Here is a 56303-nt window from a genome sequence, read left to right on the forward strand (position 1 = left end):
GGTCGGGGCGGCATTCCGCCGCACCGCGAAGTCGCCTGCCGTGTATCCGGTCGCCGTCGTCGTCATCTCTTTCCCTTCCCGCGTGTGCATGGCACGCCCATCCGAGCAGGCTCGCAGAGGAGCGGGCCCTCCGTCTCGGGCCAATCGCGAGGTCGTGGCGTGCGCGCGGCCTGCCGCGATCGGGCCGCATCCGCTATGGTTGCGCAAACATGGTCTGTCGCAGCGGACGGCTCAGCCGGGTGCCGCGCGACGCTTTCGACGACGAAAGGGGCAGTGTCGATGCCGACATCGCACACGCTGCGGCGCGCCGCGGCGCTCACGACGGGCGCCGCGCTCGTGGGAGGGGCGCTGATCGCCTCACCCGCCGCGAGCGCGGCCGAGGCGGCGGAGCGATCCGTCACGATCACGCCGAACCCCGCCTCCGCGGGCGAGGCGTTCCAGGGGTGGGGCACAAGCCTCGCCTGGTTCGCGAATGCGACCGGCGACTACCCCGAGGAACTCCGCGAGGAGCTCTACCAGGCCGTCTTCGGCGAGGACGGGCTCGACCTCAACATCGCCCGCTACAACATCGGCGGCGGCAACGCCTCGGACGTGGCCGACTACCTGCGCGCAGGCGGCGCCGTCGAGGGCTGGTGGGCGCCGGATCCCGACGGCTCCGAGGGGCTCTACGGCGGAGCGGCGACGACCTACGCCGATCGCGACGCGGTTCTCGCGGCGTTCGACGCGGATGACCCCGCGCACTATGACTGGGACGCGGACGAGACGCAGCGCTGGTGGGTCGACCGGCTGGTCGCCGACGGGCAGATCACGCACTGGGAGACCTTCGCGAACTCGGCGCCCTACTTCATGACCGAGAGCGGCTACGTCTCGGGCGGGTTCGACGCGGCTGCCGAGCAGCTCAAGCCCGAGGCGGACGAGGCGTTCGCCCAGTACCTCGTCAACGTCACGGAGCACCTCGAGGCCGAGCACGGGATCGAGGTCGACACGATCGACCCGTTCAACGAGCCGAACACGAACTACTGGGGGACGCGGCTCGAGAACGGCGTTCCGGTCGGCGGCCGCCAGGAGGGCATGCACGTCGGGCCGCAGCGCCAGGTCGAGGTCGTCGAGGCGCTCGCCGCCGTGCTCGACGGGGCCGAGACCGGTGCGCGCATCTCGGCCATGGACGAGACGAACCCCGGGATCTTCGCGCGGAACTGGGCGGCATACCCGGCGGAGACGCGCGAGGACGTCAGCCGCATGAACGTGCACACGTATGGCACGAGCGGACGCCTCGTCGTGCGCGACCTCGCGAAGCAGGCCGATACCCCGCTCTGGATGAGCGAGATCGAGGGCAGCTGGGTCGACGGGTACGACCCTGTCGACATCGAGAACGGCCTCGGCATCGCGGGTCGCATCATGGACGACCTGCGCGAGCTCGAGCCGAGCGCGTGGGTGCTCTGGCAGCCCGTCGAAGACCTCTACAACATGCAGCCGCAGGGCGAGGACCTCAACTGGGGCTCGGTCTTCATCGACCTCGACTGCGAGCCCTACGAGGAGGATGGCCGCACCGTGTGGAAGTCGGCGCGACGCGTCGCGGACGCGGGCGGCGACTCGACCGCCGTCGAGCCGTGCGGCGTCGAGGTCAACTCGAAGTTCAACACCATCCGCAACTTCACGAAGTTCATCCACGAGGGCGATCGCCTCGTGCCCGTCGACGACACCTCGAGCACCGCGGCCATCCGCGGTGACGGGACGGGCGCGACCATCGTCCACCGCAACACGAGCGCGGATGCGGCTTCGGTCACGCTCGATCTCTCCGCCTTCGGCGAAATCGCGGACGGCGCGACCGTGACGCCGTACGTCACGACGGAGGCCCCATCGCCCGATGAGCCGACCGCGAACGCGCTCGTCGAGGGACCCCCCGTCGCCGTCGATGACGCGTCGGCCACCCTCACCGTGCCCGCGAAGTCGGTCACGACCTTCGTGATCGACGGCGTCTCCGGCGTCTCGGCCGATGCGCCCGCCATCGAGGATGGGCACAGCTACCAGCTCGTCGGCGCGCAGAGCGGAAAGGCACTCACCGCCGGCGGCTCCGGTGCGGCGACGAGCATCACGACGCTCGCCGACGACACGGCGACCGCAGCGGCGCAGAAGTGGACGGCCCACACGGTCGCCGTCGGCGAGAGGACCGCGACCCAGCGCGTCGTGCTCGAGAACGGCGACGGCCGTGTCCTCGGCGCGACGAGCGCGGGCACCGACCTGCGCGACATCGACCCGTCGGCCGCGGCCGAGAGCCCCGAGACACGGTGGATCGTCAACACCACCGACGGGAAGAGCTTCTCGTTCGTGAACGAGGCGCTTGCGCTCGCCCTCGAGGTGGGCGGGCAGTCCTCGGCCGAGGGCGCCTCGGTCGGCGTGTACGGCTCCAACGGAGGAGCGAACCAGGCCTGGGAGGCGCGCGACCTGACCCCCGTCAATGGGACGGCGATCCCGGCACGCACAACGGCCGGCGTCGCTCCTCTGCTGCCCGAGACCGTCCTCTCGGCGTACGCGTGGGGCACGGGCGCGGCGGTTCCGGTCGAGTGGGACCTTCCCGATGACGCGGCCTGGGAGAACGAGGGCCGCGTGGAGGTGCCGGGCACGGCCGTCGACCTGTTCGGGCAGACGTTCACCGTCGTCGCGCACGTCGATGTCGGCGGCCTCACCGCGACGGATCCGGTATCAGTCACGGTCGCGGCGGGCACCACCCCGGACGCCGTGCGTGCGGCAGCGCCGGATACCGTGCCGGCCCGCGTGGGGGCGTCGGAGCACGCCTTCGAGGTGCCGGTCGAGTGGGACTGGACGACGCTCGATGAGAGCGCGCTGGCCGAGCCCGGTGCGATCTCGATCACCGGCACGGCGCAGGCCGACGGCGCAGAGCTCGCGGCGCGGCTCGCCGTGCTCGTCACGGAGGGCACGCAGCGCAGCTTCGCGGCAGACGGCGGCGTCGCGGTCGAGGCCAGTTACACGGAGCCCGGCTACCCGGCGGAGCGCACGCTGAACGGCGTCCTCGACGACAAGGGATGGTCGAACTGGTCCGGCAGCGCTCAGGAGCAGACGAGCACCCTCACGTACACGTTCGAGGCGCGCGACCTCGACGGAGCCGCGATCCGCTTCTGGCGCGACGGCCGCGCGAGCTGGGCCGAGACGATGACGATCGAGGTGCGCGACGCCGACGGCGCCTGGGCGCCCGCGCCCGGCTGGGAGTCTCCGCAGGCCGTGGAGTCTCCGTCCACCGGCGCTCCGATCGTGACGGCCGAGTTCGCCACCCGGACGGCGACCGGGGTGCGCTTCACCCTGCACGCCGCCGAGGGGATGCACATGATCGTCTCGGAGGTCGAGCTGTTCGAGAGCGTGGCCTCGCCGGCCGCAGTCGCGACCCTCGCGGACCTCCGCGTGGCCGGCGAGACGGTGGAGGGCTTCTCGCCCGACGCCAGCGCCTACGCGGTGACCGCCGATCCGTCCGTTCCGCCCGTCGTGCAGGCCTTCGCGCTCGACGATGAGGCATCGGTCGAGGTCGAGCAGGCCGACGCCTCGAACGGATGGACCGCGCGCATCGTCGTGACATCGACCGACGGATCCGTCTCGAGCGAGACGACCGTCGCGATCTCGAGGACGGCCGTGATCACGCGGCTCGAGCTCAGCGAGGCACCCGCGATCGGCGAGCCCGTCGAGGCGATCGCGGAGTTCGCCCCCGCCGACGGCGACGTCTCGTGGCAGTGGCTGCGCAACGGGCGGCCGATCGCGGGTGCGACGGATTCGAGCTACACGCCGGTCCGCGGCGACGCCGGCAAGCACCTGAGCGTCGAGCTCACCGTGTCGGCTCCCGGCGTCGAGAGCGCGACCCTCGTCAGCGAGGAGCAGCGGATGCTGCCGGCGCCGGCACGCCGCTGAGAAGCGGATACCGCACACGCTGCGGCGGACGGGGATGCACCCCTGTCCGCCGCAGCTCTGTCTCCGCTCAACCCGCGGGCAGGATGCGGCGAAGCGCCTCGACGTCGCCCTCGATCGCGACACCCGCGGCCGCGGCGCGCTCGAGCGGCAGCGCACCCTGGACCAGTCCGACAAGAGCTGCCCCTGGACCCTTCACGACGGCGTCCGGAGTCCGCCCGCCATCGCACGGACCGACGCGGACCGCGCCGTCACCGACGAGCACGTCGAACCCGTCCGCCGGATCGCCGAATCGCACGCACCCAGCACCTCGCTCCGGCTGGCTGTCACGCAGCAGGTGCGCCGCCGGCATGCTCAGCCAGTGCATCTGGAAGATCGCGTCGGCGGGCGCATCGCGCACGGTCGGCGCTCCCCATTTCAGCAGCTCGCGCACGACCCCCTCGAGCGCCCGTCCGCGTTCGGTGAGGATGTAGTCGCTCCGCGGCGTACCCCGCTCGCGTCGCAGCACACCTTCCCCCTCCAGGTCGCGCAGGCGCTGGGTGAGCAGATTCGGTGCGAGACCGGGCAGGCCCGCCTGCAGGTCGCGGAATCGGGCACGACCCCGGATGAGCAGCTCGCGCACGATCAGCAGCGTCCAGCGATCGCCGACCACATCCAGAGCACGCGCAACCGCACACAGCTGGCCGTATGACTTCACGGAACCCTCTTGACTTCGAGAAAGATAACTTGAGAATTTATAGTAACTCGACTCGGGAGGTTCCCCATGATCGTCTCCAGCGACGCGCCGCGTGTCCTGCAGGAGTACTACGCCGTGCTCACGTCCGGCGCCGATGCCTATGACCATGGCGACGCGCTCCGCCCGCTCCTCTCCGACCATCTCGACTTCACGGGATCACTCGCCGGCCACATCCCCGATGCCACGGAGGGCTTCCTCCAGGGCGCCCTGGGCTTCGTCGCGACGGTGCAGGGAATCGAGCTCGTCCAGGAGGTGCATGGCACGGGCGGCTCCGCGGTCCTCTACGACGCGACGATGCCGGGCGGCGTGGTGCGCATCGCCGAGTTCTTCACGCTTCGCGACGGCGTCATCGATCGGCTGCAGCTGCACTACGACGGCCAGGACTACCTCGCAAAGGGCGGGCGCTGACAGTGGCTGCCGCCGAGCGACCGGCGCGAGATGCGCTCGCGGCGCGCATCCGCGAGCTCCTCGACGGGCGCGTGGTCCGCGAAGTGTCGATGTTCGGCAGCCGCGCGTTCATGGTCGACGAGCGGATGGCGGTGACGGCCGGCAAGGACGGGGAGCTGCTGGTTCACGTCGCACCGAGCCGTCATGCGGAGCTGATCGAGAGCACCGCGGCCGAGCAGGCCTTCATGGGCGAGCGGACGATGGGACCCGGATGGCTGCACGTCGCGCCGGAGCACGTGCAGGCGGAGGACGCCTTGCAGTTCTGGGTGGACGTGAGCCTGGAACGAGCGGGCTGACGTCCACGCGACAGCGTGGCGGGGCCTCGCGCGCAACGCGGACGAGGCCCCTGCGCTCCGCGAGGCGCGGTTCAGCTCGCGGATTCGCGACGGTGAACTCGTGGATTCGCGACACTTAACTCGCGGATTCGCGGCACCCAGTTCGTAGCCTTGCGGGTTGTCCTCGACGCGACAGGCGGCGGGCGGGGTTCTCCCCGCCCGCCCGCCGCGTCAGCGCGCGTCGACCAACGTGAGCACGCCGCCCTCGACGCGCAGCTCCGGGTGGTAGCCCTCCGGCAGCCCCGTGACCTCGAGCGACGGAAGCGCGCCCGGGAACTTCGCGGCCTCGATGAGCGGCAGCTCTGCCGGCACCTCGGCCAGCGCCGACACGTCGACCGCGAGCGTGCCGCGCAGCTTCGCCTTGCCGTCGACCGAGAGGGCGGGAGCGGAGGCGTCCTCGATCGTCAGCGCGAGCGTCGCCCCCTTCTTCTGCGTGAGCTCCCCGCCGACCTCGAGCGTGCCATCCGCCTGCTCGCGGACGACCCCGCGCTGCAGCTCGACGTCGGCAGTGCCGAGCGCGGTCGCGGTCGTCGCGACGAGCTCGCCGCCCTTCACGCGCACGCCGCCCGTGAAGGAGTTCTCACCCGCGAGGATGAGCGTGCCCGTGCCGTCGAGCGTGAGCGACCCCGCGCCGTCGATGTCGTTCCGCCACACGTCCACCGCACCGTAGCCATCCGCCGTCGCGTCGAGCGAGACCGCGACGTCGCGGTCGAATGCGCCGAAGCCGTTCGCGGCGGCGAAGAGGTTGAGCCGGCCCCAGCCCTCGGCGTCATCCGCGACGGGGAGACCCGACTCGAGCGCCGTCGAGTAGAGCACCCAGCGCAGCTGCGCGTCGTCGAGATAGGGGTAGCGCGTGCGGATGAGCTCCTCGGCGCCCTCCGGCACGACCGGCGCGACGCCCGCCTCGCCGACGGGGTCGAGGCCGAACGTGGTGTTCGCGAGGTACTCCGCGAGGCGCGCCTGGTACGCGTCGCGGTCGGTGTCGAGATCGAGCTCGGTATCGAGCGCGGTGTCGGCGTCCGCCGTCGCCTCGGCGATCAGCTCGGCGTTCTCGTCGTCGGCGAGGGTCGCCGCGGCGAGGCCGGTCGCGAGGATGCGGCCGCCGATGATGTCGAGCGCCGAGTGCATCCCGGCCTCGGCACGGCTGTAGCCGAGGTCGGACGCCTGCAGCAGGAGGTCGTCGTAGTGCTCGGGCACGGCCGTGGCGAGCGCGATGCCCGCGAGGAAGGCGGCGTTCGTGTGCCCGCTCGGGAATCCGCCGTCCGACGCGGCCTCCGACTCGGGCTTCTTGACCGGCTCGAGCTCGGGCACGAGCACGACGTCGTCGCTCCAGCGGAACGGGCGCATGTACTGGTAGTACTCCTTGGCGCGGTTGGAGGTCGCCCACGGCCCGCGCACGGTGTTCACGAGCTGCACGACGCTGCCGAGCTCCGAGTCGACGTCGGCCCAGGCGCCGTTCTCGTTGCCGCGGTCGTCGTACTTCGTCGTGAGCGCGTCGGCGGGGATCTCGTCGGGGATGGTCGTGCCCGCGTTCGCGAGGTCACGGAACTCCTGCGCGTCCTCCTCGAGGCCCTCGATCATCGAGTAGCTCTGGTGGCGACGGTCGGCGAGGTAGGCGGCGTCGGCCTCCTCGTCGGTGCGGTTCTGCGTGATCCGCTCGATCGCGGCGATGTTCTGCTCATGCACCTGGGCATTCAGGACCGTGCCGTCGTTCCAGGTGGTGCCGGGCGTCCAGTACTCGAGCATCTCGGAGAGCACGCCGATCGCCGGGTTCGTCTCGGGCGTCGTGAAGTCGGTCGTGTTCTGGCGGTACGTGTCGACGAACGCGCCGTACGCCGCCGCGCGCGGCTCGATGGCCGACGCGTCGACGAGGTCGTCGTCCTTCGCGGCGAAGGCCGGCTGCGCGAAGGCGGGGCCGACGAGGAGCGGGAGGAGCACAGCGCAGGCGACGACCTTGCGACGAGGGAATGCGGATGGCACGGATCTTCCTTCCTGAGTCCGTCGGGTCGGACTCGCGGCGGGCGCGGTCGGATGGCCGCGGAGGGGATGCCGGAAGGCTCGCGGACGGCGGTGAACAGTCGGGAAACGCCTTCCCGAAGTACCCCGATCTCGACGATCCGTTCGAGGATGACGGACCGAGCGCCATCCAGCTGCTCCTCAGCGTGGGGCAGGAGGCCGGCACGATCGTGTGGCTCGACTGGTCCGGCGAGGAGTATCTCGGCGCGACCCGCGCTGCTCTGACACGCGCGTGCGCTCGCCTCGGGTTGGCGGCGCCCGCGTGGGACGACGAGACCGAGCGTCGGATCCTCGATCATCTCGGCGACCGGCTCGAGCGCGGCGGCTTGCTGCCGCCGCTTCTGGTGTCGATCGACGAGCAGCTCGCGGCACGGGGCATGCGTCTGCTGCTCATCGACATCGACTCCGACAGCTACCAGCTCGTGCCCGTGAACGCCGATCTGTTCGCCCGCGTGGTCGGGGGCGAGGGAGAAGGGTTCACGTTGCGATCAGCGGGCGGGGCCTGACGGCTTTCGCTGCGGGTGGTGCACCACGCTCGCTGGAGGTACACTTCCGTCATGCCGACCTCGCTCCCGCGCATCCAGGTGACCGTCACCGATGCGGTCGCGCACGCCCTTGAGACAGCTCGACGGAGCTGGCCCACCGCGTCTCGCAGTGAGCTGATCGCGCGGCTCGCCGTCGAGCGCGCACAGGAGATCGAGTCGCAGCGGGAGACGTCGCGTCAACGACGCCGCCAGGCGCTCGCGCGACTTCGCGGCACGTTCGACGAGGCGTATCCAGCCGGGCATCTCGATGACCTGCGCGAGGACTGGCGCGAATGATCGTCCTGGACGCGAGTGTCGTGATCGCATACGCGGCGGGACGCGACACTGCACACGAGCGCGCCCGGAGAGTTGTCGAAGAGAGCGACGACACCTTCGCCATGCACGCCGTGACGATCACCGAGTGCCTCGTCGGCCCGGCCCGAATCGGCCGAGCGGAGGACATGCTCGCCCTCCTCGAAGCCATGGAGATCTCTCGCGTCGACCTCGATGAGAACGCGCCGCTTCGAGTGGCCTCGCTGCGCGTGGAGACAGGTTTGAAGCTGCCTGACGCCTTCGTGCTCGACGCCGCGGCTCAGCTGGGCGCGGCGCTGGCGACGTTCGACGACAGGCTCGCCGCTGCCGCAGGGGCACAACAGGTCCGCCTCGTGCGCGGATCCGCCACCCCGTGAAACGGCACGCGGCATCCCCGACCGGATGCTCCTACCCCGCGAGGTCCTTCCGCCACTCGGCCGCGAGGTACTCCAGGTCGCCCCAGCCCGTCGGATGCCGCGTGACGGTCTCGAGCGCATAGCCCGACTCCGCGAGCGCCCGCGCCTGGGGGTCGCGCGGAGCCGTCTCACCGCCATCCGCCGCCGGGATGACGTCACCCTCCGTATCGGGGCGATGCAGGCTCACCGCGCGGACCGCCCCGAACCAGTGCGCCCGCGCCTGCTCCTCGACGGCCTTGATGAGCATCGCTTCGAGGATCCCGGCATCGCGACGGGGCACGAACACGCTGATGCTCGCGAGCGCTCCCCCGTCCGTCGGCGCCATGAACTGCGCGGCGCCCGCGGCTCGACCGGCGATCCGCGCGAGCAGCGGCACGCACGTCGCGCCGCGCAGCCGCTCGAGTGCGTCGGCAGGCTTCTGCGCGCCGACACCGGCGCCGCTCTGCTCCCGCATGACGGTCGCGGCGATCTCGAGGTAGTCGAGGAAATCCTGCGCATCGCGCGCGTCGACGGCGTCCGGCAGCGTCACGGGTGCGATCTCGACGGCGATCATCCGGGTCATCCTGCCAGGAGAGAAGCGGATGGCCCGGTGCACGCGCGCGGGACGCCGAACGTCAGGCTCGACCGTCCCACTCCCACGGGTCGAGCGGGGTCGGCCGTCCCCGTCATGGGGCGGGCGGACGCGCCACGAGCAGCTCGCCGACGCCGTCGACCTCGACGGGTCCGTGGCTTGCGGGCACGAGGAAGGTCGAGCCGACGGCGGCCCGCGCGCCGTCGATCACGAGCGAGCCCTCCACGAGGACGAGGAGGGAGAAGCCCGCGGCGACGGTTGCCTGCCCGTCCACCGGCAGCCTCTCGAGCCGGAAGTACGGGTCCGCCGCTTCCGGGAAGACCGACCCCCGGACGGGTGCCGGACGCACGAGCTCCGCGAGCTCCTCGACGCGACGGGCGCGACGATTCACCGCGGCGAGCGCCCTGTCGAAGCCGAGGCCCAGGTGCCCCTCTGCCGCGCCGTCGATCGCGAACCCCTCCCACTCGAGCAGGATCGACAGGTCCTCGGGCTGTTGCAGCTCGAGGAGGAAGACGCCCTCGCCGATGGCGTGCAGCTCACCCGGCGGCACCCAGACGACGTCCCCCGGCTCCACGCGCACCGCATGCAGGAGGCCCAGGAGCGCGTCGACATCCTGGGAGCGGACGAGATCGGCCAGCTCGTCGACAGACACCTCCCGCGTGAGCCCGACGTGCACGGTGCCGCCCTGGAGGATGTACCACGCCTCGGCCTTGCCGTGCCGGCAGCCGAGATGGCGCCCGGCGAACCCGTCGTCGGGGTGCGCGTGGACAGGCAGCCGCTGGCCCGCGTCGAGCAGCTTCACGAGGAGCCGCACGTCGGCGCCCCAGCGGGCCGCATGCTCCGCTCCGAGCCAGGAGACCGGATCCTCCGCGACCGCGTCGCGAAGCAGCCTGCTATCGGGCAGCCGCGTCAGCCCGAGCTCCGCCTCCCCGCGGACGGTCGTGACGGATCCGATCCAGTCCTCCGGCTCCCGCTCGGCGGCCGACGCCTCGCCGCGGAACGCCGCGATGGCCCGACCTCCGCGATAGAACCTCTCCGGCGGTCGATTGGGGCCGAGCTCGTGGATCATGCCGCCGCCCTCCGCGCGGGCGCGAACGCCGACAGGAAGCCGCCGACGAACGTGTCCCCGAGCCCGATCGTCGTCGACGACGACGTGTCGATGTCGAATCCGGCGACCCCGGTGGAACCCGGAATCGCCGCGCGCACCCGATCGACGACGAGGGCGCCGCCGTGATGCCGCGGGCACCGGTCGGTCGCGTCGAGATCGGATGGCGCGAAGCCGTCTCCGAGTCGATATCGGGTCGCGGCGATCCGAACCGCGCTCTCGAGAGCGTCGCGGTAGCGCTCCGCGTCGGGGCCGACGGCGACAGCCCACGTGCGGGTGTGCACGACGAGCGCCGGGGCGGGGATGAGCCGATGGACGTCGCGCAGCGCGACGACGACATCGTCCGCGTCCTGGAGATCCACGCTCCGACCGAGGTACTCCTGCAGCTCGTCCTCATTCATGCCATAGACGTCGATGCGATCGAGCAGCCGTGCTCGGATCTCGCGCGAGAACTCGCGCCGGTAGAAGCCCGCGTCCTCGTAGTACACGACGGCGTCGCTCGGCAGTCGGCGCATGGCGGACCGCAGCTCATCGAGGCGCCGCACGAGCAGCCGGTCGTCCTGCATCGTGTTGAAACCCGAGACGAGGAACACCGCCGCCGTCGCGAGGGCGTCGCCCAGGCCATCCGCGATCGCCATCTCGCGGTTCGGCGGATCGTTCGCGAAGATCAGCCGATTGGCGCTCGGCGTGACGACCTCGCCATCCGCCAGCCGGATTCGCGCACCGGCCGGGTACTGCACGATGAGGTGCGGATCGAGGGTGTCGCGCGTCGCGGAGCTGACGACGCGCATCGACGACGGGAGGAGCCGGCGCACGGTGTCGTCGATGCTCACGAGGTGCTGGGTGCTCGGGACACCGAGTCGGTCGAGCGCGAGACCCGCCCGCACCCCCGTTCCGCCCAGGGTGACCGAGGTCGGGAACCGCGCGGCGAACCGCTCGACGATCTCCGAAGAGGCGACGAAGCGCTCCCCGCCCGTTCCCACGGCGGCGAAGGCGAGGATCGCTGCGACGAGCGTGCGCTCATCGACGATCGGCTCGTCGGCCGCCAGCTCCGCGCGGACGATGCCGAGCTCGCCGACCAGCGCGTTGACCACGTCGGTGTCCCAGCGGATCTCGTAGTCGACCGTCCCGCCCAGCCCCAGCACCAGATCGGCTCCCACGCCGGCTCCTTCCGTCTCCTGTGACGATCAGTACAGCGTGGCCTTGCCCGCGGCTCCGAACAGGTCGATCTTCTCGGCCGCCGTGACCTTCATCGCCTCGAGCGGCTCCGGCTGGATGGCGTTCGGCTCGCGCAGGCGCACGTCGGTGCCGAGGACCTCGCGCATGCGGTTGTGGTACGAGACCTTGATGTCGCTCGAGATGTTGATCTTGTTGATGCCGAGCGAGACCGCGCGCGCCAGCTCGCTGTCCGGGTTGCCGGACCCGCCGTGCAGGACGAGAGGGATTCCCACGGCGGCCTTGATCTCCTGGAGCAGGTCGTGCCGCAGCTCGGGGTTCTTGTCGGCGGGGTAGAGACCGTGCGAGGTCCCGATCGCGATCGCGAGGCTGTCGACGCCGGTCTCCTCCACGAACCGGACCGCGTCGTCGACGTTCGTGTAGATGATCTCGGCCGCGCCTGCCTCGCCGTAGCTGTCGTTCGCCCCGATCGTCCCGAGCTCGCCCTCGACCTGCACGCCCACGGAATGCGCTGCTTCGACGACCTTGCGCGTGAGGGCGACGTTGTCGTCGAACGGCTGCAGGGAGGCGTCGATCATGACCGACGTGAAGCCGGCCTGGATGGCCGTGATCATCTGCTCGAAGGTGCCGCCGTGATCCCAGTGGATGGCGACGGGAACGCTCGAGCGATGGGCGCGCGCGTGCATGGCCGGGATGAGGTCGGTCGTGATGTGGGAGACCTCGTCGGGGTGGATGGCGATGATGACGGGCGCGTCCTTCTCCTCGCTGATGTCCATGATCCCCTTGAACATCGCCCAGTCGCTGATGTTGAAGGCGGGGATGGCGAAGGCGTGCTCGTTGGCGACGTCGAGGATGGACCTACCGGTGTACAGCAATGTGATTCTCCTTGTTGATGGATGGCGAGGTCGGTCAGCTCTTCACGGAGCCGGCCGTGAGACCGCTGATGAAGAAGCGCTGCAGCACCAGGAAGAGGATCAGCACGGGGATCGAGCCGAGAATGCTCATCGCCATGATCTGGTTCCACTCGTACGAGTGCTGCCCCATGAGCAGCTGGATGCCGATGGGCACCGTGCGCATGTCGGTGGTGCGGGTGAGGGTGAGCGCGAAGAGGTACTCGTTCCACGCGATCATGAAGGTGTAGATCCCCACCGAGACGATGCCGGGCACCGAGATCGGCACGAGGATCCGCCAGAGCGCCGTGAGGGAGCCGGCGCCGTCCATCCGGACGGCCTCGTCGAGCTCGCGCGGCAGGGTGTTGAAGTACCCGGTCATCATGATGATCGCGTAGGGCAGCGTGAACACCATGTAGGTGAGGATGAGGCCGGGGTACGTGTTGTAGAGCTTGAGTGCGACGACCAGGCCGAAGTACGGGATGAGCAACGTGATCGGCGGCACCGCCTGCACGCTGATGATCACGACGTTCAGCACGCGCTTGCCGCGGAACTCGAATCGGCTGAAGGCGTACGCCGCCTGGATGGCCACGACCAGCGTGAGCAGCGTGACGGCTCCCGCAACGATGTAGCTGTTGAGGAAGAAGCGGACCGTCTCGGGCGTCGTGAGGATCGCGACGTAGGCGTCGAGCGAGAACGAGTCCGTGATGAGCCGCGGGGGCAGCTCGAAGATCTCGGTGTTCGACTTGAACGAGCTCGAGAGCATCCAGAGCACCGGCCCGGCGGCGAAGACCGCGCCGAGAAGGAGCCCGATGATGACGCCGGTGCGCGCCGTGCGCGTGCGGGCGGTGACGGAGAGCGCCATGTCAGTCCCTCGCCTTCTGATGGCGGACGTAGAACACCGCGAGCACCATCGACATGAGGAGCACGAGGACGGCGGAGGTCGCGGCGAGCGAGAAGTCGTATTCGGCGAACGCGAGCTTGTAGGTGAATGTGCTGAGCACCTCGGTGACGTCGATCGGCCCGCCGCCCGTGGTCATCCAGATCAGCGCGAACTGCTGCGACGTCCAGATGAGATCGAGCAGCACGAGGCTCACGATGATGGGGCGCAGCTGCGGGATGGTCACGTTCCAGAACCGCTGAGGTGCGTTGGCGCCGTCGACCGTCGCCGCTTCGTTGAGCTCGTTCGGGATGCCCTGCAGGCCCGCGAGCAGGCTCACCATGAAGAACGGGTAGCCAGCCCAGATGTTGATGAAGGTGACGGTGCCCAGCGCGAGCTGTGGAGAGGCGAGCCACTCGACGTCGGTGCTGAGGAGGAAGTTGATGATGCCGTTCGGAGCCAGCAGCATCCGCCAGAGGACCGCGATCACCGCGGCCGTGAAGAGCCACGGAAGAACGTAGAGCGCGCGGAAGATCGCACGCGGCACCGCTCCGATCAGGGGGCTGTTGAGCAGCATCGCGAACGCCAGCCCGAGGATGAGGTGCGCCGCGACGCTGACCACCGTGAAGAAGAAGGTGTTGCCCGTCGCCTTCCAGAACCCCGCGTCGGAGAGGACGGCGATGTAGTTCTCGAGCCCGACGAGCCCGGAGGACGACCCCATCACGGCCTCGTCCTGGAACGAGTACCCGATCACCATGACGATCGGCACGATCATCAGGACGAAGAGCAGGATGAGAGTCGGGGCGAGGAAGCCGTAGGACTCGCCGGCCTTCCGCAGCTGGCGGCGCTTCCGCGACAGCGGGGCACCCGTGACGAGCGTCTCCGTGTCGGGAGCGAAGGATGTCTGCATGCTCATGTGGCGTCGACCTCTGTCGGGATCGGATGGCGCGCGCGGCCGCGCGCCATCCGACCGAACGGGAACGGGATCAGAATTCGGCTTCCCAGGACTCCTGCGCCTTCTCGAGCGCGTCCTGCATCGACTGCTGACCGTCGAGAGCCGACTGGAGCTGCTCGCCGAGGAGCCGCATGAGCTCCTCCGCGACGGGCAGACCGGTGAACTCGTTCGCGGGATAGCCGGCCTGGTAGATCTCGAAGGCCTTCGCGAAGAGCTCGTCATCCGCGACGAAGTCGGGCACCGACTCCGTGTTGCCGGGGAACGCGTTCGCCATCGTCGACAGCTCGGAGTTCGTCTCCGACTCCATCAGGAACGAGACGAGCTTGAACGCCGCCTCCTTGTTCTCGGAGTTCTCTGCGACGCCGATGCCCCACGACGCGTAGGGGATGCCGCGCTCGCCTTCGTAGCCCTCCTCCGCGGGGATGGCCGAGATCGAGAACTCGAGGTCGGGGTTCGTCTCGCGGATGAGGTTGATGTGCGCAAGCGAGTCGATCATCATCCCGACGCGGCCGTTCGTGAACTCCTCGACCTTGTCCTGCTCCTTCATCGTGAAGCTGCCGGACGCGATCGAGCCCGCGTCCCACATCCCCTCGATGAACTCCATCGCGGAAGCGACGTCGTCATTCGTGAGATCCGGCTGACCGCCGTCGAGCATCGAGCCGCCCGAGGCCCACACCCACGACATCACGTCGTTCTGCACGCCGTTCGGCGCCTCGAGCGACAGCGGCAGGACCCATCCCGACGCGTCTCCATCGAGAGCCGAGACCTTCTCGGCCGCGTCGGCGAACTCCTCGCGGGTCGACGGCGGCTCGGAGACGCCGGCTTCCGCGAGCAGGCCGTCGTTCGTGAACATCGGGTACACGAAGTTGACCACTGGGATCATGTAGGTCTTGTCGTCGACCTTGATCTGGCTCGCGAGCTCGCTGTCGTCGTAGTCGTACTCCGCCATCAGGGCCGTGAGATCGGCGATCACTCCCTTGGAGGCGAAGTCGTTGACCCAGGCGCCGTCGAGGCCCACGACATCGGGCATCGTGCCCGAGGCGGCGCCGGCGAAGAGCTGCTCCTTCGTCGAGGCGTAGGGACCGCTGACGAGCTCCACCGTGATGCCGGGGTTCTCCTCCTCGAACCTGTCGATGAGGGCGCGGAACTCGCCGTCGGGCAGCTCCGGCTCCCACCACTGGGCGAACTCGATCGTGACGTCTCCCCCAGACGCCCCCGAGTCGCCGTTCGCGCCGCAGCCGGACAGCGCCAGGACCGACGCTGCAGCCGTCGCGATGCCGGCGACGACTCGCGCGCGCCGGGCCGCACTCCGATCAATTGCCATGGTCTCTCCTCTTCGAGATCCTGCGGCATTCCGCGCTCTTCTGCGTTTTAATGCCGGTTTAGGACGAGTATGCGGCGCGCAACGTGCTCTCGTCAAGCCCTTCTCCGGGTCTCTTCCACGGCTTTCCGCAGTTGGCGCGACATAAGCTGGCCCGCCTGACTGCCGCCGATCGTGCGGTTTCCTGCTGTTTCTTCAGCGATCTGGGCGCTCTGTGCTAGATATGACCGCATGGAAGCTCCCTCACCCGCACGCGGTCGGCGCCTCCCGGCCGGCCGCAAAGCCGATCTCGCCGCCTACGTCGACGAGGTCGGCCGGGTGACCGTCGCCGACCTCGCGGCGCACTTCGGCGTCTCGATCGACACCATCCGCCGCGATCTCGACCAGCTCGACCGCGAGGGCGTCGTCGTGCGGACGCACGGCGGCGCGGTCAGCACCGCCGAGAGCCCCGGACGGGATCGCGGGCTCGACGTCCGCCTGCGGATGCAGGTCGCGGAGAAGGAGAAGATCGCCCGCATCGCGGCCGAGCTGGTCGAGGACGGGTCGGTCATCATGCTGAACGCCGGCACCACAACGCTCGCTGTGGCGCGGGCTCTGCGCAACCACCGCAACCTGACGATCGCGACGAACAACCTGCGGATCCCGGCCGAGATCTCGCCGAACGCGTTCCGGGATCTCTACGTCTTCGGCGGCGCCGTGCGCACCCTGACGCAGGCGACGACCGGTCCGGTCTCCCTCGCGCTGAACTCCAGCACGCCGGATGTCGACATCCGGTGCGACCTGGCTCTCGTCGCCGTCGGCGCGGTCGACGAGACGGGCTACTCGACCTCGAACCTCGGCGACGCGACGATGATGGCCGAGATGGTGCGCCGCGCCGACCGCACGGCCATCCTCGCCGACTCGACCAAGCTCGGCCGCCGCCTCTTCGCGCAGGTGGTCCCGCTCGAGCAGGCGGACTACCTCATCACCGACGAGCAGCCGAGCCCCGAGATGAGCGCCGCCCTCGCCGCCGCGGGCGTCGAGGTGCTGACGCCGTAGCGGGCGAGCTCATTCCCAGGTCACGATGCGCTTGCGGAGGAAGCGCACGGCGACGTTGAGCGCGATCCCGATGGCCGAGAGGATGATGAGCAGAGCGAAGACGGCGGGCGTCTCCATCCGCCCCTGAGCCTGCAGGATCAGAACCCCCAGGCCCTCCTGGGCGCCGACGAACTCGGCCACGATCGCTCCGATCATCGCGTTCGCGACGGCGAGCTCGAGACCGCTGAAGATCTGCGGGAGAGCTGCCGGGATCATGAGGCGCAGCCTCGTCTGAAGCGCAGAAGCGCCGTTGACTCGGAAGAGGTCGATCTGATCGCGGTCGACCGACCGCAGGCCGTGGATGGTGTTGACGAGGACGGGGAAGAACGCGAGCAGCACGACGACCACGACCTTCGACGTCAGACCGAATCCGAACCAGATCACGAAGAGCGGAGCGACGGCGACCTTCGGGATGGATTCGATCGCCACGATGTACGGGAAGACGATGCCGTACACACGCGGGAGCTGCGCGAGCGTCAGGGCGAGCGTCAGGCCGAGCGCGACGCCGATGGCGAGCCCCAGCGCGACCTCGATCATCGTCGCGCCTGCGTTCTGGAGGTAACGAGGGAGCGCGACCGGGTCGGCCAGGGCGACGAGCACCTCGTTCAGGGGCGGCACGACGTACCGGGGAGTGTTGAGCCAGCCGGGCAGGAACTGCCACGCCGACAGCAGCGCGGCGAGCACCGCGAGGGCGCCGACGACCTGCGATGGCGAGGAGCGCGGCTTCCTCTTCGGCGCGCTGGCGCTCCCGGTCGACCGGGTGATGTCGGTGGTCATGCGTGGCTCACCTCGAAGTGGCTGCGGATCCGGGATGTCAGGGCGGCGAAGTCCGGTTCGCCGAGCAGGTCGAGCCTGCGCTCCTTGCCGAAGGGGATCTCGATCTCGTCGACGATGCGCCCCGGTCGAGGGCTCATCACGATCACGCGCTCCGCGAGGAAGACCGCCTCGCTGATCGAATGCGTGATGAGGACGGCGGTCGTCCCGGTCTCGCGCCAGATGCGGTTCACCTCGACGTTCAGGATGTCGCGGGTCATGGCATCCAGCGCGCCGAAAGGCTCGTCCATGAGGAGGAGCGAGGGGTCGTGCACGAGTGCCCGGCAGATCGCCGCGCGCTGCTGCATGCCTCCGCTGAGCTCATGTGGGCGCTTGCCGGAGAACTCGTCCAGTCCGGTCATGCGCAGCAGATCCAGGGCCTTCTGCCGATCCGCCGCGGTCGGTCGGCGACGCAGGCTCAACGGGAGCAGCACATTCGACAGGATGTCGCGCCACGGCAGGAGCGTCGCCTTCTGGAACACCATGCCCACGTCGCCGTTGCCCGCCGCGATCGGATGCCCGCCGATCGCCGCGCTGCCGCGGCTGTGCTCCTCGAGTCCGGCCAGGATCTTCAGCAGCGTGGTCTTTCCGCATCCACTCGGACCGACGATCGCGAGGAACTCGCCCTCCTCGATCTGCAGGTCGACGTCGCTCAGAGCGTGCACGTCTCCGGTGCGGGTGGTGTAGACCTTCTCCAGACCGCGCAGGTCGACGAGCGCGCTCACAGTGAGATCCCGTAGAGGTCGCAGAGGTTCCCGTGCAGCACCCGCTCGGCGAGCCATCCCGCCTGTCGCATGGTCCACAGCCCATCCCGCACGCCCGACTCGAGCACGGTGTCGAGAGACTTCCGCGCCCGCATCGTCGAGGCGTAGTGCACCTCGGGTGAGGCGGTGTCCGTTCCGTAGAGCACGCGGTTCGCCGGCAGCAGTTCGAGCCACTCCTCGAGCAGACGCCCGACCGTGTGATGCTGCAGGTAGGGCATCCATGAGAAGTCGAGGTGGACGTTGCCGTTCATCTGCGCGAGCGCGGTGAGGTACGAGCTGTACGGGAATCCGCCGTGGATGAGGATGATCTTGAGCGTGTTGAGCTTCGGGTCGCCGATCAGCTCCTCGAGAAGCAGCGGATTCGCCGTGCTGATCCGCAGACCGGGTTCGGGGTGCCCGAAGCCGGTGTGGATCTGCACGGGCATCTCGTTGGCGACCGCCCACTCGAGGATCTCGAACGCGAGGTAGTCGGACAGCGTCTTGTGCGCCGCCGGGTCGACCTCCGCTGTGGAGGCGAGAGTGCGCCACGCGTCCTCCGCGGCCATCCGCTCGGTGCGCTGGAACTGCAGGGTGCGCACGTAGGCGGAGGCGATCTTCAGCCCGACGAACCCCGATGCTCGTCGACGGTCGAGCGAGGCCCTGACGAAGTCGACGTATGCGGAGAGCGTCGCAGGGAGCGATGGCACGCCTGCGAGGTCGAGCTGCCGCTGCAGGATGCTGCTGAAGATCCGTCGGAAGCGAGGCGTGTCGGTTCCTCGACCCGTCCATGTCGGATGGCCGAACGGGAAGAGGTAGGGGTCGATGCGGGCGACGGGCTTGTAGCGCTCGTGCGGCCACAGCTCGGCGTCGATCTCAGGGATGTCGGTCAGCACGCTCGCGGTGTCCGAGAGGAGGAGGGCGCGATCGTAGAGGGCGGTGAAGTCCTTCTCCCGCGCCTCCAGGCTCAGCCGATCGGTCGTCTGCGCGTCGTGGCGGCCGTACAGCGCCTCGCTTCCCTCCCGGAGCACAGCCGCGTAGACGGTCGTGCTCTGGAATCGACGGCTCTCCTCGATGAGGGCAGGGATGCTGAGCGCGGCAGCCAGGCTGTCCGCCTCCGCCGCTCGCCCTGCTTCGGACTCGGCCATCCACTGCTGATAGTCGGCGTGCGGCACGCGCCCCTCGATGTGGCCGAGAGCGTTCTCGAGCTCGTACGACGAGACAGGCTCCAGCTTCTGACCGGGCCGCACGTAGCCGGCGTGGGAATGGTGGTCGATCGCGGGGACGCCATCGGTGTAGGTCAGGGTGCTCATTCGGCGCTCCAGTTCTGTGCTTCGGTGATGACGGCGTCGGCGTCGAAGTCGCTGTAGCCGTCGACGAAGTCGTTGACGACGTGCGAGGCGGCGTCGACCTCCGAGTCGACGATCCCGGCTTCGAGGGCGAAGTCCTCCCACGCGCGGATGGCCTCCGGCGAGTACGCGCCCCAGGTGCCGTTCGCCTGCGGGTCGCCTGCGAGGAGCAGCTCGATGCGGCGGCTCAGAGCGACGATGTCGATGGCCAGCTGCTCATCTTCCGTCGCGCCCGCAAGGAGCGTGTTCGGGTAGGCCTCGTACATGATCCGGAGGGCTGCCTCGGGGTTCGTCGCGGTGAAGAGCGTCGCCTTCGCCATCGCCCGGCCGAAGCCCTCGACGACGTCGGGCTCCGACGAGACGTAGTCAGGCGACGTGAAGTACGTCGTGGAGAACAGCGACTCCACCTCGGGCGTCGTGAAGTAGGTCAGCTCGGCTCCCGTCTGCTCGAATGCCGCGTACTCGGTGTCCCAGAGCGAGAGCGCATCGACCTGTCCGGTCTCGAGTGCCTGCAGGGCCGCTGCCCCGGTGCCGACGGCGACGTTCGTGAAGTCGACGTCCTCCTCGAGCCCGACGGAGGAGAGGATGCCGTTCGAGAGCAGGAGGTTGCTGCTCCCCAGGGCCGACTGCCCGATGGCGCCGCCTTCGAGGTCCTCGAGAGACCGGATCGGCCCCTTCGCGAGGGCCGCGATCGAGCCGGTCTGCTGGCGGATGTAGTTGTAGACGAACGCGACGTCTCCGCCGTTCTCGATGGCCTGGAGCAGCGGCTCAGGAGGCGTGCTCCCGATCTCCAGGTTGCCGCTCGAGATGCCCTGGATGATGGCGGTCGTGTCGGTCGTGTGCACGATCTCGAGTCGGATGCCCTCCTCCTCGAAGTAGCCGAGAGCATCGGCGACTGCCATGGGCGCGTTGTTGGCCCCCATCTGCGTCGGGATTCCGAATCGGACGGTCGTGAGGCTCTCGCCGTCAGCGCTCGTCCCGGGGGACGAACAGCCGGTGAGCGCGAAGAGCGAGACAGCGGCGATCAGGGCGCCGTTGCGGAGCGGGTGGTGCATGCGGAACTCCTTCGGGTGGGGTGAGCCGAAAGGCGCAGTGGTGCACAGGCGCGCCGAGGAGAGCTCCGGCACGGGGTGCCGGGGCCCGTGAGGACTCCGTGGCGGCTACTCGGGGCGAGCCGGCCAGTTCGGTGTCGACGGTGGGGTGACGATCCAGACGGCTTCGGCACGGGTGTCGCCGACGTTGCGGATCTGGTGGGGCAGTGAGGTCCGGTACTCGATGCTGTCGCCGGCGCCGAGCTCGTAGCTCTCGCCGTTGACCGTCAGCTGCAGCGTGCCCTTCAGGACCATGCAGACTTCCTGCGAGTCGCCGTGGGTGTAGTCCGGCCCTCCGGTGCCCTGACCGGGCTCGTATTCCGAGACCAGGACCTCGACGTTGCCGATCGGGGGCTGAGTGATCCCGTAGTGCGCGACGTGGCCATCCGAGAACAGCTTCGGGCGGTCTGCCTTGCGAAGCAGCCGACCGTGCTGCGGGGCGGGGCCGAAGAGCTCGAGCCAGGGGATCCCGAACGCGTCGGCGATGGAGCGCAGAACCGCGATGCTCGCGTTCGCCTGCCCGTTCTCGATCTGACTGATGTACCCGGCGCTGACTCCCGCCTTCGCCGCGAGGGAGCGCGTGGACATGCCCGCAAGCGACCGCAGGTCCCGGATGCGCGCCCCGAGCTCGATGGCTTCGGCGTCGGTCATGATGCTCCTCTTTCCGTCGAGTAATCACGGTGATTACTCGAGCTATACAGACCGTATGCCACGAGTGATCACGAAGCGATTGCCCCTGTGTTGCGGGCAGGTAAATGACGCCAGGGGCCGTCGGCGCGGCGAGGCGGGTCGGGATGGAGAGGTTCACCTGGAGATGACAAAGGCAGGAAGCTCGAACGCCTCCTGCCACCTTCAGGATATCGGCGGCCCAGGGGCTTGCCGCAAGGTCCCCGGCGCGGAGCAGAATGGTCCGCCGCGCCGGAGATTCGGGCGCGAGAGGGGGCGGCACATGCACGACGTGACCATCATCGGCGGCGGCCCGACGGGCATGATGCTGGCAAGCGAGCTGCGCCTCCACGACGTCAGCGTGCTCGTCTTCGAGCGCGACGCGGAGCCAACCCGCCTCGTGCGGTCACTCGGGCTGCACGCGCGCAGCATCGAGATCCTCGATCAGCGCGGGCTCCTCGAGCGCTTCCTCGAGCACGGCACGGCCTACCCCGGGGTCGGGCGCTTCGCGGGAATCGACAAGCCGCAGCCCGCCGACCTCGACACCGCGCACGGGTACATCCTCGGCATCCCGCAGCCGATCACCGACCGCCTGCTCGCCGAGCGCGCGGCCGAACTCGGCGCCGACATCCGCCGCGGCATCGAGGCCGTCGCCTTCACACAGGAGGAGGACGGCGTCACGATCGAGCTCGCGGATGGCACGAGGGTGCGCTCCCGGTGGATGGTGGGCTGCGACGGCGGTCGCAGCCTCGTGCGCCGTGCGCTCGGCGTCGGCTTCCCCGGTGAGGCCGCGACGACGGAGTGGCTGCTCGGCGAGATCGAGATCACGGCGCCGGCGGATGAGGTGGCCGCGATCTCGGACGAGGTGCGCAAGACGCATCGCGGGTTCGGCATCGGTCCGACGCCGGATGGCCACTTCCGCGCGGTCGTGCCCGCGGCATCCGTCTCGGAGGACCGCACCGTGCCCCCGGCGCTCGACGAGTTCCGATCACAGATCCGCGCCTTCGCCGGGACGGACTTCGGCGCCCACTCCCCCATCTCGCTCACCCGCTTCACCGATGCCACGCGCCTGGCCGATCGATATCGCGTGGGCCGCGTGTTCCTCGCGGGCGATGCGGCGCACGTGCATCCGCCCCTCGGCGGGCAGGGCCTGAACCTCGGCATCCAAGACGCGTTCAACCTCGGATGGAAACTCGCGGCGGAGATTCGCGGATGGGCCGCGTCCGGCCTGCTCGATACCTACTTCGCGGAGCGGCATCCGGTCGCGGCGGATGTGCTGACACTGACGCGCGCGCAGAGCGTACTGATCGACGCGGCTCCTGGCCCGCAGGCAGTGCGTCGGCTCTTCGCCGAGCTGATGGACTTCGACGACGTCAACCGCTTCCTCGCGGAGCGCCTCGCGTCGATCGGCATCCGCTACGACCTCGGATCGAACAACCCGCTCGTCGGGCGGAGGCTTCGCGACATGCCACTGGCGGAGGGCCGCCTGTACGAGCGCATGCGCGACGGACGGTGGCTGCTGCTCGACCAGACGAGCGGGCTGTCGGTCGACGGATGGCCCAGGATCATCCACCGGATCGCCGATGTCGGCGAGCACCTGGGTCAGGAGGCTGTGCTGCTGCGGCCGGATGGGCACGTGGCGTGGGTCGGCGAGGATCAGGTGGGGCTGGAGAGGGCGCTCGAAGAGTGGATCCGTCCTGGGAGATGAACCAGCCCGCGAGGACCGCATATTTCCCCGCTTGACTGCCCGGGCACTGATGGGCAGGGTGTGACCTGAGCTGCGAATCCGCTCGGCTGGTCGGCCGGGGGCAACGCGACACGTTTCACTTTCCTGCGTTCCCCTGGAGACTCCCTTGGCAAGCACTCCTCCCCCCGGCTGGTACCCAGATCCCGAGAACCCCGCGGAATGGCGCTGGTGGGACGGTCGGGCGTGGGCGACTGCAGCATCCGCCTCGGCAGTAGATAGGCCCGCGCGACGCCGCCCGCCCGTTTGGGGATGGCTTCTCATCGGCGTGGTCGCACTGGTGCCCTTGATACTGTTGTCGCCGGTCATCGCGCCGATCGCGCTGATCGTCGCCATAACAGGGATCGTCGGCTGGAGCAGAGGCACCCGCACCTGGATGCGCTTCCGATCGAAGAAGGCCGCGGCCGTGGTCACCGTCGCTGCCACCATCGCGCTGCTCGTCACGGGAAGCGTGACGGCGTCGATCCGCCCACCAGCGGAGGGCGAGCGCGCCTCATTCGCGGATGTGCGCACCTCCGACCGCGATACGGCGCCGCGCGATGACGCGGGCCGTCAATCGCCGGACCCCGTTTCGACTCCGACGAGCGGCGCGACACCCAGTCCCACGCCAACCCCGACGCCGACGCCGACGCCGACGGTTCGCGAGGAAGTCGTCACTGAGCAGATTGCGTTCGAGAGAGTCACGCAGGACGACATCAATCTGCCGCAGGGACAGACGCTCGTATCTACACCGGGACAACCAGGAGAGCGCACTCTGACTTACCGCGTCACTGAGCTCGAAGGGAAGGAGCTGCAGAGAGAGCTGCTCTCCGACGTGGTGACCGTCGAGCCGGTGACCGAAGTCACCTCCGTCGGCACCTATGTCGCTCCAGAACCCGCCCCGCCTGCCGCACCTGAGCCGGGGACGGGCTGCGATCCTAACTACGCTGACGCATGCGTCCCTGTCGCAACCGACGTCGACTGCGCAGGGGGCGGAGGGAATGGACCCGCTTACTTCGACGGAGTGGCGCGAATTGTCGGCTCGGATATCTACGAACTCGATCGAGACGGCGACGGCTACGCGTGCGAGCCTTCGTGACGCTCGACGCCCATCGGAAGCCGTTCTCGCAACCATCCCCTCAGCGCCGGGTCGCACACGTACACGTACGTCCCGCGGATACCCCGCGTCAGCAGCACCCCGTAGATGTTCCGGATGTACTGGAGCAGGTCATCGTCTGAGTAGGAGATGCCGAGAGCCGGGTTGTTCTCCTTGCCCTTCTTGTCACGGTACGACTCACGATCGACGAACAGACGCCGAGCAAGCGGGTCGTATCGCAGATCAGGACCGATGATCACGCCTGCATAGTTGAGGTCGTATCCCTGCACCGTATGGATCGAACCGACCTCGTCGAGGGAACCCGGCGCGTTGATCCAGTCCTTGTCGGTGCTGTTCCAGCGGAGCCTGACGCCGTCGAGCTCGATGTCGAAGGCGCTGGGGTCGCGACGGCTTCGCCACTCCCAGGCGTAGCCAGCGACGAGTCGCGCAAGCCCGTGCTCCTCCTCCTTGCGAAGGATCGCCATGCGCATGTCAGCCAGGTCATCGAAGAACCGCAGGTCGTACTCGCCGAGCATCTCCCCCGACACGGCAGCGCCCTCCTCGCCCCGCAGCAGCCGACGGATGGCCTCGACATAGTCCGCTCCTGCCTTCACCCGCATCTGGGTGAGCAGCGGATACCGGCGACTGAGAGCCGACGCCGCGCGCACCTCCGCGGCGAGCGTCGCCGCGGGCAGGTCGGCCGGCCGGACGCTCTGCTCGCCGTCCACGAGAAGGATTCGGTGCGAACTGCGCGCCTTGATCCAATCGAGCTGCGTCTTCGAGAGATCATCCGCGCCGAACAGCCGCTTGTTGATCTCGATGAAGTCGCGATTGAGCATGCCAGACGACTGATTCGCTCGCTGGTTGAGCCGATGCGTCTCGTCGACGATCAGCAGGTCAAACGGCTCCTCCGCCTTTCCCACGTCATACGGCGAGAGGACCATCGAAGGATCGAGCTTCGGAGTCTTCTTGAACACCTTCCGGATGGACAGCCGAAGCGACTGCTGCGGAACCACCAGCGCCATTCGGAAGTCCTGCAACCGGGCTCGATGCTCCGGGACGAACAGATCCGCGAAGATCGAGTCAGGCTGCACCTCGTCGTTCTCGTCGTGATCGCGGATGTCGGCGATCAGCTTCATGAGGAAGATCGCGACGATCGTCTTGCCGGTGCCGGGCTGGCCCTGAACCACGGCGGTCGAATCGACACCCGTCTCGAGGTCGGCGAAGAGCCCCTCCAGGATGTCCTCGACAGCCGCAGCTTGATCATTCGTCAGGGCCTTGAAGGGCGACAGCTTGAAGAGGTCGCTGTTCTCGATCTGCGGGATCGAGCGCTCGAAGACCCCGTCGGCCCGCAGCTGCTCGAAGATGTCGCGGAAAGATTCGCGATACAGGTCCCTGTCGAAATACGCCGCGTCGGTGATGCCCTCATTCCCATTGAGAACCGTGAACCTACCGTCCCCGGCGAGCCAGCGAATCAGGTGCGACTCGAGATCGAGGCATACGGACTTGTTGAACCGATCGTCGATGACGACGCGGATGGTCGTGAGTCCGGCCTCCCGCTTGCTCGCGTTCGCGAGGTGCTGCTTCATCCGCGCTGCGGCGTTCAGGGTCTCGCCGACGTAGACCGCCGGACGCGCCTGCCGCTGGTCGCCGTCGAGGACGTAGACGACCGGCCAATCCGTATGCGCGCGATCTCGCCGCCCCCAGGTGCGGACCTCCTCCGCGTCGAACGGGAGGCGCTCGATCCTAGAGGGCGTCATACTTCGTGCTCCGCCCCTTCGCACGCTCCACCGGGTACTTCTGTCGCGTCTTCGCGAGCTTGCTCAGCACGATCTCGTACGGGTCGACACCGAGCTTGTCCGCGAGAAGTAAACAGTACGTGAGGACATCGGCGAGCTCGTCGCGGATGTCGGCCGGGTCACCGTCCGCGTTCCACTGGAAGCACTCGAGCAGCTCAGCCGCCTCGATGGCGATGCTCTTCGCGAGGTTCTCGGTCGTGTGGAACTGAGCCCAGTCGCGCTCGCGGACGAACGCGCGCAGCTCTTCGAAGACCGCAACGCTTGACATACGGCGAACGTATCAGCGGTCGAGGCCGCCCGCGCTCCCGCCGCGGCTCGCCGCTCGACGGTCGGCTAGCCTCGCCTATCGATCGATGCGCCTAACCACTCACGATCTAGACCGTCTGGAGGTCACGCAAATCCGCGACCAGTTACACGCCCGACGAGATACGACGATCGGTTCTCCAACACGGAGGTGGGTGATTCTTCCTCACGAAGGACCAACCCCTGACTGCGCCAGATCTCGGCCGCATCTCCGGTTCGCCGTTCGCATTCTTCATACATCTGACGCAACGTAAGGTTCTTCCGCATCTTCCGCCACGTAAGGGCGTCGTGGGCGGTCAGCAAGACGAGATTAGCCAGAAGCGCCGCGCTCGCCACACGGCCGAACGTGCCTTCGCTTAGTTGCTCCCGCGTGAACAGGTATTCGTGTTGTCCTTCACTCGACCCGACAACCTCGCCAGACAGCAATGACCGCGCCTTCTCGCGACGAAGGAGCAGATCGAACCCGATTGTGACTGCCGAACCGCCACGGCGAACGCGCCCCACGAACAAGTCCGGCTCAATTGGTTTGCGAACCTCCAGCGCGCGGACGGGATCACCGCCCTTAACTTCCCGAATCAAGCGCGTCAGGTAAGACTCAGGCTTGCTCTGATACTCCTCGGCGAAGGTAGAACGCCACAACCAATCCTCAATCTCGGCCGGACGCAACTTAACCTTAAAGAGCATGATCCCGAACAGAATGAGCCGTTGCGCTTCATATGGCACCTCAGACAAGCCGGAGATTGCCAGACGCTGGAGGAATTCCGACATGCGGTCAAGCGCAGCCTCCATCTCCGACACTTCGTTCGACAAACCCCCGGGGCGCAAGGAAAGATTCTTAAGTTGCCCAACGTCTCTCGAATCGAGCGACAGGCCAGCGGCGACCGATAGACAGCGAATCAGGAACTCATCATTTAGACCATCCAGGGGCGTGGCGCGGAATCTCTCCGAGAGAGTGTCAAACGTATCCTCGAGGTCGAAGTTGGATCGCCACGTGAGAGCACGGACGAAGTCGACAGAAGACAGGGGGGTGCCACTGCTATTGACGCGCCGGAAGACCTCGACAACATCCTCAAGGCGTGCATTCGAAAGAGCGATAATGGGGACCTGATAGTCCTGGAATGTCGCGTACAGATCAAGGGCTCGAGGCAGGAGCGCCTCCCCGTTCTCGAGCGCCGCTATGTCGCCTTGAACCTTGAGGAAGCTACGACTGTCAAATAGGGCACTCATAGGAACGTGCCACGCTTCAAGCGACCGAACAGAATCGGCGTGCACAAATTCGTCGCTGTCGGCGTCGTAGTAGATCTTGTACTTCGGACTTGCATCCGGGTGTCGCAAGCATCCATAAAGACTGGAAAGCCTTTGGGCGCCGTCGAGGATGACCTCAAACGAAGTGACGCGCTCGTCAGCTTCCGGAAACGCTTCCGTCCGAAAACCGGAGAAATATCCGTCGGCAGACTCAACCTTCCACGTCAACACACTGCCAATGGGGTATCCCCGCTTGATACTTTCGAGCAACTCCAGAACGTCGCTCTCGTCCCACACGAAATGCCGTTGAAATCGCGGAATCCTTAGCGAGGTCCGGTCGATTTGGCGCAGCACAACATTGAGGTACTGTGCCCGCGGCTCCGGATTCTCCATATTCAGTCCTTATCTTCGAAGGCGGCGAGACGTTCCTTCAATCGCACGAGAGACGCCTCAATGTAGTGTGCGCTGTGACCGACATAAGAAGCCTCAAAATCAGCATCACCAAACTGCCACGCGAGCTTACGTTTCTTTACCGAGGGCGCTTGTCCGGTGCGTTTTAGTTCGTAGAGGAGGTGCGTGAGTTCACTGAGCGTATCTTGGAGCTTTGTAAGCACCTTCACTTCTAGTGCAATGTGAACGTCTGCTCCGGACCCGTCGACTACGGGAATGACGACATAGATGTGACGAGCGTGATACCCGGAATCTTTCGCGTGATACCGAGGGAAGGACTTCAACCCGAGGGCCTTCGCAGCTCCAGCAATGCGGGAACTAACATCGACGACCCCGTCAACGAACGGCACGACAAACTTCGTGCGGATCAGATCGTCCGCGAATTCGTGCACCCTGTCCGGCGTAACCCATGCACGGACAGAGGGGACGCGCTTCTTCTCCGCCCGGTCGTCAATGCTAAGGAGCTGAGGAGGACCGTCTTCGGGATTCTCCTCAATATTAAGTCGATAGAGCTTGTCGAGCACAGACTCCCACGGTTTCACAACCAGCTTGAATGCCGTTTCCCCATTTGCCCACGCGTCGACGGCTCTTATCTTCCCAACTACGAGTTCTCTGGAAAGCTGATCGTGCAGGTCCGATAGATCCCAATAGAATTCGTGATTTTGCACATCCATCTGCGCAGTCGTTATGAAAGAGCGGTATGGAGCTTCAAAGGCGGAAAAGTCCACGCCGACGACGCTGGAGAGCCTCTCGATCATGGTCACCCGCTCGTCCGAGGATGTCTCGCCGGCGGCTTTAGCGCGCTCACCGGGAAGGCCATCTACGACGGCGTCTTCGGCCTCAGTCAACGTTCATCCTCACTGAACACGAGTGTTTGATCGGAACCATAGCAACCCCATACGCCCCGGACTCGCTCACACTGCGGGACCCGAAGTGTGCGCGAATGTAGTTGACCGACACGAAGTGGCTCTCTACGTCTCGAATCTGACCTAGCCCTATCGCACGCACATCAACCGCGACCCCGCGTCGCTTCCCGCCGTCCCCCGCCCCTCAACCGCCCCACGCCCCGCCCGGTAGACTCTCCCTCGTCCGCTCCCCCTCGCCCCTCAGGAGCTTCCGCGTGACCACGCCCGCATCATCCGCTGCCCCGCACGCCCACGTCGCCGACACCGTCGAGAACGCCGTGGCCACTCCCGAGAAGGAGCAGCCGTACGACGCGCTGGGCCTGAAGCCCGACGAGTACGAGCAGATCAAGGCCATCCTCGGCCGCCGCCCCACGTCGGGCGAGCTGGCGATGTACTCCGTGATGTGGAGCGAGCACTGCTCCTACAAGAGCTCGAAGATCTACCTGCGCCGCTTCGGCCAGAAGGTCAGCGACGAGATGCGCGAGCGCCTCATGGTCGGCATGGGCCAGAATGCAGGCGTCGTCGACGTCGGCGAGGGCTGGGCCGTGACCTTCAAGGTCGAGTCGCACAACCACCCGTCGTACATCGAGCCGTTCCAGGGCGCCGCGACCGGCGTCGGCGGCATCGTCCGCGACATCATCTCGATGGGCGCACGCCCGGTCGCCGTCATGGACCAGCTGCGCTTCGGCGCGATCGACCACCCCGACACCGCGCGCGTCGTGCACGGCGTCGTCTCGGGCATCTCGTCGTACGGCAACTGCCTCGGCCTGCCGAACATCGGCGGCGAGACGGTCTTCGACTCCGTCTACCAGGCCAACCCGCTCGTCAACGCGCTCGCGGTCGGCGTCATGCGCCATGAGGACATCCGCCTCGCCAACGCGACCGGAGCCGGCAACAAGGTCGTGCTCTTCGGCGCCCGCACGGGCGGCGACGGCATCGGCGGCGCCTCGATCCTCGCGTCGGACACCTTCGCCGACGGCGGCCCGACCAAGCGCCCCGCGGTGCAGGTTGGCGACCCCTTCGCCGAGAAGGTGCTCATCGAGTGCTGCCTCGAGCTCTACAAGGGCGACCTCGTCGAGGCCATCCAGGACCTCGGCGCCGCGGGCATCTCGTGCGCCACGAGCGAGCTCGCCGCGAACGGCGGCTCGGGCATGAAGGTCGAGCTCACGAACGTGCTCCTCCGCGACCCCTCGCTCACGCCCGAGGAGATCCTCATGAGCGAGTCGCAGGAGCGCATGATGGCGATCGTCGCTCCCGAGAAGCTCGACGCCTTCCTCGCGGTCACGTCGAAGTGGGATGTCGAGACGAGCGTTCTCGGTGAGGTCACCGGGGATGGCCGCCTCGTCATCACGTGGGACGGCGAGACGATCGTCGACGTCGACCCCTCGACCGTCGCGGTCGACGGCCCCGTCTACGAGCGCCCCGTCGCCTACCCGACGTGGATCGACGCCCTCCAGGAGGACTCGGCGTCGGCCCTGGCCCGCCCGACCGAGCCCGAGGCCATCCGCGAGCAGTTCACGCAGCTCGTCGCGAGCCCGAACCTCGCCGACACCTCGTGGATCACGAACCAGTACGACTACTACGTGCTCGGCAACACGGCCCTGTCGTTCCCCGACGACGCCGGCATGATCCGCGTCGACGAGGAGTCGGGCCTCGGCTTCTCGATCGCGACCGACGCCAACGGCCGCTACTGCCAGCTCGACCCGTACGCGGGCGCGCAGCTCGCCCTCGCCGAGGCGTACCGCAACGTCGCCGTCACGGGCGCGACGCCGACGGCCGTCACCGACTGCCTGAACTTCGGCTCGCCCGAGAACCCCGAGGTCATGTGGCAGTTCTCGCAGGCCGTCGACGGCCTGTCAGACGCGTGCCTCGCCCTCGGCGTGCCGGTAACGGGCGGCAACGTCTCGTTCTACAACCAGACCGGCGACACCCCGATCCACCCGACCCCCGTCGTCGGTGTGCTGGGCATCATCGACGACGTCGCGCGGCGCATCCCGAGCGGATGGCAGGACGCGGGCGAGAACATCTACCTCCTCGGCATCACGCGCGAGGAGCTCGACGGCTCGGCCTGGGCCGACGTCGTGCACGGCCACCTCGGCGGACGCCCGCCGGCCGTCGACCTCGAGGGCGAGAAGCGCCTCGCGGGCCTCATCGCCGCCGCACGCGACGAGTGGCTCATCTCGTCGGCGCACGACCTCTCGGAGGGTGGCCTCGGCCAGGCCCTCGCCGAGGGCGTGCTGCGCTTCGGCGTGGGCGCGCGCGTCTGGCTCACCGAGATCATGGAGCGCGACGGCGTCGACGCCGCGACCGCCCTGTTCAGCGAGTCGACGGGCCGCGTCATCGTGACGGTGCCCCGCGAGGAGGACGTGAAGTTCCGTGGACTCTGCGAGGGCCGCGGCTACCCCGTGCTCCGCATCGGCGTCACCGACACCGTCGCCGACCTCGAGGTGCAGGACGTCTTCACCGTCTCGGCCGCCGAGCTCCGCGAGCTGTCGACCTCGACGCTGCCGAAGCACTTCGGCCCGACCGTGGTCGAGCCCACCGCCTGATGACGAATCCGGAAGAGGACGACGAGTTCGCCGCGTACTCCACGCAGCGCACGCGCCGCATCCGCATCACGGCGTGGATCGCCATCGTCGCGCTCATCGCGACGGGCGGCGGCTCCGCGCTGTTCGCGCTGCTCTTCCCGTAAGCCATCGTCTTCGACGCGCAGCGGCCATCCGGATCTCGGATGGCCGCTGTCGCGTTGTGGGGGCTTCTCCCTCCGGCATGTCTCACTCGTTCAGGCTTCCGGGGTGGTTTGGCCTGCATAAGCGAGACATGCGAGGGGCGGGGAGCCGCTCACACCGCGCGCATAAGGTCGGCGGATAGCTTCGGTCGCACAGAGGGAGTACTTCCACCGCGGTCGACCCGTCAGTACGGACTCGCCATCGAGTCCCGGGCGGCCGGCTCCGCATCCGGAGCGAAGGAGACTTTGGCAGACGTCGGCTGCGCCGACCCTTCCGGAAGGACCCTATGAGCAAGCTCAACCAGTTCATCAAGCTCGCGAAGAAGGCCATGAACGCGAGCTCCTCCTCTTCGTCGTCGCAGCGCGGCTCGTCGAGCACCGACTGGATGGCCAAGGCGCGCGGCGCCGTCGACTCGCTCCTCGGGGACGAGCGCTCGGCCAGCCCTCAGCCGAGCCACCGCCAGGACCCCGCGCCGGACACCCGGCGCTCGACCGGGCTCACCCCTCCTCCGTACCCCGCCTCGCATCCGTCGGCATCGCGCTCGGCGCGCACCGCGCCATCCGGATCCGCGCAGGACCGCGCCGCGATCGCCCGCTACGACTACCTGCTGCAGACCGCGCGCCCCGATCAGATCGAGCAGGTGCACCGCGAGGCCTTCGCGCGGCTCACGCCCGAGCAGCGCGCGCAGGTCGCCGAGCGGATGCGGTCGGAGCTGCCTCCGTACGAGCACCCGCGCTCGTACGATGCTCCCGAGCTCGCCCGGGTCGCCGCTCGTGCGGAGGCGTCGCAGCCGGGCAGGCTCCGCGGGCTCCTCGCCCGCACGCGGACGGTCGGCATCGCCGGCGGCGCCGTCGCGGGCGGCCTCGCGGTCGGCGGAATCCTCGCGGCGGTCGCGGGCGGGGCCATCCTCACGAGCATCGGCTCGGAGATCATCGGCCACGCTCTCGGAGCCGGCGTCGACTTCGACGCCCTCGCAGAAGGTGTGGACGTGTCGGCGATCGCCGAAGGTGCTGGCGGCTTCGTCTCGGAGGCCGGCGATTTCACGCAGGGCCTCGGCGACCAGGTGTCGGAGGCCGGCAGCGGTCTGGGCGACCTCGCGTCGGAATTCGGGCTCGGCGACTTCTTCGGGCGCTGAGTCCCCCCTGCATGTCTCGCTTTTTCACCCCAAACGGCAGCGGAAGGGTGCATGAGCGAGACATGCCGTGAGGGGCCTACGCCCCGAAGCGCACGCCGGTCAGCTGCTCCGACACCTCCCACACGCGGCGCGCGTCCTCGACGCTGCGCAGCGGACGGTACAGCGCGTGCTCGGCGGGAGCTCCCCCGAGGTGGCCGGGCCCGCTCGGGCCGTAGAGCGCACCGGGCTTCGCCGTCGCGTCCGTCGCCGCCATGAGCGCCGGGAGCCCCGCGCTCTCCAGCGTGCCGAGAAGGATGCCCCGGGCCGACAGCCAGCGGATGATCCGCACTCCCATCGTGTCGCCGCTGCGCCCGATCTCGGGCCGCGCGGCGAGCAGACTCGTCGGAGCCACCCCCGGATGCGACAGGTTGCTCGTGATGCCCCACCCGTGCGCACGACTGCGGCGCTCGAGCTCGAGGCCGAACAGCCCGAAGGCGATCTTCGACTGGCTGTACGCGCGCTGCCCGTCATAGCGGCGCTCCCACTGCAGGTCGTCCCAGTTGATCCGTCCGCGCCGCGCCGCGATGCTCACCTGCGACGTGACCCGCGCCCGTCCCGCGCGCAGCAGCGGCAGGATCCGCCCGACGAGCGCCACGTGCCCCAGGTGATTCGTCCCGAACTGCAGCTCGAAGCCATCCGCCGTCGTCTGCCTCGCCGGCGGCGTCATCACCCCGGCGTTGTTCACGAGGAGGTGCACGGGGCGGCCCTCCTCGAGAAGGGTGTCGCCGAGCGCCGCGACGGAGTCGAGCGACGACAGGTCGAGCGCGCGCAGCACGAGCCGCGCGTCGGGGTGGCGCGAGCGGATGGCCGCGGCCGCGGCCTCGCCCTTCGCCGCGTTGCGGACGGGCATCACGACCTCGGCGCCAGCCGCAGCGAGGCGCTCGGCGATGACGAGTCCCATGCCGTCGCTCGCGCCCGTGACGATCGCGCGCTTGCCGCGCAGGTCGGGGATGGTGATGTCGATCGGATGGCGTGGCATCGGCGTACTCCTCGGCTCGGATGGCTGTCGCATCGATGCTCGTCGGGTGCGGCAGGCGCATCCAGGGACTGCCGATCCGCCCCTCGCGAGAGGGGGATCCGCGATCCGTGGCACGCGCGGCCCGGGTCGTGTGAGATGGGGACGTGACCACGATCGACCGACCCGCGCTCGCGGAGTTCCTGCGGCGGCGCCGCGAGGCACTCCAGCCCGAGGACGTGGGCCTCGCCCGCGGAAGCCGACGCCGCACGGCCGGGCTGCGCCGCGAGGAGGTCGCCGCGCTCTGCCACATGTCGACGGACTACTACGCGCGTCTCGAACGCGAGCGCGGGCCGCAGCCATCCGCTCAGATGCTCGCCGCGATCGCGCAGGGCCTGCGCCTCTCGCTCGCGGAGCGCGACCACCTGTTCCGGCTCGCGGGTCAGCAGCCGCCCGATCGCGGGTCATCCGAGCACGTCAGCCCGGGGCTCATCCGCATCCTCGATCGCCTGACGGACACCCCCGCCGAGATCGTCACGGAGCTCGGCGAGACCCTGCGGCAGACGCCCGCCGGCGTCGCGCTCACGGGTGATCTCACGGCGCACGAAGGCCCGTTCCGGAGCATCGGGTACCGATGGTTCGCGGATCCCGATGCTCGGCGGCTCTACGCCCCCGAGGAGCATACGTTCCTGTCGCGGATGTACACCTCGGGGCTGCGCGAGCTCGCCACGCTGCGCGGTCCGTCGTCGCGCGCGGCGCGGTACGCCGAGCTGCTCCTGGCCGAGAGCGCGGAGTTCCGCGAGCTGTGGGAGCGCCACGAGATCGGCATCCGGCCGCGCGACGTGAAGCACTTCGTCCATCCCGAGGTCGGCGCCCTCGAGTTGCAGTGCCAGCGGCTCATCGACCCGGAGCAGTCGCACTGCCTGCTCGTGTACACCGCGACGCCGGGCTCGGAGAGCGCCGAGAAGCTGCGCCTGCTGTCGGTGATCGGCGCGCAGTCGCTGGCGTGAGCCGCGGGGTGACACCGACCCTGGGAGACTGAGGACGTGACCCGCGCGCAGACCCTTCTCGATCGCATCGTCCGCAGCGCCGAGGAGCAGGGCTTCGTCGCCCACGGCGTGCACGTCCGCATCGGCGACGACACGGCCGCGCACCTCTGGGCCGAGGACATCCGCCGCGACATCCACTCCGCCGCGAAGGGCGTGTGCGTGATCGCGGCGGGCATCGCCTCCGACGAGGGCCTGTTCGATCTCGACGCCCCTGTCGCGACGTACCTTCCCGGCATCGCGCTCGGCGAGGGCGTCGACGCCGTCACGACGCGGCACCTGCTGACGATGACGAGCGGCATCGACTTCCCGTGGTCGGAGACGATGATGACCGACTGGCCCGATCTGGCGCGGGAGTTCCTCGGGCGTCCGTCGCAGGGCCGCGTCTTCCAGTACTCGAATGCGAGCACGTACACGGCCATGCGGGCGCTGGGCGCGGTCGTCGGAGACGTGCACGCCTGGCTCGAGCCGCGGCTGTTCGCGCCGCTCGGCATCGCCGACTCGGCGTGGGAGCGCTGCCCGAACGGGTGGATCGTCGCGGGCGGCGGCCTCTCGCTCACGCTCGACGAGTTCGCACGGATCGGTCGCCTCATCCGAGATGGCGGGCGGTGGGATGGCCACCAGCTCGTCTCGCGCGGATGGATCGACGCGATGCACAGCGACTGGATCGAGCGCGACGCGAATCCGGGGTACGAGCGCTACGCCCTCGCCGGCTGGGGAGGGCCCGGCGAGGCGTGGCGGCTTCACGGCGCGTATGGTCAGCTGCTCATCTTCCTCGACGATGCCGTCGTGACGATCACGGCCGACGATCACTTCGGCGCCGACGAGATGGCGGCGAAGGCGGTCGCGGCGCTCGAGTCGTGAACGGGGCGTTTCGGACCGCTTCGTCCCCATACGGGTGCGTTCGCACCCAAATGGGTACCCTGTCGTCATGAGCCGACTCGAGCGCATCACCGTCGATCCGGCTGTCATGCACGGGCAGCCGACCGTCCGAGGGCTTCGCTACTCGGTGTCGCTGATCCTCGAGCTGCTCTCCTCGGGCATGTCGATGGACGAGATCCTCGAGGACTACGCCGACCTCGAGCAGGACGACATCCTCGCGGCGCTTGAGTACGCAGCCCGGCTTGCGGGCGGGCGTCTGGAGATGTTCGACGCCGCATGAGATGCCTTGTCGACGCACAGTTGCCAATGCGCCTCGTGCGTTGGCTCCGCGAGCAGGGCGTCGATGCGGTCCATTCATCCGAGCTCCCCGGGGGAAATCACTCCACTGATCACTCGATCGCTCGTCTCGCCGACCGCGAGGACCGCATCGTCGTGACCAAGGACGCCGACTTCGTCACGTCGAATGTCCTGGAGGGAACGCCCCGCCGCCTCCTTGTCGTACGAACCGGCAACGTCAGGAACGCGGAGTTGGTGGCGCTGTTCCAGGCGCACTTCGCGGAGATCGCCGCCGCACTCGAGCGGCACAGCGTGGTCGAACTCCACCGCACGCACCTCCGCGTGTCCGATTAGACGCACCCCTGGCAGACTGACCGCGTGACCGCGGCACAGACAGCCCTCGCCCGCTTCGTCCGCGCCGTCGATGCAGAAGGGCTCGGCGCGTACGGCGCGCACGTCCTCAGCGGCGACAGCACGGCGGAGCACCGTTGGCGCAGCGACGACCGCGAGAACGTCTACTCCGTCTCGAAGGGCGTCTCGGCGCTCGCGATCGGCATCGCGATCGACGAGGGCCTCGTGACGCTCGACGAGCCCATCCGCTCGTACCTCCCCGAGCTGGAGTTCGGCGCGGGTGCCGAGGAGGTCACCCTCCGGCACCTCCTCACCATGACGAGCGGCATCGACTTCGCGTGGTTCGGCGACGAGCCGGTCCGCTGGGACGACCTCGCTCAGGAGATGCTGCGTCGGCCATCCCGCGGGCGCGTCTTCCAGTACTCCGACGCGAGCACGTATGTCGCGATGCGGGTTCTCGGCGCCCGCGTCGGCGACGTCCGCGACTGGCTGCTGCCGCGGCTGTTCGATCCGCTCGGCATCCACAATCCTCAGTGGCATCGTTGCCCGCTCGGATGGATCGTCGGCGGCTCGGGACTCGAGCTCCGCACGTCCGAGCTCGCCCGAATCGGGAGACTCCTTCGCGACCGCGGAGCGTGGGATGGCCGGCAGCTCGTCTCCGCCGAGTGGATCGACGCGATGCACGGCACCTGGGTCGACGTCGGACAGCCCCCATATGCCCGCTACGGCATAGCCGTGTGGGAGGGCCCCGGTGACGCCTGGCGCCTCGACGGACGCTACGGCCAGTACGTCATCGTGCACGAGCGACGCGACGCCGTCCTGACGATCACCGCGCACGAGGAGTCCCGCGACCACCGTCTGGCCGAGCTGGCCGTCGAGGCGCTCGACGGGTCCATCCCCTGACCCATGTCTCACTCGCCGCGGGTTTCCACCCCGCTTACCCGCGGCAATCGAGACATGCAGACCTGCCACGGCACCGGGTCAGTGGGCCGCGCGGGCCCTCGACGGAACCCCGCAGGCGCCTGGCAGACTGAACCGATGACCTCGGCACAGGCCATTCTCGACCGATACGTCCGAGCCGTCGATGCAGAGAACCTCGGTGCCTACGGCGCGCACGTGCTCATCGACGACGACGACGACGCCGAGCACCGGTGGCGCAGCGACGACCGCGAGAACGTCTACTCGATCTCCAAGGGCGTCTCGGCCCTCGCGGTCGGCGTCGCGATCGACGAAGGCCTCGTGAGCCTGGATGAGCCCATCCACTCTTATCTCCCCGGCATGCGGCTCGGCGAGGGCGTCGAGGAGGTGACCCTTCGGCACCTCCTCACCATGACGAGCGGCATCGACTTCGAGTGGTTCGCGCTCGACCCCGTGCCCTGGCCCGACCTCGCGCAGGAGATGCTGCGCCGGCCATCCCGCGGCCGCGTCTTCCAGTACTCCACCGTCAGCACGTACGTCGCGATGCGCGTGCTCGGCGCGGTCGTCGGCGATGTGCGCGACTGGCTCCTGCCGCGCCTGTTCGATCCGCTCGGCATCCACAACCCGCAGTGGCATCGCTGCCCTGCCGGATGGATCGTCGGCGGCAGCGGCCTCCAGCTCCGCACCGAGGAGGTCGCGCGCATCGGGCGGCTCCTCCGAGACCGCGGAGCGTGGGATGGCCGGCAGCTCGTCTCCGCGGATTGGATCGACGCGATGCACTCCGATTGGGTCGACACCGGAGCGCCCGAGCCATCCGCGCGGTACGGGCTCGCGGCCTGGGGCGGGCCGGATGGCACCTGGCGGCTCGACGGGCGCTACGGCCAGTACGCGATCATCGACCCAGCCCGGAACGCGGTCTTCACGATCACCGCGCACGAGGAGACACGCGATGCCCGCCTCGGCGAGCTCGCCGTGGAGGCGCTGCGCGGGTGACCCGTGATCGGGCCCCGCGTCACGGGGCCGCGAGGCGACGTGCGGCCTCGACGACCGCCGCGCGATAGCGCTCGTCGTCGGTCCCGACGCCCGTGATCATCCGGACCACCTGCGGCACCAGCGCGCCGTATCCCGCGAGCGCGAGCAGGAGCACGTGCAGCATGTCGGCATCGAGCGAGGTCGTGAGCGCGCCTGCGTCCTGCGCCACCCGGATCTCATCGGTGCGGCGCGCGTACCGCTCGACGCGCTTCTCCTCATCGGGCACCGCGTCGGTGTAGGCCAGCGCCTCCCACGCGAGCAGGCGGATGAGCTCGGGATGCGCCTGATTGAAGTCGACCAGTCGCGACTCGAATCCGCCGACATCGTCGATGCCGGTGGCGACGTACGGAACCGACACCGCCCCCTCCGCGACCTTCTCGCGAAGCACGAGCGCGAACAGCTCCGGCTTGCCGCCGAAGTAGTTGTAGACCCGCTCCTTGTTCACGCCCGCGCGCTTCGCGATCCGCTCGATCGTCGTGCCGTGCTGGCCGTGCGCGACGAACTCGTCCGTCGCCGCCTCGATGATCTTGCGCTTCGTGCCCTCGACGTCCCAGGCCATCCGCTTCCCCATTTCCAACGCCAGCGTTGCTTATTGCCCTCCACGGTACTACAGTGACTTCCAACGTGACCGTTGGATTTAGTGAAGAAGGCACCATTACCGAGTCAGCCAGCCCCCGAGGGATGTCCGCGGGCGCAACGCTCCTCTTCGCCATCGCGGCGGGCGCCGCCGTCGGCAACCTCTACTGGGCGCAGCCGATCCTCGACGTGATCGGCGCGGACGTCGGCGTCTCCGCGAGCACCGCTGGCCTCATCATCACGGTGACGCAGCTCGGCTACGCCGTCGGCGTGTTCTTCCTCGTCCCGCTCGGCGACGTCGTCGACCGCCGGCGCGCCATCCCGCTCTTCATGCTGCTCGCCGCGGCCATGCTCGGCTTGAGCGCCCTCGCGCCGACCTTCCCGATCCTGCTCGCGACGCTCGGGCTCGTGGGCGTGAGCACGGTGTCGGGGCAGTTCCTCGCGCCGCTCGCAGGCGACCTCGCGACCGACCCGCAGCGCGGGCGAGTGCTCGGCACCGTCGCCTCGGGGCTGCTGCTCGGCATCATGATCGCGCGCGCCGTGAGCGGCATCGCGACCGACCTCATCGGATGGCGCGCGCTCTACGCCCTCATCGCGCTCGTCATGGTCGTGCTCGCGTTCGTCATGTGGCGCTCCCTGCCCCGGCTCGAACCGCGAGCGCGGGTGTCGTACCCCGCGCTCCTGGCATCGGTGCTGCGCACGCACCTCGTGAGCGCGACCGCGCGGTCGGTGGGGCTCATCGGCGCGGCGGCGATGGCGAGCTTCACGCTCTTCTGGACCGCACTCACCCTCCTCCTCTCGGCCGAGCCCTTCGGCTTCTCCGCGACCCAGATCGGCCTCGTCAACCTCGTCGGGATCGGCGGCGCGGTCGCGGCGCAGCTCGTGGGGCGCCTCTACGACCGCGGACTCGCCGTGCCGGCGATCGGCGCGGGTCTCGTGCTGGCCATCCTCGCGTTCGCCGTGTCGGGAGTCGCGCCGCACTCGCTCGTCGCGGTGATGGCGTCGATCGCCCTGTACTCGATCGGCGTGCAGTCGGTCATGGTCCTCACCCAGACCCGCATGCTCGCCATCGACCCGTCGGCGCGCAGCCGGCTGAACACGGTGTTCGTGGTGGGCAACTTCCTCGGCGGCTCGGTCGGCTCGACCCTCGCGGTCGCACTGTGGGATCTCGGCGGGTGGCCGCTCGTCATGGTCGCCGCCGCGGCCATCCTCGCGTTCGCCCTGGTCGTCTGGACCATCCAGCGCCGACGCTCGCTCGCCCTCTGACCCGACGCCTCTTGGGCATGTCCCCGGAGGCTCGGGGCTCGAGGGCCGCTCCCCACGAGGGAGCTCCGCGCCTAGCATGGACGCGTGCAACCCCTCCTCGACTTCCTCGGCGACTACTGGTGGCTCGTCTTCCCGTTCATGGGCGTCGCCAGCGGCTTCGGCGGATGGTGGTCGAAGCAGTCGAAGGAGCGTCACAAGCGCCGCCTCGAGCTGATCAAGGCGAAGAGCGAAGCCCGCGCGGTCGAGATGCAGGCGCGGGCGCAGCTCAAGGCGTCGAAGGCGCAGGATGGCCCCGCAGAAGACATCGAGGCCGACGACGCGGCGAGTCGGCAGGCCAGGCTCGCCCGCCTCATGGCGACGCACGACGAGGTCATGCACCGCTGGCTCGACTACGAGCTCGACGTCGCGAAGCTCATCGCGTTCCCGACGATGAGCGACGGCCGCCAGCCGCTGACGGCCGCGTTCCTGCGGGCGAAGAAGGTGGCGGATGGCCTCCGCCCGGCATCCGCGGACGTCAAGATCGATGCGGCGACGCTCGCGGAGTACCGCGACGCCGTGCACGACTTCGAGGTCGCGTTCGACATCGCCGAGCAGGATGCCCGACGCGTGCGCGATAGCGGCTTCACCGAGGACGAGCGCCGTCGCCTCGACCGCGCGCAGCAGCTCCTCCGCACCGCGGTCGATCAGTCGGCGACAGCGGCCGAGCGCCAGATCGCGTACAAGCGCGTGCGCGAGGAGCTCGACGGGCTGATCGTCCTGTCCGATGACGCCGTGGAGGTGCTCGAGAAGCAGGTCGCCCCCGAACTCGAGGCCGGGCGCCCCGCCGCGACCCCGAAGTCCCGGGAGACCCCGGAGGACCGAGCGACCCCGGAGCCCCCGGCGCAGCCCGAGCGGACGCCCCTGCGCCCGCCGGCGCCCGAGGCCTGAGCCCTCCTGCGGCACCACCTCGACGACGACCGCGAGCCCGCGCACGCGAGATCGCCGCCGCCGTGCTGCGGCATTGAGCGGACGCGCGCTCGCGACCCTTTGGCATCCGCCGGCGCGACGCTACGTTGAAGCTCATGGCGGCGATCGAGACGAAGGCGCTCCACAAGCGGTACGGGCAGCACACGGCCCTGCACTCCCTCGACCTGCGGGTCGAGCCGGGCACCGTGTTCGGGCTCATCGGCCCGAACGGCGCCGGCAAGACGACGACGCTGCGCATCCTGCTCGATGTCATCCGACCATCCGGAGGCGAGGTCCGCGTGCTCGGCGAGGACCCGCAGCACGGCGGCCCCGCGCTGCGCCGCCGCATCGGCTACGTCCCCGGCGAGCTGCGGCTGGATGGCCGCACGACCGGGCGCGGGATGCTCGACTTCTACGCGAAGGTCTCCGGCCCCGTGCCGGCCGGGCGAATCGACGAGCTCGCCGACCGGCTCGGGCTCGACCTCGACCGCCGCGTGCGCACCCTCTCGAAGGGCAACAAGCAGAAGCTCGGGCTCGTGCAGGCGTTCATGCACGAGCCCGAGCTGCTCATCCTCGACGAGCCGACGAGCGGCCTCGACCCGCTCGTGCAGCGGGCGTTCCTGCAGCTCGTGCGCGAGGCGCGCGACCGCGGGCAGACGATCCTCCTGAGCTCGCACGTGCTGAGCGAGATCCAGCAGGCGGCCGATGAGGTCGCCGTCCTGAGCGCCGGCCGCGTCGTCGCGGCGGGCGACGTCGCCTCGCTGCGCCTCGGCGCCGTGCGCCGCATGCGCGCGGGCATCGCAGACGCCTCGGTCGCATCGGTGCGGGACGCGCTCGGCCGGACCGGCGCGGAGACGACCCTGCATGACCTCGAGGTGACGGATGGCACGGGCCATGTCCGCGTGGCGGTCACGATCGAGGGCGACGTCGACCCGATCGTGAAGGCGCTCGCTCGGTTCCGCGTCGTCGACCTCACCCTCGAGGAGCCCGACCTCGAGGAATCCGTGCTGCGGCTGTACGGCGAGGGAGCGGGCGCAGAAGCCGCCCCGTCCCGCCGGGAGGCGACGCCGCCCTCATCCGCGCCCGCGGACCCGCCGCCATCCTCGCCCGCACCATCCGACCCGCCGCGCCTCCGACGCGACCGCCGGCGACAGCCATCCGAAGCCGCCTCATCCGGAGACCTGCCGTCCGCCGGGCCGGTCCAGCACGAGGGAGGCGCGCGATGATCCCGGTGTTCATCCGCACGCTCGTGGAGTCGTGGCGCGGCCTCCTCGTCTGGACGCTCGCACTCACCGCCGTGATGATGCTCTACCTCTCGCTCTACCCGAGCATCGGCATCGACGGGCAGATGATGCAGATGCTCGAGACCCTGCCGCCCTCGCTTGTCAACACCCTCGGCTTCGACCAGATCACGTCGGGCGCGGGCTACGCGCAGGCGACGTTCTACGGCATCCTCGGGTTCGTCCTGCCGACGGTCGCCGCGATCGGCTGGGGCTCCGCCGCGGTCGCGGGCGCCGAGGAGCAGGGGCGCCTCGAGCTCGACCTCGCCCACGGCATCTCGCGCACGGGCTACGTCGCCGGGCAGGTGCTCGCCCTCGTCGCACGGCTCGCATGGCTCGGCGTCTACTCGGGGTGCCTGCTGCTCGCCGTGAACTCGCCGTTCGAGCTCGACCTCGCGCGCGAGAACGTCATCCCGCAGACGCTCGCCGCGATCGGGCTGTGGCTCTTCAGCGGCGGGGTCGCGCTGCTCGTCGGCTCCCTCTTCGGCCGCCGCGCGTGGGCGACGGGTGCGGGTGCGCTTGTCGCGGCGGCGGCGTTCCTCTTCAACGGCGTGGCCAACCAGAACGACGACTTCGACGCGCTCCGCGCCCTCTCCCCGTACTCGTGGGCCTATCACGAGAGCCCGCTCCGCGAGGGATGGACGGATGGCCTCTGGCCGCTGTGGATCGGCGTCGTGCTGCTCCTCGCGGGGAGCGTGGTCGCGCTCACGCGCCGCGACCTGCGCGGCTGACCCCGCGGGAAGCGAGACACGCACGACCGACACCCGCCGGAAACGAGACACGCACAGCCGACCCCCGCCGGAAGCGGGACATGCACGGCCGCCCCGGCTGAAGCGGGACACAACGCAGGAGAAACCGGGCCGCCCGCGCCCAGACCTCGCGGAATCCCGCGGCTCCCCTCAGCGCGCGCTCGCAGATCTCCTGCACTGTGTCCCGCCCACCCCGCCATCCCGCCGCCCCTCCGAGCCGCGGACTGCCATCCCGGCCCCAATCCGCTCGACCTCCCGCCACGAAGAGGCGTCAGCGGAGAAGGGAAGCGCACATGTCACTGGCCATCATCGGGTTCCTCGGCGGACTGATCACGGGGATCTCGCCGTGCATCCTCCCCGTCCTGCCCGTCATCTTCCTCACGGGCGGGGCGCAGTCCGCCCGGAGCGGCACCGGCGACGGCAGCGTCTCGCGCTGGCGCCCCTACCTCGTCGTGCTCGGCCTGATGACGAGCTTCACGCTCGTGACGCTGCTCGGATCCCTCGCGCTCGGCGCGCTCGGCCTGCCCCAGGGCGTCATCCGCTGGGTCGGCATCGCGCTCCTCGCGCTGATCGGCCTCGGGCTGCTCGTGCCCGCGTTCGAGCGGCTCCTCGAGAAGCCGTTCACCTGGCTGCCACAGCGCGAGGTCTCGAACCGCCGCAACGGGTTCGCCGTCGGGCTCGCGCTCGGCACGGTCTTCGTGCCCTGCGCGGGGCCGGTGCTCGCGGCGATCATCGTCGCGGGGTCGACCGGCCGCATCGGCCCTGAGACCGTCGTCCTGACGATCGCGTTCGCGGTCGGCGTGGCCATCCCGCTCCTGCTGTTCGCGCTCGCGGGGCGCGGAGTCATCGAGCGCATCCGCGCCTTCCGCCGTCGCGAGCGGGGACTGCGGATCGCGGCCGGCGTCGCCATGCTCGCCCTCGCGGTGGGCCTCGTGCTCGATGTCCCGGCCGCGCTCCAGCGGCTCGTGCCCGACTACACCTCGACGCTCCAGCAGCAGCTCGCCGAGGATGAGGGCGTGCAGGACGCGCTCGACCTCGGCGGCATCGTCACCGACGAGAACCGCGATCTCGATCAGTGCACCAACGGAGCCGACGAGCTCGAGTCCTGCGGCACGGCGCCCTCGATCCGCGGGATCGAGCAGTGGCTGAACACCCCGGGCGGCGCGCCCGTCGACCTCGAGAGCCTCCGCGGCGAGGTCGTGCTCATCGACTTCTGGGCCTACTCGTGCATCAACTGCCAGCGCAGCATCCCGCACGTCGTCGCGTGGGACGCGGCGTACCGCGACGCGGGGCTGCGGGTCATCGGCGTGCACTCGCCCGAGTACGCATTCGAGAAGGACGCGGCCAACGTGCAGGCGGGCGCCGACGCCTTCGGCATCTCCTATCCGGTCGCCCTCGACAACGACCTCGCGACGTGGACGAACTACCGCAATCGGTACTGGCCCGCCCACTACCTCATCGACGCCGACGGGACGGTCCGGCACATCTCGTTCGGCGAGGGCAACTACGCCGCGACCGAGCGGATGATCCGCGAGCTCCTCGTCGATGCCGACCCCGCGGTCGCGCTCCCCGACCCGACCGCCGTCGACGACCGCACCCCTGTCGATCCCGATCGCACGCCCGAGACGTTCCTCGGCTGGACGAAGGACGTCAACTACGCGGGCGCCACACCGTACACGGGCGGCACGGCCCGCTTCGCCCTCCCCGACGAGCAGCCTCGCGACACGTTCGCGCTCGAGGGCACCTGGACCATCGAGACCCAGTTCGCGACCCCGGCCGAGGCGCCCGCGACCATCCGCCTCGCCTACTCCGCGAGCGAGGTGCGCATCGTCCTCGCGGGCGAGGGGAGCATCACCGCGCGCGTCGACGGCGGAGCGCCCGAGGAGATCGCGGTCTCCGGCACGCCGCGCTCGTACGAGCTGCGCAGCGGCGACGCGGCCGAGGGCGAGATCGAGGTGACGGTCGATCCGGGCGTGGAGGTCTACTCCTTCACGTTCGGCTGAGCCGCGGGCACAGGAGCGGCGGATGGCCCCGGGCCGTCCGCCGCTCCCGTCGCGTCACTCAGTCGGTCGGCATCACGGCGATCGGCTCGGTCGTCGGGACGCCGGTCGGCGACCCGCCCTCCTGCTCGATCGTGACGGCGACGACGTCGCCGGGCGCCAGCTCTCCGTCGAGCAGGAGCGGCTCGTCGACGCCGCCGTCGAACACCCCTGCTGGGATCGGCTCGTCTCCGCGCACGAGCCAGAGCTCGTACTGGCGGCCCTCGTCGAGCGCCGGCGCCTCATCGGCGAGCACGACGACCTCGCCGACCGAGTGCGACCAGTGCATCTCGATCGCGCCCCCGCCCGGCAGCTCGCCCTCGAGCACCTGCCCGTCTTCGGCCTGCGCGATCTGCTCGAGCGCCACGACGGCGTCGGGCCGGTCGAGCAGACGCCCGATCGTGAGCGCCGAGAGCCCGACCGCCGCGACGACCGCGACGGAGGCCGCGAGCGCGAACCAGCGGCGGCGGCCCGGGCGCGCCAGCCCGGATGGCGCGGGCCCGGATGCCGCACGCCCGGCAGGCGCGGATGGCACGGGCTCAGCAGGCGCGGATGGCGCGGGCCCAGCAGGCGCGTCGGCGCTCTCCTCAGGTGCCACGTCCGCGGGAGCCGCGGCTCCCGCGATCCGCGCGAGCAGCTGGTCCCGGATGGCGGCGGGCGGCGCGACCTCGGGCGTCGCATCGGCAAGCAGCGCGGCGGTCTCCTCGTCGCGCTGCGCACGGGCGCGCAGCGCGGGATCCGCGGCGAGCGCCTGCTCGAGCCGGGCGGCGTCCTCGGGCGACAGCGCGTCGAGGGCGCGGCCGGCGAGCAGCTCGTCGAGGTCCTTCTCGGTCATGCCGGCACCCCCATCCAGGTCCTCAGGCGCGACAGCCCGTCGCGCATCCTCGTCTTCACCGTTCCCAGCGGCGTCGCGGTCATGGCCGCGATCTCGCTCTGCGAGTATCCCCCGTAGTACGCGAGGGTGAGCGCCTCGCGCTGCGCCTCCGGCAGGCTCTGGAGCGCCTCGACGACGCGTCGTCCCTCCATGCGGAGCTCCACATCCTCGGCGACCCCGTCGAACGGCACTCCGAGGTCCCGGAAGCCCACGCGAACATCCCGGTCGGTGCTCGCCTGCGCGGATCGCACGCGGTCGACCGCTCGGCCGTGCGCGATGGTGAGGACCCATGTCCTCCCCTGACCTCTGTTCGGAGAGAAGCGCGCGGCGGATTGCCAGATCTCCAGGAAGACCTCCTGCAGCACCTCCTCGCTCTGCGCGCGGTCGACGAGCACCCGCAGGATGAGGCCGAAGACGCGACCCGAGAGCATGTCGTAGAGCGACGCGAAGGCGCCCTGATCGCCGTCCGCGATGCGCACGAGGAGGTCCGCGACGTGGTCGACGGGTCCGTCGGCGTGCTCGCCCACCTCGACGCCGTCGATCACCATGCCCACAAGCATGCCGCATCCCGTCGCGGGCGGTCCGCGGGCCATCCCGACGCGATTTCGAGATCGACCCATCCGATCCGCCGACCACCCCGAATACGACGTGAAAGCCGAGAGGCACCGCCCCTCGGGGCACCCACCGTTGAAGAGGAGAACGCCATGTCCACGAAGAAGTCCACGTTCGCCGGCGCTGCCGTCCTGTCGCTCGTCGCCGTCTTCGGCCTCGCCGCCTGCAGCAGCGGCGCCACCACCGCCGAGGAGGAGCCGACGTCGGGCGATTCCGGCATGGTCGAGGAGTCGGCCGCGCCCGAGGAGACGACCCCCGAGGAGAGCCCCGAGACGATGGCCGACTCGGCCGCGAACCTCGTCGGGCCCGGCTGCGCCGACTACGCCGAGGCAGTGCCGGATGGCGCGGGCTCGATCGAGGGCATGTCCGCCGACCCCGTCGCGGTCGCGGCGTCGAACAACCCGCTGCTGACGACCCTCGTCTCGGCCGTGTCGGGAGAGCTGAACCCCGACGTGAACCTCGTCGACACGCTCAACGGCGACGAGTTCACGGTCTTCGCCCCCGTCGACGACGCGTTCGCGCAGATCGACGAGGCCACGATCGAGACGCTCAGCACCGACGCCGACCTGCTGACGTCGATCCTCACCTACCACGTCGTCCCCGGCCAGATCGCTCCCGACGCGATCGCCGGCACCCACACGACCGTTCAGGGCTCCGACCTCGAGGTGACCGGATCGGGCGACGCCCTCATGGTGAACGACGCGACCGTCATCTGCGGCGGCGTCCAGACCGCCAACGCGACGGTCTACCTCGTCGACACGGTGCTCATGCCCGCGCAGTGACCTCCGAGGGGGGAGGGACGGCGGGCGGTCGGGCGCGAGCCCGGCCGCCCGCCGTGCACCCAGGAGCCTCTGCGTCTGCGCCCGAGTGCGCCGAGTATCCTCCGACCATGAAGGTCGCACGCGCAGCCGCCGCTCTCGCTCTCGCCGCCGCGATCGCGGGCTGCGCGGCGCAGACGCCGCCCGACGAGACGGCGCCCGAGGAGCCCGCCGCACCCGCGCCGACGGCGGAGACCGCGCCGGCCACGGTGACGCCGACGCCGAGCGGATGGACCGCACCCGACTCGTGCGCGGGGATCGAGGCGGGCGCCACCGTCGGCGGAGCGGACCTCGGGGCCTGCGTGCAGGACGTCCTCGTCGCGCAGGGGTCCGGGCGGATCGGCCTCAGCGGCCCGATGCTCCGCGGGACGGTGGACTTCACCTTCGAGCCCGACTATGCATTCCACCTCGACGGCACGGGAGGCACGGACATTCCGTTCGACCTCTGGTTCGTCGACGGCGCGCACTGGCTCGACCGCGGCGACGGCGCCGTCGAGGCCGACGCGTCATCCGACGACCGCGACCAGCAGATCGCCGCTGAGGCCGCCGAGTACGCCGCCCCGTTCTCGGACCCGCGGGCGATCGCCGAGCTCATCGCGGCGAGCCCTGCGTGGGAGGTGGCCGCGGAGCCGGCCGCCGCGGGCGTCTACCGCATCGCAAGCACCGCGCCGTTCCACTGGAAGGAGGTCGACGTCGACACGTTCGTCCTCCGCCTCGCGTCCGATGCGACGCCGCTGAGCGCCGAGATCGCCCTCACCGTGCACGGCTTCGCCGGAACCGTGACGCAGACCTTCGAGCGGCTCGGTCAGCCCGTCGAGATCACGGCCCCGACGGGCTGAGCCGGGATCGGCTTGCGACGTTTCGACTCGCGGAGACCCGTGTCGAGCGAGGGAGCGCAGCGACCGAGTCGAGACATCGCTCAACGACCGAGAAAGAGCTCGCTCAACGACCGAGAAAGGCGAATTCGCGCTCAACGACCGCGTCGAAACATCGCTCACCGACGCGGAAGGAGCACCTCGGCGCGCCAGTGCTCGAGGACCTCGCGCACCGCGTCATCCTTCTCGTCGACGAGCGCGGCCTCGTACGCCTCCTCGATCACCGTCGCGATGCGCACGCGGCGGCCCGTCGAGGCTGAGCGAACAGCCGCCTCCACCATGGCGAGGCTCGCGACGTTCGACCGGGCGTCGGTCGAGGGCGTCTCCCCCGCGCGCACGGCGGCCACGAACTCGGCGAGCGAGCCCTCGATCTGCTCGGGAGCCGTGTCGAGCTCCTGCTCCACCGACCCGACTCCGATCTCCGCGCGCGGCGCGCCATCGCCATCCCACTCGGCCGATCCGGCCTCGCCGCTGATGCGCCACCGGCCGTTCCAGGAGGTCTCGAGCCCCGGCGCGCACCAGCTCCCGCTGTAGGTGTAGCGCGCCCCGCCCTCGAACTCGAAGACCGCGACGGCGTTCGCGTCGCCGCGGTACCAGCTCCACCTCGGGTTGTACTCCTCGGCGTACACCGCGACCGGGTCGCGGCCGATGAGATACCGCGCGGCGTCGAACTGGTGGATGGCCATGTCGACGAGGAGCACGTGCTCCATCTCCTCGCGGAAGCCGCCGAAGTGCGGGGCCCGGAAGAAGTCGGTCGTCACGGCGCCGATCTCGCCGAGCCGCTCGGTCTGCCGCTTGAGGGCGCGCAGCCCGTCGAAGTACCGGCGCGACTGGCTGATCATGAGCAGGCGGCCGTGCACCTCGGCGGCGGCCGCCTGGCGCAGGGCGTCCGAGACGGTCGGCGCCGCCGGCTTCTCGCACAGCACGGGGTAGCCCGCGGCGAGCGCCTCGACATTCACGGGCAGGTGGGCGACAGGCACCGTGACGTTCACGACGACGTCGGCGCCGACCGCGCGCGCGACCTCTGCCGCCGACGTGCCCACGGCGACGTCGGTCAGGCCCGCGTCGGCGAGCGCGTCGTGCGCGGTCGTCATGTTGAGGTCGACGAGCCCGACGAGCTCCGTCTCATCCGAGGCGGTGATCGCCCCGATCCAGGCCCGGCCCATCCCGCCGGCCCCGACCTGCACGACGCGCAGGCGGCCATCCGATTGTCCGGTCAATTGTGCATCGCCCCTTCGTAGCCGCGTCCGTTGTAGAAGTCCTCGGTCTCGTACCGCAGCAGCGTCGGCACCGAGCGCTCCGGACGAAGAGTCTGCGCCCACGCGACGCCGTTCGCGATGACCTTGCGCACCTCGGCCTGGTGGTACACGGGGTAGTCCTGGTCGCCCGGGCTGAAGTAGAAGATCTTGCCGTAGCCGCGGCGGTACGTCATGCCGCTGCGGAACACCTCGCCGCCCGAGAACGTCGAGAGGAACACGAGCTCGTCGGGGGCCGGCACGTCGAAGAACTCCCCGTACATCTCCTGCGCGGGGATGATGAACGGATGCGGCACGCCCTGCGCGATCGGGTGGGTCGGGTCGACCGTCCACACGATCTCGCGGTCGTCCTTCGACCGCCACCGCAGCGTGCACGTCGTGCCCATGAGCTTCCCGAAGATCTTCGACCAGTGCCCCGAGTGAAGCACGAGCAGGCCCATCCCCGCCAGGACGTGCTGGTGCACGCGCTCGACGACCTCGTCCGCCACCTCTCCGTGGGCCGCGTGCCCCCACCACACGAGCACGTCGGTCTCGGCGAGCACCTCCTCGGTGAGACCGTGCTCGGGGTCGTCGAGGGTCACGGTGCGCACCGACACGCGGTCGCCGAGGTTCTCCTCGATGCCCTCCTTGATCGTCGTGTGCATGCCGTCGGGGTAGATGTCGCGCACGTTCTGCTGCACCTGCTCGTGGCGGTTCTCGCCCCAGACGATCACGCGGATCGGGTTGTTCGTCATCGATGTGTCCTTTCAGAGGTTCCGGAGGCTTACTTGACCGCGCCGCCCATCGCCCCGGCGGCGATGTAGCGCTGCGCGAGCAGCAGGAGGAGGATCGCCGGCAGCGACGACAGCACGGCCGTCGCCATCACGGCGCTCCAGTTCGACACCTGCGTGCCGAGGTACTGGTAGATGCCGAGCGTGACCGGGCGGATGTCGGGCGTCGTCGTGAGCGTCAGGGCGAAGAGGAAGTCGCTCCACGCGAAGAGGAACGCGAACAGGCCCGCCGTGATGAGCGCGTTCTTCGACACCGGCAGCACGATCGACCAGAACGCGCGGAACTGGCCAGCGCCATCCACGCGCGCGGCCTCGATGATCGAGGGGTGCACGTTCATCATGAACGCGCGCAGCACGAGGATCGCGAACGGGATCGCATGCGAGGCGTCGGCGAGGATGAGCCCGGCGACGGTGTTGAGCAGCCCGAGGTCGTTGTACGCCGCATAGAGCGCGTTGGCGATGACGATGCCGGGGATCATCTGCGCGATGAGGATGACGAGCAGCGCGATGTTGATCCAGCGGTACCGGAACTGCGCGAGCGCGTACGCCGCCGGCGCCGCGATGCCGAGACTCACGACGACCGCGCCGACCGACACGATGAGGCTCGTGAGGAGGTTGCGGCCCTGGTCGGCGATCGCGCGCTCGTACCCCGCGAAGCTCGGCTCGAGCGGGATGAGCGCGGCGTTGAGCGTGTTGCCGGACGGCTGCAGCGACGCGTTCACCATCCAGTAGACGGGGAACAGCATGATGCCGAGGAACAGCAGGCCGAGCGCCGTGTAGATGAGCGGACGCCGGCTTCCGGCCCGTCGCGCGGCGCGCGGGTCGACCGTGATGAGTGCGGTGGTCATGGTCGTCTCCCTACTCGTCCACGGCCTTGCGGGTGCCGCGCAGGTACACGAACGCGAACACGAGCGAGATGAGGATGAGGATGTTGCTGAAGGCCGCGCCCACGCCGAACTCGAAGTCGATGAACGAGGTCTGGTACGAGCGGATGGCGATCGTCTGCGTCGCGTTCGCCGGCCCGCCGCCCGTGAGGCCGAGGATCACGTCGAGCACCTTGAGCGTGTAGACGACGCCGAGCACGAGCACGACGCCGATGACGGCGCGCAGGTTCGGCAGCGTGATGTGCCAGAACGCCTTCCACCCCGTGGCGCCGTCGAGCGACGCGGCCTCGTAGAGCTCGCCCGGGATGTCCTGCAGCCCGCCGTAGAGCAGCGTGACGTTGAACGGGATGCCGACCCAGATGTTCACGAGGATGACCGCGATGAGCGCGACGTCGGGGCTCGTGAGCCACGGCACGGCGTTCAGCCCGATCGCCGTGAGGAACTGGTTGAGGATGCCGCTGTCCTGATCGAGGATCGATCGCCACGTCGCGCTCGCGACGATGAGAGGGAGCAGCCAGGGCAGCAGGAGCATCGCCCGCATGAAGCCGCTCAGCGGGAAGCGCTTCTGGAAGAACACGGCGAGCGCGAGGCCGATCACGAACTGGCCCGCGAGCGATCCGAGCGTGAACAGCAGGGTGTTGACGATGGCCGGCCAGAAGAGGTTGCTCGTGACCGCCGTGACGTAGTTCTGGAGGCCGACCCAGGGCGCCTCGCCCGTGAAGAAGGTCTTGGTCGTGTACTCCTGGAAGCTCATCATCAGGTTCTTGACGATGGGATAGCCGAAGTACAGCAGGATGTAGACCCCCGCGGGGATCACGAAGAGCGCCTTGACGAAGTCGTCGCGCTGCAGCCGTCGGCGCGGACGTCGCGCGGTGGACGGGATCGAGGTCATCAGCGTCCTCTTCCTCGGGCCGGCCGAGCGCTCGCGCGCCCGGCCGGACGACGGATGGTGGATCAGCCCTGCGAGGCCTGCTCGAAGGCCTCGGCCGGCGTGGCCTTGCCGGTGATCGCGAGCTGGATCGCGTCGTAGATCACGGTGGCGGCCTCCGGCCAGTCCTCGCCGAGCTTGCCCGTGCGGGCGCGGGCGTCCTTGATCTGCTCCGCGAAGGCGGCCATCTGGGGCACCTGCTCGACGTACGCGTCGATGAGGTCGGTGCGTGTCGGCACGAGGTAGCGGCTCTCGGCGAGCGACATCGAGATGTCGGGGCTCGACATGCACTCGACGAACTCAGCCGCCTTGGCCTGCTTCGCCTCGTCGCCGGTCTGCGGGACGGTCCACACCTCGCCGCCGAGCGGAGCCACGGGGGTCTGGCCCTCCTCGTTCACGGGCACCTGCACCGAGTCCCACTCGACGTCGGTCTCGGCGAGCGCGGGGATCTGCCACGGGCCGTTGATCATCATCGCGGCCTTGCCCGCGACGAACTGGTCCTTGACGTCGCCCTGCTTCCAGTTGACGACGCTCGGCGAGGCGGATCCCGACTCGACGAGGTCGACCCACAGCTGCAGCGCCTCGGCGACCTCGGGGCTCGTGAGGTCGGTCTCGTCGCCGCCGTTCGTCCACATGAACGGCAGGAACTGCCAGCTGCCCTCGTAGTTCGCGATGGCCGAGAACGCGATGCCGTACTGGTCGCCCTGCGTGAGCTTGGCGGCGGCGTCCTTGAGCTCGTCCCACGTCTTCGGCGGCTCGATGCCGGCCTCCTCGAGCGCGGTCACGTTGTAGAACAGGCCGAGCGTGTTGACGGCCGGCCCGATGCCGTAGACCTCGCCCTCGTACGTCGCGGCGTCGAGGATCCCCTGCGCGAAGCCCGAGGTGTCGACGTCGAAGTCGCTGAGCGGCGCGAGTCCGCCGGTCGCGGCGATCTCCTGCACGTCGGGGTTGTCGAGCATGAGCACGTCGGGCAGCGTGCGCGACGACGAGCGCTGGAGCACGGTCTGGATGAGGTCGGCGCCGGGGACGGTCTCGCGGTCCAGCTCGACGCCGACCTCGGCGGCGCAGGTGTCGAGGGCCTCCTGCACGAGGGTCTTGTCGGGCTCGTTGTTGTAGTAGTCGAGCACGGTGAGCGTGTCGGCGTCGCCGGAGCCCTGGCCGCCGCCTGCCCCGCCGCTGCACGCGGCGAGAGCGAGGGGGACGGCGGCGAGGGCCGCGGTGGCGGTGAGAGCGCGGGTCCTGGTGCGCATGGCGATACTCCTTCGTACGCGGTGGCGGGGGCGGATCCAGCGCTTCCCTTCGGGCGGTTAAGCGCTTAGATGCTGTGTGAAAGAGTATGGGTTCGGGAGCGGTAAGTTGTCAACCCCACGGTTTGCCCCGGCTCGATCTCGGGAGAGGAGGATGATCGGATGGCCACGATGCAGCAGGTCGCGGAGCGCGCGGGCGTGTCGATCGCGACTGTCTCCTTCGTCGTGAACGGCTCGAAGAAGGTCCTCCCCCACACCCGCGAGCGCGTCGAGGCAGCCATGCGCGAGCTCGGCTACTCGCGGAACCACGCCGGCAGCGCCCTCGCCCGCGGGCGGACCGACATCATCGCGCTCCTCTACCCGGCCTTCGAGCGGAACCTCAGCGGAACGGCCATGACGTTCTTCACGAGCGCCGCCGACCGCGCGCGCGAGCGCGGGTACACGCTCGTGCTCTGGCCCGCCCACAACGAGGCCGCGGAGATCACAGAGCTCACCGCGAGCGGCCTCGTCGACGGCGTGCTCCTCATGGAGGTCCAGCTCGAGGACGGGCGAGTCGACCGCCTCAAGGAGGGGCGGACGCCCTTCGCCCTCATCGGGCGCACGCAGGATCCGGAGGGGATGGCCTGGGTCGACGTCGACTTCGCCTCCTCGGTCGAGACCGCGATCGAGGAGCTCGTCGCGCTCGGCCACACGTCGATCCTCTACATCTCCGGCGCGACCGAGAAGCGCTTCGTCGCGCACGGAGGCGTGGCCCGCGCCCGCGAGTCGTATCTCCAGACCATGGCGCAGTCGGGACTCACGGCGACGACGCTGACCTGCGGGGAGAACTCGGCGGCCGGTCGCCTCCTCGCCGCCGAGCTCGTGGAGCACCACCCCGACGCGACCGCGATCATCCTCATGAACGAGCATGCCGCGCCGGGGCTCGCCATCGGGCTCGCGCAGCACGGCGTGCGGGTGCCCGACGACCTGTCGATCATCTCGATCGGGACATCGGCGCACATGGCCTCGATGGCCGAGCCCGTCCTCACTCACATGGACTCCCCCGCCGCCGAGCTCGGCCGACTCGGTGTCGACGCGATCATCGAGCGCATCAACGAGCCCGACCGCCCGCTGCCGCAGACGCTCATCCCCTGCACGCCGGGCGAGGGCGCCTCCGTCGCGCGCGCTCCCCGCCGCTGACCGCAGCCATCCGAGATCCCTCTCGAAGAGGGGTTGACGCGCGCCTGCTTCCATGGTTCATTAGTCGAGTAACTAACCGACCAACCGGAGGTCGCCGTGATCGAAGAAGGCAAGCCCCTGTTCGTGCAGATCGCCGAGCAGGTCGAGGACTCGATCGTCGACGGGAGCCTCGCCGAAGAGGCGCAGGCGCCGTCCACGAACGAGCTCGCCGCCTTCTACCGGATCAACCCGGCGACCGCCGCGAAGGGAGTGAACATGCTCGTCGACAAGGGAGTTCTCTACAAGCGCCGCGGCATCGGCATGTTCGTCTCCCCGGGGGCGCGCGAGCTGCTGCTCGGCGAGCGGCGCAGCGCGTTCGCCGACCGCTACGTGCAGCCCCTGCTCGTCGAAGCCCGCAAGCTCGGGCTCGGGCCCGACGACGTCGCCGACCTCGTGCGCGAGCACGCCGCCCAGACCGCCTCTTCGTGATCGAGAAGGACACCATGAACCCCGTCATCGAGGTCCGGAACCTCACCAAGCGCTACAAGGACAAGCTCGCCCTCGACGATGTCAGCTTCGACATCGAGAAGGACACGATCTACGGCTTCCTCGGCCGCAACGGCGCCGGCAAGACGACCGCCATGTCGATCCTCACGGCCCAGAACTTCGCCACGAGCGGCGAGGTGCGCGTCTTCGGCGAGCGCCCCTATGAGAACGCGCACGTGCTCAGCCGCATGTGCTTCGTGCGGGAGAGCCAGAAGTACCCCGACGACGCGACCCCGCGTCACGCGCTGGCCGCCGCGCGGCTGTTCTTCCCGCACTGGGATCAGGACTTCGCCGACGCCCTCGTCGACGACTTCCAGCTGCCGCTCAAGCGCACGATCAAGAAGCTCTCCCGCGGTCAGCTCTCGGCCGTGGGCGTCATCATCGGGCTCGCCTCGCGCGCCGAGATCACGTTCTTCGACGAGCCCTATCTCGGGCTCGACGCGGTCGCGCGGCAGATCTTCTACGACCGGCTGATCGCCGACTACGCCGAGCACCCGCGGACGATCCTCCTCTCGAGCCACCTCATCGACGAGGTCGCCAACCTCATCGAGCGCGTGCTCGTGATCGACGACGGCCGCATCATCATGGACGAGTCGACCGACGACGCCCGCGCGCAGGCCACGAACGTGGTCGGCGACGCCGCCGCTGTGGAGGCGGCCATCCGCGGCCGGGAGGTCATCCACCGCGAGAGCCTCGGGCGCGTGACCTCGGTCACCTTCCTCGGCCCGATCGACCACGCCGAGCGGGCGGAGCTCGCGGCGGCGGGCCTCGACCTCGCCCCCGTCTCCCTGCAGCAGCTCATCGTCCGGCGCACGCAGCGCACCTCCGCGCACACCGGCGCCGGCGCCCAGGAAGGAGCACTCCGATGACCGCTCTCTCGACACCCGAGCACGTCACGCCGCACGGCCGCACGCTCAAGGTCGTGCGCCTGCAGTTCATCAACACGCAGACCTTCATCTGGGTGCCGCTGATCGTGCTCGGCGGTGCGTGGCTCGTGACCCTGCTCGTGTACCTGATCCTCGAGGGCGCCGGCGTCGACGGCCCCAAGTACGGCGGCGGATCGCAGGCCCCGATGTGGTACTTCGCGGTGGTGGGCGCGTATGCGATGACGCTCACCTTCCCGTTCTCGCAGGCGATGAGCCTCACGCGGCGCGAGTTCTTCCTCGGCTCGATGATCGCCGCGGCCGTGAGCGCGCTCGGCCTCTCGGCGGTGTTCGTCGCCATCGGCCTCTTCGAGCAGGCGACCGGCGGATACGGGATCAAC

Annotated in this window: 57 protein-coding genes and 1 pseudogene (2 of these 58 only partly in view); 30 read left to right on the plus strand and 28 right to left on the minus strand. The window is 69.4% G+C overall.

Annotated features, from left to right (window positions below):
* On the minus strand, positions 1–66 hold the 5' portion of the coding sequence (locus PKE79_RS13040; protein WP_271174134.1) for a branched-chain amino acid aminotransferase. The gene continues 1059 nt to the left of window position 1, outside the view; 66 of the gene's 1125 nt are visible here — the first part of the coding sequence; the start codon lies at positions 64–66; its stop codon lies beyond the left edge, outside the window.
* A 213-nt stretch (positions 67–279) separates the two neighbouring features.
* Between PKE79_RS13040 and PKE79_RS13045 the strand changes: the two genes are divergently transcribed.
* Complete coding sequence (locus tag PKE79_RS13045; RefSeq protein ID WP_271174135.1) at positions 280–3915, plus strand: glycoside hydrolase; 3636 nt, start codon at positions 280–282, stop codon at positions 3913–3915.
* A gap of 67 nt (positions 3916–3982) precedes the next feature.
* On the opposite strand, the gene PKE79_RS13050 is transcribed toward PKE79_RS13045, so the two are convergent.
* Positions 3983–4609: a winged helix-turn-helix transcriptional regulator gene (locus PKE79_RS13050; protein WP_271174136.1), complete on the minus strand. Its 627-nt coding sequence runs from the start codon at positions 4607–4609 to the stop codon at positions 3983–3985.
* 66 nt (positions 4610–4675) lie between these two features.
* Between PKE79_RS13050 and PKE79_RS13055 the strand changes: the two genes are divergently transcribed.
* The gene (locus PKE79_RS13055; RefSeq protein WP_271174137.1) at positions 4676–5056 is read left to right on the plus strand and encodes a hypothetical protein; all 381 of its coding nucleotides are present in this window, start codon (positions 4676–4678) and stop codon (positions 5054–5056) included.
* Between the two features lie 2 nt (positions 5057–5058).
* Positions 5059–5391, plus strand: coding sequence for a TfoX/Sxy family protein (locus PKE79_RS13060; protein ID WP_271174138.1), 333 nt, complete (start codon positions 5059–5061; stop codon positions 5389–5391).
* A gap of 210 nt (positions 5392–5601) precedes the next feature.
* On the opposite strand, the gene PKE79_RS13065 is transcribed toward PKE79_RS13060, so the two are convergent.
* Entirely contained in the window at positions 5602–7410 is a 1809-nt protein-coding gene (locus PKE79_RS13065) for a phosphatase PAP2 family protein (RefSeq protein ID WP_271174139.1), read from the minus strand.
* Here PKE79_RS13065 and PKE79_RS13070 point away from each other — a divergent pair.
* Genes PKE79_RS13070 through PKE79_RS13080 form a run of 3 tightly spaced genes read left to right on the plus strand, consistent with a single transcriptional unit; the run spans position 7404 to position 8659 of the window.
* The gene (locus PKE79_RS13070; protein ID WP_271174140.1) at positions 7404–7952 is read left to right on the plus strand and encodes a DUF6630 family protein; all 549 of its coding nucleotides are present in this window, start codon (positions 7404–7406) and stop codon (positions 7950–7952) included. The two genes, PKE79_RS13065 and PKE79_RS13070, sit on opposite strands and share 7 nt — an antisense overlap.
* Positions 7953–8003: 51 nt before the next feature.
* Entirely contained in the window at positions 8004–8267 is a 264-nt protein-coding gene (locus PKE79_RS13075) for a hypothetical protein (RefSeq protein ID WP_271174141.1), read from the plus strand.
* Entirely contained in the window at positions 8264–8659 is a 396-nt protein-coding gene (locus tag PKE79_RS13080; protein ID WP_271174142.1) for a type II toxin-antitoxin system VapC family toxin, read from the plus strand. Before PKE79_RS13075 ends, PKE79_RS13080 begins: the two co-directional genes overlap by 4 nt.
* Positions 8660–8690: 31 nt before the next feature.
* Here PKE79_RS13080 and PKE79_RS13085 read toward each other — a convergent pair whose 3' ends face one another.
* The 7 genes from PKE79_RS13085 to PKE79_RS13115 form a co-directional block, all read right to left on the minus strand.
* Positions 8691–9260 carry a hypothetical protein gene (locus tag PKE79_RS13085; RefSeq protein WP_271174143.1) on the minus strand — a complete coding sequence of 190 codons (570 nt, stop codon included), beginning with the start codon at positions 9258–9260 and terminating at the stop codon, positions 8691–8693.
* A gap of 103 nt (positions 9261–9363) precedes the next feature.
* On the minus strand, positions 9364–10338 hold the full coding sequence (locus tag PKE79_RS13090; RefSeq protein WP_271174144.1) for a class I mannose-6-phosphate isomerase: 975 nt from the start codon (positions 10336–10338) through the stop codon (positions 9364–9366).
* The gene (locus PKE79_RS13095; protein WP_271174145.1) at positions 10335–11534 is read right to left on the minus strand and encodes an ADP-dependent glucokinase/phosphofructokinase; all 1200 of its coding nucleotides are present in this window, start codon (positions 11532–11534) and stop codon (positions 10335–10337) included. The genes PKE79_RS13090 and PKE79_RS13095 overlap by 4 nt, the downstream gene beginning before the upstream one ends.
* Positions 11535–11561: 27 nt before the next feature.
* Positions 11562–12425, minus strand: coding sequence for a ketose-bisphosphate aldolase (locus PKE79_RS13100; RefSeq protein WP_271174146.1), 864 nt, complete (start codon positions 12423–12425; stop codon positions 11562–11564).
* Positions 12426–12459: 34 nt separating this feature from the next.
* Complete coding sequence (locus PKE79_RS13105; protein WP_271174147.1) at positions 12460–13305, minus strand: carbohydrate ABC transporter permease; 846 nt, start codon at positions 13303–13305, stop codon at positions 12460–12462.
* 1 nt (position 13306) lies between these two features.
* Positions 13307–14236, minus strand: a complete 930-nt coding sequence (locus PKE79_RS13110; protein WP_271174148.1) for a carbohydrate ABC transporter permease — start codon at positions 14234–14236, stop codon at positions 13307–13309.
* 70 nt (positions 14237–14306) lie between these two features.
* Entirely contained in the window at positions 14307–15599 is a 1293-nt protein-coding gene (locus PKE79_RS13115; protein ID WP_271174149.1) for an ABC transporter substrate-binding protein, read from the minus strand.
* Between the two features lie 228 nt (positions 15600–15827).
* Here PKE79_RS13115 and PKE79_RS13120 point away from each other — a divergent pair, with 228 nt between their 5' ends.
* Entirely contained in the window at positions 15828–16634 is an 807-nt protein-coding gene (locus PKE79_RS13120; RefSeq protein WP_271174150.1) for a DeoR/GlpR family DNA-binding transcription regulator, read from the plus strand.
* A 9-nt stretch (positions 16635–16643) separates the two neighbouring features.
* On the opposite strand, the gene PKE79_RS13125 is transcribed toward PKE79_RS13120, so the two are convergent.
* The 5 genes from PKE79_RS13125 to PKE79_RS13145 all read right to left on the minus strand — a co-directional run bounded on the left by PKE79_RS13125 (position 16644) and on the right by PKE79_RS13145 (position 21317).
* The gene (locus tag PKE79_RS13125; protein ID WP_271174151.1) at positions 16644–17450 is read right to left on the minus strand and encodes an ABC transporter permease; all 807 of its coding nucleotides are present in this window, start codon (positions 17448–17450) and stop codon (positions 16644–16646) included.
* The gene (locus PKE79_RS13130) at positions 17447–18211 is read right to left on the minus strand and encodes an ABC transporter ATP-binding protein (RefSeq protein WP_271174152.1); all 765 of its coding nucleotides are present in this window, start codon (positions 18209–18211) and stop codon (positions 17447–17449) included. Before PKE79_RS13130 ends, PKE79_RS13125 begins: the two co-directional genes overlap by 4 nt.
* Complete coding sequence (locus tag PKE79_RS13135) at positions 18208–19539, minus strand: amidohydrolase family protein (RefSeq protein ID WP_271174153.1); 1332 nt, start codon at positions 19537–19539, stop codon at positions 18208–18210. The genes PKE79_RS13130 and PKE79_RS13135 overlap by 4 nt, the downstream gene beginning before the upstream one ends.
* Complete coding sequence (locus PKE79_RS13140) at positions 19536–20630, minus strand: ABC transporter substrate-binding protein (protein ID WP_271174154.1); 1095 nt, start codon at positions 20628–20630, stop codon at positions 19536–19538. The genes PKE79_RS13135 and PKE79_RS13140 overlap by 4 nt, the downstream gene beginning before the upstream one ends.
* A 105-nt stretch (positions 20631–20735) precedes the next feature.
* A complete protein-coding gene (locus PKE79_RS13145) occupies positions 20736–21317 on the minus strand; it encodes a helix-turn-helix domain-containing protein (protein WP_271174155.1) in 582 nt (193 codons plus the stop codon).
* A 298-nt stretch (positions 21318–21615) separates the two neighbouring features.
* On the opposite strand from PKE79_RS13145, the gene PKE79_RS13150 reads away from it, so the two are divergent.
* From PKE79_RS13150 to PKE79_RS13155, 3 genes and pseudogenes are all read left to right on the plus strand, one after another.
* Positions 21616–23040: an FAD-dependent monooxygenase gene (locus PKE79_RS13150; protein ID WP_271174156.1), complete on the plus strand. Its 1425-nt coding sequence runs from the start codon at positions 21616–21618 to the stop codon at positions 23038–23040.
* A gap of 145 nt (positions 23041–23185) precedes the next feature.
* Positions 23186–23275, plus strand: a pseudogene (locus PKE79_RS16705) (DUF2510 domain-containing protein); the annotation flags it as partial.
* Positions 23276–23344: 69 nt separating this feature from the next.
* On the plus strand, positions 23345–24154 hold the full coding sequence (locus PKE79_RS13155) for a G5 domain-containing protein (RefSeq protein ID WP_271174157.1): 810 nt from the start codon (positions 23345–23347) through the stop codon (positions 24152–24154).
* Here PKE79_RS13155 and PKE79_RS13160 read toward each other — a convergent pair.
* From PKE79_RS13160 to PKE79_RS13175, 4 genes are all read right to left on the minus strand, one after another.
* Complete coding sequence (locus tag PKE79_RS13160) at positions 24133–25740, minus strand: DNA/RNA helicase domain-containing protein (RefSeq protein ID WP_271174158.1); 1608 nt, start codon at positions 25738–25740, stop codon at positions 24133–24135. The two genes, PKE79_RS13155 and PKE79_RS13160, sit on opposite strands and share 22 nt — an antisense overlap.
* Positions 25741–25897: 157 nt before the next feature.
* Positions 25898–26218 carry a nucleotide pyrophosphohydrolase gene (locus PKE79_RS13165; RefSeq protein ID WP_271174159.1) on the minus strand — a complete coding sequence of 107 codons (321 nt, stop codon included), beginning with the start codon at positions 26216–26218 and terminating at the stop codon, positions 25898–25900.
* Positions 26219–26340: 122 nt separating this feature from the next.
* Complete coding sequence (locus PKE79_RS13170; RefSeq protein ID WP_271174160.1) at positions 26341–27891, minus strand: DUF262 domain-containing protein; 1551 nt, start codon at positions 27889–27891, stop codon at positions 26341–26343.
* A 2-nt stretch (positions 27892–27893) separates the two neighbouring features.
* A complete protein-coding gene (locus tag PKE79_RS13175; RefSeq protein WP_271174161.1) occupies positions 27894–28796 on the minus strand; it encodes a hypothetical protein in 903 nt (300 codons plus the stop codon).
* A gap of 272 nt (positions 28797–29068) precedes the next feature.
* On the opposite strand from PKE79_RS13175, the gene purL reads away from it, so the two are divergent.
* The 3 genes from purL to PKE79_RS13190 all read left to right on the plus strand — a co-directional run bounded on the left by purL (position 29069) and on the right by PKE79_RS13190 (position 32717).
* A complete protein-coding gene (gene purL, locus PKE79_RS13180) occupies positions 29069–31402 on the plus strand; it encodes a phosphoribosylformylglycinamidine synthase subunit PurL (protein ID WP_271174162.1) in 2334 nt (777 codons plus the stop codon).
* A complete protein-coding gene (locus PKE79_RS13185) occupies positions 31402–31545 on the plus strand; it encodes a hypothetical protein (protein ID WP_271174163.1) in 144 nt (47 codons plus the stop codon). The genes purL and PKE79_RS13185 overlap by 1 nt, the downstream gene beginning before the upstream one ends.
* Before the next feature lie 323 nt (positions 31546–31868).
* Entirely contained in the window at positions 31869–32717 is an 849-nt protein-coding gene (locus PKE79_RS13190) for a cation-transporting ATPase (RefSeq protein ID WP_271174164.1), read from the plus strand.
* A gap of 76 nt (positions 32718–32793) precedes the next feature.
* Here the strand turns inward: PKE79_RS13190 and PKE79_RS13195 are convergent, their stop codons facing one another.
* On the minus strand, positions 32794–33735 hold the full coding sequence (locus tag PKE79_RS13195; RefSeq protein ID WP_271174165.1) for an SDR family oxidoreductase: 942 nt from the start codon (positions 33733–33735) through the stop codon (positions 32794–32796).
* 143 nt (positions 33736–33878) lie between these two features.
* On the opposite strand from PKE79_RS13195, the gene PKE79_RS13200 reads away from it, so the two are divergent.
* The 6 genes from PKE79_RS13200 to PKE79_RS13225 all read left to right on the plus strand — a co-directional run bounded on the left by PKE79_RS13200 (position 33879) and on the right by PKE79_RS13225 (position 38177).
* Positions 33879–34721, plus strand: coding sequence for a helix-turn-helix transcriptional regulator (locus PKE79_RS13200; protein WP_271174166.1), 843 nt, complete (start codon positions 33879–33881; stop codon positions 34719–34721).
* A 36-nt stretch (positions 34722–34757) separates the two neighbouring features.
* Positions 34758–35621, plus strand: a complete 864-nt coding sequence (locus PKE79_RS13205; protein ID WP_271174167.1) for a serine hydrolase domain-containing protein — start codon at positions 34758–34760, stop codon at positions 35619–35621.
* A gap of 67 nt (positions 35622–35688) precedes the next feature.
* Entirely contained in the window at positions 35689–35919 is a 231-nt protein-coding gene (locus tag PKE79_RS13210) for a DUF433 domain-containing protein (protein WP_271174168.1), read from the plus strand.
* Positions 35920–35945: 26 nt separating this feature from the next.
* Positions 35946–36269 (plus strand): DUF5615 family PIN-like protein, encoded by a 324-nt coding sequence (locus tag PKE79_RS13215; protein WP_336619521.1) that lies wholly within the window; start codon positions 35946–35948, stop codon positions 36267–36269.
* A 24-nt stretch (positions 36270–36293) separates the two neighbouring features.
* Positions 36294–37169, plus strand: a complete 876-nt coding sequence (locus PKE79_RS13220) for a serine hydrolase domain-containing protein (RefSeq protein ID WP_271174170.1) — start codon at positions 36294–36296, stop codon at positions 37167–37169.
* Between the two features lie 135 nt (positions 37170–37304).
* Complete coding sequence (locus PKE79_RS13225) at positions 37305–38177, plus strand: serine hydrolase domain-containing protein (RefSeq protein ID WP_271174171.1); 873 nt, start codon at positions 37305–37307, stop codon at positions 38175–38177.
* A 19-nt stretch (positions 38178–38196) separates the two neighbouring features.
* On the opposite strand, the gene PKE79_RS13230 is transcribed toward PKE79_RS13225, so the two are convergent.
* A complete protein-coding gene (locus PKE79_RS13230) occupies positions 38197–38775 on the minus strand; it encodes a TetR/AcrR family transcriptional regulator (protein ID WP_271174172.1) in 579 nt (192 codons plus the stop codon).
* Between the two features lie 122 nt (positions 38776–38897).
* Between PKE79_RS13230 and PKE79_RS13235 the strand changes: the two genes are divergently transcribed.
* From PKE79_RS13235 to PKE79_RS13255, 5 genes are all read left to right on the plus strand, one after another.
* The gene (locus PKE79_RS13235; protein WP_271174173.1) at positions 38898–40058 is read left to right on the plus strand and encodes an MFS transporter; all 1161 of its coding nucleotides are present in this window, start codon (positions 38898–38900) and stop codon (positions 40056–40058) included.
* An 84-nt stretch (positions 40059–40142) separates the two neighbouring features.
* Entirely contained in the window at positions 40143–40985 is an 843-nt protein-coding gene (locus PKE79_RS13240) for a hypothetical protein (protein ID WP_271174174.1), read from the plus strand.
* A gap of 134 nt (positions 40986–41119) precedes the next feature.
* Positions 41120–42229 carry an ABC transporter ATP-binding protein gene (locus PKE79_RS13245; RefSeq protein ID WP_271174175.1) on the plus strand — a complete coding sequence of 370 codons (1110 nt, stop codon included), beginning with the start codon at positions 41120–41122 and terminating at the stop codon, positions 42227–42229.
* Positions 42226–43014 (plus strand): efflux permease Rv1217c-related protein, encoded by a 789-nt coding sequence (locus PKE79_RS13250; RefSeq protein ID WP_271174176.1) that lies wholly within the window; start codon positions 42226–42228, stop codon positions 43012–43014. Before PKE79_RS13245 ends, PKE79_RS13250 begins: the two co-directional genes overlap by 4 nt.
* A 311-nt stretch (positions 43015–43325) precedes the next feature.
* The gene (locus PKE79_RS13255) at positions 43326–45035 is read left to right on the plus strand and encodes a cytochrome c biogenesis protein DipZ (protein WP_271174177.1); all 1710 of its coding nucleotides are present in this window, start codon (positions 43326–43328) and stop codon (positions 45033–45035) included.
* A gap of 58 nt (positions 45036–45093) precedes the next feature.
* Here the strand turns inward: PKE79_RS13255 and PKE79_RS13260 are convergent, their stop codons facing one another.
* Together PKE79_RS13260 and sigK are read right to left on the minus strand one after the other, a co-directional pair.
* The gene (locus tag PKE79_RS13260; RefSeq protein WP_271174178.1) at positions 45094–45906 is read right to left on the minus strand and encodes an anti-sigma factor; all 813 of its coding nucleotides are present in this window, start codon (positions 45904–45906) and stop codon (positions 45094–45096) included.
* Positions 45903–46505, minus strand: a complete 603-nt coding sequence (gene sigK / locus PKE79_RS13265) for an ECF RNA polymerase sigma factor SigK (protein WP_271174179.1) — start codon at positions 46503–46505, stop codon at positions 45903–45905. Before sigK ends, PKE79_RS13260 begins: the two co-directional genes overlap by 4 nt.
* Positions 46506–46649: 144 nt before the next feature.
* Here sigK and PKE79_RS13270 point away from each other — a divergent pair, with 144 nt between their 5' ends.
* Positions 46650–47339, plus strand: a complete 690-nt coding sequence (locus tag PKE79_RS13270) for a fasciclin domain-containing protein (RefSeq protein ID WP_271174180.1) — start codon at positions 46650–46652, stop codon at positions 47337–47339.
* Positions 47340–47446: 107 nt separating this feature from the next.
* The gene (locus tag PKE79_RS13275; RefSeq protein ID WP_271174181.1) at positions 47447–48214 is read left to right on the plus strand and encodes a hypothetical protein; all 768 of its coding nucleotides are present in this window, start codon (positions 47447–47449) and stop codon (positions 48212–48214) included.
* 155 nt (positions 48215–48369) lie between these two features.
* On the opposite strand, the gene PKE79_RS13280 is transcribed toward PKE79_RS13275, so the two are convergent.
* The 5 genes from PKE79_RS13280 to PKE79_RS13300 form a co-directional block, all read right to left on the minus strand.
* Positions 48370–49470, minus strand: coding sequence for a Gfo/Idh/MocA family protein (locus PKE79_RS13280; RefSeq protein ID WP_271174182.1), 1101 nt, complete (start codon positions 49468–49470; stop codon positions 48370–48372).
* Positions 49467–50240 carry a ThuA domain-containing protein gene (locus PKE79_RS13285; RefSeq protein WP_271174183.1) on the minus strand — a complete coding sequence of 258 codons (774 nt, stop codon included), beginning with the start codon at positions 50238–50240 and terminating at the stop codon, positions 49467–49469. The genes PKE79_RS13280 and PKE79_RS13285 overlap by 4 nt, the downstream gene beginning before the upstream one ends.
* 29 nt (positions 50241–50269) lie before the next feature.
* Positions 50270–51124, minus strand: a complete 855-nt coding sequence (locus PKE79_RS13290) for a carbohydrate ABC transporter permease (RefSeq protein WP_271174184.1) — start codon at positions 51122–51124, stop codon at positions 50270–50272.
* A 10-nt stretch (positions 51125–51134) separates the two neighbouring features.
* Positions 51135–52052, minus strand: a complete 918-nt coding sequence (locus PKE79_RS13295; protein WP_271174185.1) for a carbohydrate ABC transporter permease — start codon at positions 52050–52052, stop codon at positions 51135–51137.
* 62 nt (positions 52053–52114) lie between these two features.
* Complete coding sequence (locus PKE79_RS13300) at positions 52115–53338, minus strand: ABC transporter substrate-binding protein (RefSeq protein WP_271174186.1); 1224 nt, start codon at positions 53336–53338, stop codon at positions 52115–52117.
* A gap of 159 nt (positions 53339–53497) precedes the next feature.
* On the opposite strand from PKE79_RS13300, the gene PKE79_RS13305 reads away from it, so the two are divergent.
* From PKE79_RS13305 to PKE79_RS13320, 4 genes are all read left to right on the plus strand, one after another.
* Positions 53498–54514, plus strand: a complete 1017-nt coding sequence (locus PKE79_RS13305; RefSeq protein ID WP_271174187.1) for a LacI family DNA-binding transcriptional regulator — start codon at positions 53498–53500, stop codon at positions 54512–54514.
* Between the two features lie 96 nt (positions 54515–54610).
* Positions 54611–54982: a GntR family transcriptional regulator gene (locus PKE79_RS13310; protein WP_271174188.1), complete on the plus strand. Its 372-nt coding sequence runs from the start codon at positions 54611–54613 to the stop codon at positions 54980–54982.
* 14 nt (positions 54983–54996) lie between these two features.
* Positions 54997–55908 (plus strand): ABC transporter ATP-binding protein, encoded by a 912-nt coding sequence (locus PKE79_RS13315; RefSeq protein WP_271174189.1) that lies wholly within the window; start codon positions 54997–54999, stop codon positions 55906–55908.
* On the plus strand, positions 55905–56303 hold the 5' portion of the coding sequence (locus PKE79_RS13320; protein ID WP_271174190.1) for a hypothetical protein. It continues 333 nt past the right edge of the window; 399 of the gene's 732 nt are visible here — the first part of the coding sequence; the start codon lies at positions 55905–55907; its stop codon lies beyond the right edge, outside the window. Before PKE79_RS13315 ends, PKE79_RS13320 begins: the two co-directional genes overlap by 4 nt.

The sequence above is a fragment of the Microbacterium barkeri genome, assembly GCF_027921765.1.
Classification (GTDB): Bacteria; Actinomycetota; Actinomycetes; order Actinomycetales; family Microbacteriaceae; genus Microbacterium; species Microbacterium barkeri.

Bases quoted from the DNA above. Each gene is read 5' to 3' on its own strand.
- PKE79_RS13045 (WP_271174135.1), top strand. From the start codon at position 280: ATGCCGACATCGCACACGCTGCGGCGCGCCGCGGCGCTCACGACGGGC.
- PKE79_RS13055 (WP_271174137.1), top strand. From the start codon at position 4,676: ATGATCGTCTCCAGCGACGCGCCGCGTGTCCTGCAGGAGTACTACGCC.
- PKE79_RS13070 (WP_271174140.1), top strand. From the start codon at position 7,404: ATGGCACGGATCTTCCTTCCTGAGTCCGTCGGGTCGGACTCGCGGCGG.
- PKE79_RS13075 (WP_271174141.1), top strand. From the start codon at position 8,004: ATGCCGACCTCGCTCCCGCGCATCCAGGTGACCGTCACCGATGCGGTC.
- PKE79_RS13080 (WP_271174142.1), top strand. From the start codon at position 8,264: ATGATCGTCCTGGACGCGAGTGTCGTGATCGCATACGCGGCGGGACGC.
- PKE79_RS13085 (WP_271174143.1), bottom strand. From the start codon at position 9,260: ATGACCCGGATGATCGCCGTCGAGATCGCACCCGTGACGCTGCCGGAC.
- PKE79_RS13090 (WP_271174144.1), bottom strand. From the start codon at position 10,338: ATGATCCACGAGCTCGGCCCCAATCGACCGCCGGAGAGGTTCTATCGC.
- PKE79_RS13105 (WP_271174147.1), bottom strand. From the start codon at position 13,305: ATGGCGCTCTCCGTCACCGCCCGCACGCGCACGGCGCGCACCGGCGTC.
- PKE79_RS13110 (WP_271174148.1), bottom strand. From the start codon at position 14,236: ATGAGCATGCAGACATCCTTCGCTCCCGACACGGAGACGCTCGTCACG.
- PKE79_RS13115 (WP_271174149.1), bottom strand. From the start codon at position 15,599: ATGGCAATTGATCGGAGTGCGGCCCGGCGCGCGCGAGTCGTCGCCGGC.
- PKE79_RS13120 (WP_271174150.1), top strand. From the start codon at position 15,828: ATGGAAGCTCCCTCACCCGCACGCGGTCGGCGCCTCCCGGCCGGCCGC.
- PKE79_RS13125 (WP_271174151.1), bottom strand. From the start codon at position 17,450: ATGACCACCGACATCACCCGGTCGACCGGGAGCGCCAGCGCGCCGAAG.
- PKE79_RS13135 (WP_271174153.1), bottom strand. From the start codon at position 19,539: ATGAGCACCCTGACCTACACCGATGGCGTCCCCGCGATCGACCACCAT.
- PKE79_RS13140 (WP_271174154.1), bottom strand. From the start codon at position 20,630: ATGCACCACCCGCTCCGCAACGGCGCCCTGATCGCCGCTGTCTCGCTC.
- PKE79_RS13145 (WP_271174155.1), bottom strand. From the start codon at position 21,317: ATGACCGACGCCGAAGCCATCGAGCTCGGGGCGCGCATCCGGGACCTG.
- PKE79_RS13150 (WP_271174156.1), top strand. From the start codon at position 21,616: ATGCACGACGTGACCATCATCGGCGGCGGCCCGACGGGCATGATGCTG.
- PKE79_RS13160 (WP_271174158.1), bottom strand. From the start codon at position 25,740: ATGAAGCAGCACCTCGCGAACGCGAGCAAGCGGGAGGCCGGACTCACG.
- PKE79_RS13165 (WP_271174159.1), bottom strand. From the start codon at position 26,218: ATGTCAAGCGTTGCGGTCTTCGAAGAGCTGCGCGCGTTCGTCCGCGAG.
- PKE79_RS13170 (WP_271174160.1), bottom strand. From the start codon at position 27,891: ATGGAGAATCCGGAGCCGCGGGCACAGTACCTCAATGTTGTGCTGCGC.
- PKE79_RS13185 (WP_271174163.1), top strand. From the start codon at position 31,402: ATGACGAATCCGGAAGAGGACGACGAGTTCGCCGCGTACTCCACGCAG.
- PKE79_RS13190 (WP_271174164.1), top strand. From the start codon at position 31,869: ATGAGCAAGCTCAACCAGTTCATCAAGCTCGCGAAGAAGGCCATGAAC.
- PKE79_RS13195 (WP_271174165.1), bottom strand. From the start codon at position 33,735: ATGCCACGCCATCCGATCGACATCACCATCCCCGACCTGCGCGGCAAG.
- PKE79_RS13210 (WP_271174168.1), top strand. From the start codon at position 35,689: ATGAGCCGACTCGAGCGCATCACCGTCGATCCGGCTGTCATGCACGGG.
- PKE79_RS13215 (WP_336619521.1), top strand. From the start codon at position 35,946: ATGCGCCTCGTGCGTTGGCTCCGCGAGCAGGGCGTCGATGCGGTCCAT.
- PKE79_RS13225 (WP_271174171.1), top strand. From the start codon at position 37,305: ATGACCTCGGCACAGGCCATTCTCGACCGATACGTCCGAGCCGTCGAT.
- PKE79_RS13230 (WP_271174172.1), bottom strand. From the start codon at position 38,775: ATGGCCTGGGACGTCGAGGGCACGAAGCGCAAGATCATCGAGGCGGCG.
- PKE79_RS13235 (WP_271174173.1), top strand. From the start codon at position 38,898: ATGTCCGCGGGCGCAACGCTCCTCTTCGCCATCGCGGCGGGCGCCGCC.
- PKE79_RS13245 (WP_271174175.1), top strand. From the start codon at position 41,120: ATGGCGGCGATCGAGACGAAGGCGCTCCACAAGCGGTACGGGCAGCAC.
- PKE79_RS13250 (WP_271174176.1), top strand. From the start codon at position 42,226: ATGATCCCGGTGTTCATCCGCACGCTCGTGGAGTCGTGGCGCGGCCTC.
- PKE79_RS13255 (WP_271174177.1), top strand. From the start codon at position 43,326: ATGTCACTGGCCATCATCGGGTTCCTCGGCGGACTGATCACGGGGATC.
- PKE79_RS13260 (WP_271174178.1), bottom strand. From the start codon at position 45,906: ATGACCGAGAAGGACCTCGACGAGCTGCTCGCCGGCCGCGCCCTCGAC.
- sigK (WP_271174179.1), bottom strand. From the start codon at position 46,505: ATGCTTGTGGGCATGGTGATCGACGGCGTCGAGGTGGGCGAGCACGCC.
- PKE79_RS13270 (WP_271174180.1), top strand. From the start codon at position 46,650: ATGTCCACGAAGAAGTCCACGTTCGCCGGCGCTGCCGTCCTGTCGCTC.
- PKE79_RS13275 (WP_271174181.1), top strand. From the start codon at position 47,447: ATGAAGGTCGCACGCGCAGCCGCCGCTCTCGCTCTCGCCGCCGCGATC.
- PKE79_RS13285 (WP_271174183.1), bottom strand. From the start codon at position 50,240: ATGACGAACAACCCGATCCGCGTGATCGTCTGGGGCGAGAACCGCCAC.
- PKE79_RS13290 (WP_271174184.1), bottom strand. From the start codon at position 51,124: ATGACCACCGCACTCATCACGGTCGACCCGCGCGCCGCGCGACGGGCC.
- PKE79_RS13295 (WP_271174185.1), bottom strand. From the start codon at position 52,052: ATGACCTCGATCCCGTCCACCGCGCGACGTCCGCGCCGACGGCTGCAG.
- PKE79_RS13300 (WP_271174186.1), bottom strand. From the start codon at position 53,338: ATGCGCACCAGGACCCGCGCTCTCACCGCCACCGCGGCCCTCGCCGCC.
- PKE79_RS13305 (WP_271174187.1), top strand. From the start codon at position 53,498: ATGGCCACGATGCAGCAGGTCGCGGAGCGCGCGGGCGTGTCGATCGCG.
- PKE79_RS13315 (WP_271174189.1), top strand. From the start codon at position 54,997: ATGAACCCCGTCATCGAGGTCCGGAACCTCACCAAGCGCTACAAGGAC.